The sequence below is a fragment of the Pseudarthrobacter sp. TE3704 genome, assembly GCF_056279405.1.
Genome location: NZ_JBWCCJ010000005.1, coordinates 1 through 57,671, shown reverse-complemented (window position 1 = coordinate 57,671; position 57,671 = coordinate 1). Strand labels below are relative to the sequence as shown.

Here is a 57,671-nt window from a genome sequence, read left to right as displayed (position 1 = left end):
GAGTTTCTTGACCGTATCGAGGCTGGCTGTGTGGACGTGAACGTCCCTGGCCACGCCACCACTGGGTGGTGGCCGGGACCACAGACCTTTGGCGGATGGAAGGCGAGCGGTACGACCGGTAAACAAACCCTCGGGAAGTGGTACTTCCAGCTGTTCGGACGCCAGCAGGCGCGGAAACTTCCGGCGCACCTGGAGCACCTACTCCAGCACTGACATCAGTCCAGTACACCATTGAGAAAGCAGGCACTGGCATGGCTTCAAAGGACGTTTCATGGCTCCATGCGGCTTCTTCATTGCGCGTGGGCGGGCGGCCCAACGCGGAGATCCAGTCGCTCAGGGATCGCTTCCTGGCCGAGCCCGAGGCGACGGACCTAAGCAGTCTGCGGCCCGTTATTGCCCGATCCTGGCAGCGGAGCCTGGCCTGCAATGTGACCGCCGCCTCACCCTTTCTGCAGACGGGGGCCCACCAGGCTGACGAGCAGCTGCTGGCTGCCGCCGAACCCGTCTTGACCGAACTCGAACGTCTGTGCAGCGACTCCGGGGGACTGGTGGTCCTCACTGATGCCGAAGGCACATTGGCTGTCTTCCGCGGCGATGCCACAGAACGTCGGAAAGCGGAGCGGTTGTTCCCGAGCCTGGGAGCGCGGATGGCGGAGGATCTGATTGGAACCAATTCCGACGGAACTGTTCTTGAGGAGGGCCAAGCAGTACAGGTCTGGGGCGCCGAACACTTCCATGAGGCGCTCCAGAACACTTACTGCACGTCCGCTCCAATCCGTGACCCGATACGCCGATCCGTTCGGGGTGTCCTGGGCCTGATGTTGCCCGAGAATCTGGCCCGCAGCACGGATCCCGGTTCCGTTCTGTTGACGGTCCACGGAGCGGCCGCAGACATCACCAGGAGGTTGGCAGAAAGGCTGGCGGCCCGGGAGCAGGCGCTGATGTCCGAATACCTCAAGGAGATCCGGAAGCGCGGGGCCGATGCGGTGGTAGCGATGGACGAGCGCACCACGATCGCCAGCAGGAGCGCCCTAAGCATGCTGGATCCAAGCGATTTCGCGGTACTCGCGTCCCTGGCACGGGAAGCAGAGCAGCGGGACGGTTTATCCCAGCATCGCCTCAACGTCAGCACTGGCAGTGAGGTGCAGCTTCACATCCGTCCCATGGATTTCCACGAACCAGGCTCCGGCGGAGCGTCCGTGGTGCGTGTCCAGCTGCCCTCCGCTACTCAGAGTGTGCGGGCGGCGCCAACTGTACGCGAACCGCAAGCACAGTTTGAGGGGATGGTGGGAACCAGCCGGGCACTGAAGAGGTCCCTTGGCGCCGCAGCTGCAGCCGTGAGCCGGCGAATGCCTGCCTATATCATCGGCGAGCAGGGCAGCGGCAAGCGCACGTTGGCGGAGGCGATGGCCCGGCGCCTGTCACGGGAGACCCGCCTATTCGACTTCACCCAGCGGCAGCGTGGGGCGGTCACCATTGACGACGTCGATGCGGCCTTGGAACAGGGGGCAGCCGTCATCCTCCACCGCCTGGACAAGTGTCCCTCGCCTATTCTGGAGGATCTGGCCGCCTTGCTCCAGGTCCTGGAGCAACCCCAACTTATCTTGACCGCGGGCGCCGTCAGCGATGACCTCTTGCCGGTACTCTCTGCGCTGAGGGGCATTGAGGTAGGTATGCCGCCTCTCCGTGACAGGCGCGAGGACGTTGTCGGTCTGGCGTCGCACTTGCTCAGGAATGCACTGGGAAGGGAAGTCCGGATGTCGCCGAAGCTGCGGGATGCGCTGGTAGCCGCGGACTGGCCCGGCAACGTGCGGCAGCTCCGCGACCTGGTCGAATCGGCTGCCACGCGTTCCCTGCGCGGCGAACTGCACCTGTCGGATCTCAACGCGGTACAGCTGCGCGGACTCGGCACCATGCCGCTCACCCGGTTGGAAGAAGCGGAACTCCAGCAGATCAGGGCCGCACTCGCTGAGGCTTCAGGTAACCGGGTGCGGGCCGCCGTACTGCTGGGAATCGGCAGATCCACGCTCTACCGCAAGATCGAAGCATACGAAGCCAAAGGGTTCGATCTGGCGCTCGGCTGAGGTTTTGTCCGCGCAGAGTGCATCATCCTGGCACAGTTCAGGTGGATTTCGAAGATCAGAATCTAGGAACTGACGGGGAACCCGCTTGAAGCCACCCGCCAGTTCACAACAGCAGGACCAGCCGGCTTGCCTTTCACCCGACACAGTGCGAGTCAACGATGACTCCACTCCTCCGAGGAGAACAAACGTGAAACAAGAACTCCCCGTCCAAAGCGCAGCAGCGGACAATTCAGAAGACCGTGAAACCCGATCGTCCATGTACCAACTGAGGGGCCGGATGGGAACCACCGGGCTGCTCTTCACGGTGCTGGCCTTCACGGCTCCCTTGGGCGTCGTCTTCGGCTTTGTCTCCGTGAATATCTCCTTCGGGATAGGGGTGCCGGTCGCTTTCGTCGCGGTTGCTGTCCTGATGGCACTCTTTGCCATGGGGTTCACGGGAATGACCAGGGCCATACCGCGCCCAGGTGCGTTCTACACCTATATCCGCGAAGGGTTGGGCCGTCCCCTCGGCCTGGGCGGATCCTTCCTTGCATTGGTTACGTACGGATTCAATGTGACCTCATGCATTGTCGTTTCAGGCATCGCCGTGAACAACCTGCTCGGTGCATTCATGGATGTTGTGACCACCCCCTGGTGGTTATGGAGCATGGTGATGTTCGGCATCGCGTGGGTGCTGAGTTACTTCAACGTAGAGCTCTCCGCCAAGGTCCTCTCCGTCATCCTGGCAGTCGAGGTCCTCTCGGTAGCGGTTTTTGACGCGGTCATCATCGCCAATGGAGGCCCGGAGGGTCCGTCCTTCGAACCTTGGGATCCGACCAACCTGTTCACCCCGACCATCGGTGTCCTCCTGTTGTTCAGCATCGGTGTGTTCAACGGATTTGAAGCGACGGCCATCTACAGGGACGAGGTCAAGAAGCCGGCCATCACCATTCCCCGGGCCACCTTCCTGGCGGTTGCTTTCCTGGGCATTTTCTACGCCATCTCGGCGTTTGCTCTGATCCTGTCAACGGGAACATCACAGGCAGTGGCCGCAGCCCAGACGGACCCTACGGCAATGATGCCTGACGCGCTGCTGCGCTACTTTGGAGCCTTCGCGAACCAGGTCATCGCCATCCTGCTGGTCACCAGCTTTTTTGCCTCAGGTCTGTCCCTGCAGAACATCCTGTCCCGCTACACTCATTCCCTCGCCGTTGATGGCATCTTTCCGCGGTCGATCGCGGCGGTCCATCCCAAGCACGGGTCTCCGCACCGCGCCGCAGTGACAGTTGGGGCCGTTCTCCTGCTTGTCCTGCTCGTCCTGGTCCTGTCGGGCGGTGAAGAGAATTCCCTTTACGCAGCGGCCGCAGGCGTTGCGTTTTATGGAATGCTGCTCCTGCTCTGCTTGACTGCCGTGGCCGTCATTGTATATTTCCGCAGGAACAGGTCGTCGATGTCGTTCTGGCGGACGCTGGTCGCGCCTATCGTCGCGCTCGTAGGGATTGGGTTCGCTTTGTTGACCGCTTCCTTCAACATGGAGCTGCTGGTGGCCGGAGATCCGCTCCTGCTGACGGTCCTGCTTTTGATTCCGTACGTGGCGATAGCCGTCGGCGTCTCCGTGGCGCTGGCCCTCCGAAGCCGGAAACCGGACACCTACGTTCGGATCGGACGCGCCCTGGACTAGGACAGGAAACCGGAGCAGCAGCCATTGTGCATGGCACGCCAAAAGGAGGCCGGATCGTGGTGATCCGGCCTCCTTTCATCGTCCAAAGCCATCAGGAGCCCGGAAACTCAGGCCCCGTACGTCGTGTGCCCTGAAACTTCGGGAATTTCCACCCAGTTTCCGGAACTGGCGCTGCGCAAGGAAGCATCCACCAGTTCGGAAGCTGACCAGCCGTCAGCTACCGACGGGCCGAGTTGCTTGCCTTCGGCCACCGACCGCAGGAACAGTGCAGCCTCGATTGTCTTCAGGTCGTTGAACCCGATTCCCGGGCCCGGGCCGGGCTGGAAGCGACCAAACTCTCCAAAGGAAGGCGGGGTCATGATCGTGCGGTATCCGCTGCGGTCAGTCGCCAGCTCCAACTGGTTCATCCGTTCGAAATTCCAGCGCAGGGATCCTTCCGTGCCGTACACCTCGATGATGTATTCGGCGTGCGGACCGATCGCGACGCGGGTGGATTCGAACATGCCGATCGCGCCGCCATCGAAGCGGGCAAGCATGGCGGTGTAGTCCTCGTTCTCAACCTCGCGGGTGACGTCCGAGGCCTGGCCCATGTCGAAGGAATTGGAGGAGTTGCCGGCAGGCAGCGGCCGGTCCTTGATGAACGTCTCGGTTACGGCATTCAGCGACGTTATGCGGCCCACCAGGAACTGGGCGAGGTCGAATCCGTGGCTGAGGACGTCGCCCAGCACACCGGATCCCGCACGAGCCTGCTCGTACCGCCAGGTGAACACCTGGGTGGGATCCGAGGCGTAGCCGGTGAGGAGGCGGATCTGCACGTTGGTGATGCGGCCCAGCGCGCCGGACCGGATGAGGCGCCTAGCTTCCGCCACGGCGGGTGCATGCCGATAGTTGAAGCCTACGGACGTGATGAGGCCGGCGGCCTCAGCTCCTTGGGCTATCTCGCGGGATTCCTGCGCGCTGCGCCCCATGGGCTTCTCGATCCAGAAGTGCTTGCCGGCCTCGATGGTGGCCAGTGCGATTTCATGGTGGAGAAAGTTCGGGGAGCAAATGGACACAACGTCCACGTCCGGGTTCTCAAGTACCTTGCGGTAATCCGTGGCCGTTTCCCTGTAACCAAGCGCGTCCTCGGCATGATGGCGGCCCGCATCATCGGGGTCCGCTGCGATCACCAACTCGGGATGCCGGGGCAGTTCCGGAAAGAACTGTTTGGTGGCCAGGTACGCGCGCGAATGCAACCTGCCCATCCATCCGACCGAAATCAGGCCAACCCCAATGCGGTTCTGCTGTTCCAAAAGGACTCCTTAGTTTGTCGCTCTCGGCGGTGCTGTGCCGCAGACTGACGGCGGCATCTGATGATCAGCCTAGGAACGTTGGCGGTGTGTGCTGTGTCTCAATGTGAGACACCCGGAGGCAGGGGAGCGCTGTTTTAGTGGAACGTACTAGTCCGTTTACTGCCAAGCAAGAGGAGCCCGTCGCCGATGATGGACCGCGATCAACAACTTCGAACGGAATCCCTTCGAGTACTCATCACTGGTGCCACATCGGGTGTTGGGGAAGCGACCGCAAAGCTTTTCGCGAAACGGGGAGCCCGGGTGGCGCTGCTGGGCCGGCGTTCTACGGAACTGCAGCGCGTGGCTGAAGAGATCGACTTCGGTGCGCACACCGTCGTTGCCGATGTCTCCGATGCCGCCGCAGTCAAGAACGCCGTCCGGGGAGCGATCCACGCGTTGGGCGGCTTGGACGTCGTGATCAATGCTGCGGGTGTGGCCGGGCACGTTGCTCTGGAAGACCTCAACGACGAGCGCTGGCACGAAGTGCTGGAGACAAACTTGTCCGGCACTTTCTTCGTTGCGCGGGAAGCCGCGCTCCACATGCGGCGGTCAGGAGGAGGCTCGATCGTCAACGTGGCATCCGACCTCGCTGCCATGGGCATGCCGGGGCTTGTTCATTACTGCGCGGCCAAAGCTGGTGTTGTGGGACTGACTCGCGCCCTGGCGCTGGAACTCGCACCCCTTGTCCGCGTGAACGCCGTTTGTCCAGGGCCGATTGATACACCCATGGTGCGTGAGGGCCTGGCAGCGGCGCCGAACCCAACGGAAGCCCGGAGCTTGAAAGAAGGCACGGTGCCGCTAAACCGGCTCGCGGATCCGGACGAGGTGGCAGCGGCTATCTATTTCCTGGCTGTGGAAGGGACTTTTGCTACCGGAACCAGCATGGCGTTCGACGGCGGCACAACAGCTGCGTAGGAACGCTCCAATTTACCTGTCAAGAGCGAACAAGCCCAAGGAGTTTTAAAAGACATGGAAGAGTCGAACTACAAGGACCTCCGGAGCGCGCGATGGTTCGCACCGCACGACCTCACCGGATTCGTTCACCGAACAGCGATCCAGGCAGAGGGCTTCTCGCGCTTTGCCCTCAAGGACAAGCCCGTCATCGGCATCGCCAACTCCTGGTCGGAGCTGGTCAACTGCAACATCCATTTCAAGCTGCTGGCAGACGCCGTCAAGCGCGGCGTTCTCATGGCCGGCGGGCTGCCGCTCGAATTCCCCACCATTTCCCTGGGTGAAAGTCTCATGAAGCCGTCGGCCATGCAGTTCCGAAACCTCATGGCCATGGATGTTGAAGAGTGCATCCGCGCCTACCCGCTGGACGCCATCGTTCTCCTGGGCGGTTGTGACAAGACAGTCCCGGCTCAGCTCATGGGGGCCGCCAGCGCAGATGTTCCAACCATCATGCTGACCGGCGGCCCCCAAGAGCCTGCACACTTCCGGGGGAAGCAGCTCGGGGTGGGCACAGACACCTGGAAGTACGCCGATGAGCTCCGCGCAGGGAAAATCACCGAGGCGGACTTCGACGAGCTTGAATCGGCTGCGAAACCTTCTGCCGGACACTGCAGCGAGATGGGCACAGCCTCTACCATGACGTCCCTCGTCGAAGCACTCGGCATGTGTCTGCCGGGCACTGCGTCGATCCCTGCGGTAGATGCGCGTCGCGCCCAAGCGGCGGAAGCCACCGGCCGCCGGGCAGTAGAGATGGCTCTGTCCCAGGGGCCGAAGCCCAGCGAAATACTGACAAAAGAGGCCTTCGATAACGCGATCACCCTCCTGATGGCTGTGGGGGGTTCCACCAACGCCGTCGTGCACCTTCTGGCACTCGCAAGGCGCGTCGGCTATGAGCTGCCGTTGGACCGCTTCCACGAGATCTCCCAACGGACCCCTCGCATCGTTAACGTACGTCCGTCCGGCGAGTACTTGGTGCAGCAACTGTTCCAGGTCGGCGGCATCTCCACCGTACTCAAGGAACTGGCGCCGCTGCTGAACACGGAAGCCCTCACGGTCACCGGGGAGTCCCTTGAGAATGGCTACAGTTCGGCCCCCGAACCTGACGGAGTCGTGGTCAGTACTCTCGAGGCCCCCTTCGATGCCTCCGGAGGCATCGCCGTCGTCCGTGGCTCTCTGGCACCCAACGGAGCGGTCATCAAAAGGAGTGCTGCGTCCAAGGATCTGCTGCAGCACAAGGGCTCAGCCGTGGTCTTCGAGGACATTTACGACCTGGGACGCAGGATTGACGATCCAGACTTGGACATTACCGAAGAATCCGTTTTGGTCCTGCGCAACAGCGGGCCTGTAGGAGCTCCCGGCATGCCCGAATGGGGCATGCTTCCCATTCCCGAGAGGCTTCTGCGCCGCGGGATCCGCGACATCGTCCGCATATCCGACGCCCGGATGAGCGGCACCGCCTTTGGCACCACCGTGCTGCACGTGTCTCCGGAGGCCGCCGTAGGTGGACCGCTGGCGATTGTTCGGGACGGGGACCCCATCGTGCTCGATGTTGAGAACCAGCGCCTGGACTTGGACATCCCTGCAGAAGAGATCGAGAGCCGGCTGGCAGAACTCAAGCTTCCGGAACCGAAATACCGGCGCGGCTACGGACGGCTCTTCATCGATCACGTGAACCAGGCCGACGAAGGTTGCGACTTCGACTTCCTCAAGGGCCTGCCGGACGAGGAGCCACAACGCTTGCCATACGGCCTGATGAGCGGTTGGCAGGGCGGCTGGTAAACGGCTGCAAACTGCAAACACAAGAACAAGCAGGGGCTGCTCCCAGGCGCGGCCCCGGGAAGGGGAAGGTGTGTCAAGACCAAAAGTGATGGTAATTGTCCAGGAGGGCCGCCCCCGCCCTCCTGTTGAACGGTTGGAAGCCGAGGCAGATGTCGTGGTGGTGCGCACCGCGGACGAGTTTCGGGCCGCCCAGCCCGGCGCGGAGATCCTGTTCCTGAACGACTTCAGGACCAATCTCCTGCGTGAGGTGGGGCCGGGGGAGCTGCGGTGGATCCACACGTCAAGCATCGGCGTTGACAGCCTCATGACCGATGAAATCATCAACAGCAACATCGTTGTCAGCAACTCCCGCGGCGTGTGCGAGCGGCCAATCGCAGAGTGGGTCCTGGGCGTCCTGCTGATGTTCACGAAAGACCTGCGCCGCACCATAGAGCTGCAGCAGGCGCGCACCTGGCAGCACCGCGAAACCGAGCCGTTGCTGGGACGTAAAGTCCTGGTGGTGGGGCCGGGACCGGTTGGCCGCGAAACCGTCCTCCTCCTGCGAGCTGCAGGAATGACCGTTAGCGTTGTCGGCCGGTCTGCCAGGAACGATCCTCAGCTGGGTTCCATCTCCGGCTTTGATGAGCTTGACCAGCTTCTTGGCCAAGCCGATGATGTGGTGCTGACCCTGCCGCTCACATCCGAAACCCGTGGGCTGTTCAACTCGTCGCGGTTCCGCAAAATGCGGCCCGGGGCGCGCCTGGTAAACGTAGGCCGCGGGGCGGTGGTGGTGGAGCAGGACCTCCTTGACTCCCTTGACGCCGGACACCTGGGCGGGGCGGCACTGGATGTGTTTGAACATGAGCCCTTGGACGCCGGGAATCCGCTGTGGAGCCGTCGGAACATCCTCGTCTCCCCGCATGCATCCGGTGACTTGATCGGCTGGCGTGGAAGAGTAGTGGATTGCTTCGCGCGTAATCTCAGGCGATGGAAAGCGAATGAGCCCCTGCAGGACGTGGTGGACCTGAAGAAACTTGGTCCGGCTACTCCTGCCTTGGCCTCTGACGCGCCCTGATGAAGCCGTTCCGTGGGGTATTCCGAAATTCTGGAAACAGGGCCGGAATGCCCCATGGGATCGGGTGTCCCAAGCTGGTACAGTGCTCCCACGATCCGCGTCGGTAGTGTGATTCAGCACTCAAAATTTCGTGACGAGGATTACATGTTAAGCACAACAAGAGGTACGACGAAAACGCCGACCCAGACCCAGGACCACAAGCTCAGCGGCAACATGGGCGTGGGGGAGCTCGTGATGAACGTGCTCGCCTTTTCCTCTCCGCTGACAACAGTTGCAGGCACCTTGCCTGTGATGCTTCTTTTCAGCGGGCACACGGCGCCGGGCATCTACCTGCTAGTGACGCTCATGCTACTGATCTTCTCTGTTGGCTTCGTGAAAATGAGCCGCAGTGTTGATGCGCCGGGTGGTTTCTACTCGTTTGTCACTGCCGGACTGGGTAAGCCCGCAGGTCTTGGAGGAGCGCTGCTGGCCCTCTTCGGATACGTTTTCATTGGTTTCTTTGCACCCTCGCTTTTTGCTTTGACTCTCCAAAGCTTCGTGGTGAACACGTTGAACGGCCCCGATATCCCTTGGTACTGGTATGGGCTTGGCATCATCGCTATCACCACACTCCTGGCATATCACCGCATTGATCTCTCCGCAAAGGTCCTCACGGTCGTCATGCTGCTGGAATCGGCAGTCGTGGTCATCTTCGACGTCGCCGCTTTCGCCGCAGGATCCGGAGAGGTCGTACAGGGCATCGGCTTCTCTATGCCGTGGATTACGGATGCCGGGCTGGGGCTGGCGCTGCTGTTCGCCGTCGGAAACTTCTTCGGGTTTGAAGCGACAGTGATCTACCGGGACGAAGTCAAGAATCCGGACCGCACCATTCCCCGGGCCACCTACATCGCGGTAGTGGGAATCGGGCTGTTCTACGCCGTGGCGGCCTGGGCCTACACCGCATTCATTGGGGCAGAGAAAGTTCAGGGTGAAGCTGCCGCCAACACCGTGAACCTCTTCAATGACGGCGCCACGGTCCTCGTGGGCAAGATCTTCGCGGACATCGCAGTGGTCCTTCTCATCACCTCGATCCTGGCTTCAATGCTTTCGATCCAGAACATCGCCGCCAGGTACAGCTTCTCGTTGGCGGCCGACGGGGCGCTGCCCTCCGCGCTCGGCCGGGTCCACCCCCGCCACAAGTCACCCTACGTTTCCGCACTGGCAGTTGGCCTCCTGTGGGCCGCCGCTACACTGGTCTTCACCGTGGTGGGAGTTGCTCCCGAGATGCTGTACCCCATTGCCAGCGGCAGTGGGACCTTTGCAGTGCTGCTCTTGATGTTCATCACGAGCTTTGCTGTTCTCGTCTACTTCGTCCGCCGCCGCAGCTTCGCTCCGGAGTCGGTATGGAAGACCATCGTTGCTCCCATGATCAGCGTGGTTTTCCTGGGCCTTATCACCTACCTGGCAATCACAAATTATCCCGAACTCATCGGTGGGTCAGTCGTCATGACCGCGATCTTTATGACATTTACCTTTGCCCTGTTCTTTGGCGGCATTGTTTATGCATTCCTGTTGCGGTCCAAGCGCCCGGATGTTTATGCCCGCCTAGGCCGCCAAAAGACTGATTGAAATTCCCCTTTCAAAATACATACGTTCGGAGATCTGCAATGACGCAACAGCTCAGAATTGGCTTGTTCGGGACCGGACGCATCGGTCAGGTTCACGCGCTGAGTTTGGCCAGCTTGGAGGAAGCAACGCTCGCCTGGGTGTGTGACCCGTTCCTAGAGGGAGCCAAGCAGACAGCCGCCGAATTCGGTGGTCGCGTGAGCGATGACCCGGTCGAAGTCTTTGCATCAGGAGAAGTCGATGCCGTCATTGTTGCCTCACCAACAGCGACCCACGTGGATCTGGTGGAGAGAGCCATTGATGCAGGTGTGCCCGTGTTGTGCGAAAAACCCATCGACCTGGAAATTGCCCGCGTTGACGCGATCCGGGCCAAGGCTGCCGCCGCGGATGTCCCCATTGCCCTGGGTTTCAACAAGCGCTTCGACAGGCACTTCGTGGAACTGAAGCGCCGTGTGGGAGCTGGCGAGATCGGTGCGCTGGAACAGCTTGTCATCACCAGCCGAGATCCGGGAGAACCGCCGGCAGCCTATGTCAGTCAGTCGGGCGGCATCTTTCGGGACATGACCATCCACGACCTGGACATGGCGCGGTACTTCATACCCCACATTGTCGAGGTGTCGGCGCGCGGCGCGAACGCCTTCAGCGAGGACATTCGCAATGCTGGCGACTTCGACTCGGCAGTGGTCACCCTACGCGGATCAAATGATGAGTTAGTGACCATCGTGAACTCACGCCACGCAGCGTACGGCTACGATCAGCGCATAGAGGCCTTCGGTCCAGCGGGCTTGCTTCAGGTGGGCAACAAGAATGACGCTCTTGTTCGGCACTGGGGAGCCAGAGCGGTCGAGGCGATCGGCCCTTACCAAAACTTTTTTCTCGAGCGATACGCGGAAGCCTACCGCCTGGAGGTGGCCGAATTCCTGCGTGCCGTACGCGGTCTGCCTTCGCGGAGCCCCGGCTTCGAGGACGGCCGCGCCGCGCTGATCCTGGCCGACGCCGCAGAGAAATCCGCCCGGACTGGGGTCGCGATAGAAGTGGACCTTACCTAGAGGAGCCAACAATGCCGCTTGCCCTGGGCCGCGATGTTTCGCAACAGCATCTGCAGCCCAGGGCAGGCTCTTTCCTCTGATCACCAAGAACCAACCCGAATGATCGGGCGGCAAGCCGATGTCGGCACAGCCATGGTGGCGATTGACTTGCGAGGTCAGCGTCGTCTCCTCCGCGTCATAGACGTCTTCAGGCCCGGTTGGGCATAGGAACATAAGCCGGTGTCCACCGGATTTCGGACCAGCATTGCCATGCGTAGAATTGGGCAGGAATTGAAACGATCCATACGGAGTTTTCCGGTGCTTCATTGCCCTGTTCCAAATTGGCACACATGCCGCATTCTTGAATCCGTCAAAGTTCAAGTAAGTGAAACAGTGTGGTGGGGGTCACGCAGTAAAGGGATTCTTTTCAACTACCCCTGAACTGCAGGATCAAACAAAGACAATTTGATCGACCGCCGCCGCCTAAGTTGTTTCACCGGTTCATTTGCATAGCCCAATCGAACGAGGATGAGATGACCGACGCACCACCGGCGACCCCTCCACTGGTCGCCCTTAAGGACATACATAAGACATTCGGGGCGGTGTCCGCTTTGCGCGGCGTCAGCATCGATGTCCAGCCCGGCGAAACTTTCGCGTTGCTTGGCGACAACGCTGCCGGCAAATCAACGCTTATGAAGGTACTCACAGGCGTTTACCAACCCGATCGGGGTTCCATCGAGCTCGACGGAAAGAAGACGGAGTTTCCCACCCCCTCAGCCTCCCGGGACCAGGGGGTCGAGATGGTGTACCAAGACTTTGCCTTGGCAGACAACCTGGATGTCCGTACCAACATTTTCCTGGGACGGGAACCGCAAAAGAACATCCTCGGCCCCTTCCTGCGGATCATCGACCGCAAGAAAATGGAAGTCGAGACCAAACGGGTGCTTGAACGCCTGGACATCCCCATCAACCCCCGGCTCAAGGTCAAGCGGCTCTCCGGCGGCCAGCGGCAAGCGGTCGCGATCGGGCGCGCACTTGCCTTCGACGCCCGGCTGATCATCATGGATGAGCCCACCGCCAACCTTTCCGTCGCGAAAGTGGACAAGCTCATCGAGGTGACCCAGCGCCTCAAAGACCTGGGAATAGCCGTCATCATCATCACGCACCGGCTGGACGAAGCCTTTGCCGTGGCCGACCGGTTCGCCGTCATGCGCCAGGGGCAAGTGGTGGGCCGTTTCCGGGTGGGAGACGTCACCGAGTCCCAGGTGGCACACCTCATTTCCCACGGCACGTTGGACGACTACGTTGACGACGGCAGCGGCATACCCGAGGAGCGACGCAAGATTGGCAGCACCTCATCCCTGCCCGTTGTCAACGCAATGGCAGCACCCGGAACGACGATCAACGGGAGCGACTCGTGACCCTGACATTGGATAACCTCAAGACAAAACTGGGGCCCGCGGACCTTGAAAGCGGGTCGACCGCCACCAAGGTCAAGCGCTTCATCGGGGACTACGGCATCCTCGTGTTCTTCGTACTGATTATTGCCTTCCTGACTTTTGCTGCTCCCAACTTCCTCACACTGAACAACGTGGTCAACGTGGTCAGGCAGTCGTCCATCATTGGACTGATCGCCTTGGGAATGACGTTCATCATGATTACCGCGGGCATTGACCTCTCAGTCGGCTCCATAGTGGGCTTGGCGGGCATGACGTTTGCGTTGCTCGCCCCCGCCAGCGGTGGGGCGTTCTGGTTGCCGTTGATAGCGGGTCTGGGCGTCGGCCTGCTCGTGGGTTTCCTGAGTGCGGCGATGGTGGTGTGGGGTGCCATCCTGCCCTTCCTGGCAACGCTTGCCACGATGGCCATAGCCCGCACAGCGGCCCTGGTCATCACGGATGGTCAAGTGGTTTCCGGCCTGAGCGGCCCGGCGGAATGGCTGGGATCGGGCTTCGTCGGTCCCATTCCCGTCCCGGTGATCATCTTTCTGCTGGCCGCGGTGATCTGTGAGTTTGTTCTGAGCCGTACCAAGTTCGGCTCACACGTCTACGCAGTCGGGGGAAACGAAGAGTCGGCCAAAAAAGTGGGAATCTCCACCAGCCGAGTACTTTTCACCGTTTACCTCATCGGCGGTGTCACCGCCGCACTGGGTGGCCTTGTCCTGACTGCCCGTCTGGATGGTGCAGCGCCGGTGGCCGGTACCGGCTACGAGCTTCAGGTGATCGCCGCCGTCGTGATCGGTGGGACGAGCCTCTTCGGCGGCGTCGGCACCATCCGTGGAACCGTCATCGGGGTCCTCCTGCTGGGCGTCGTGATGAACGGCATGAACCTGATGGGCGTCTCCTCCTACTACCAGCAAGGCGTGCAGGGCGTCATTTTGGTGCTCGCAGTCCTCCTGAACCGGTGGAAGTCGGACTGACCGAACCACCCCCAAACAAGGAACAAAAGATCTCCTTGCGTACAGACAAAACCCCCGAAAGGAACAACCATGCGAATGCAACGTAAAATCGCCGCGGCGGTCGCCATGATGGCAGCAGGCGCCCTCACCCTGACAGGGTGTGCCGGTAGCAGCAATGCAGGCAACAGTGGCGGGACGGACAAGACCTACAACATTGGCGTTGTGGTGCTTGACCTGCAGGACCCGGATCTGGCCCACATGACCGACGCCATGAAGAAGACGGCCGATGAAAAGGGCGCCAAGCTGAACATTACTGACTCCAAGAAAGACGTCGGAAGTGAACTGAACCAGGTTGAGGACCTCCTCACCCGCCAGGTTGACGCCATCATCATGCAGCCCTTGGACGGGGAAGCCAGCCAGAACGCGGCAAAGCGGGTAATCGCCGCCGATATCCCGCTGTTCATCCTGTCCACAGAATTCGCAGAGGGTGCGGACGTTGGATACAAGAGCTACATCGGTGTAGATGACACCGTGGCCGGTGAAATGCAGGCCGAGTACTTGAACATGACGCTTCCTGAAGGCGGCAACATTGTCTTCGCCGCCGGAATTTACGGGGCGTCCTGGACGGATCGCCGCAAGAGTGGCTTTGACAGCAAGATCAACGAGAACTTCAAGGTGGTTGCGGAGTTCCAGGCCAAGGGCAGCCGTGACGACGCCAAGCGAAACATGGAGGATACTCTTCAGCGCTTTGGCGCCGGCCAAATCGATGCCGTAGTGGCCAACAACGACGAGATGGCCATTGGCGCAGCCTCTGCCATTGCTGACGCTGGCCGTACTGCCGAGTTCAAGGCGGTAGTTGGCGTCGACGGTACGGAACCGGCACTGCAGGAAATCAAGGCAGGAACTATGTCGGCAACGGTCCGCCAGGACTCTGCTGGGCAGGGTGCCAAGGCAGTTGAGGTTGTTACCGACTTCCTTAAGGGCGGAAACGTGGAGAACCGGTACACGCTGCCGTTCACGCTCATCACCAAGGACAACCTTTCCGAGTTCTTGAAATAGCAGTTCCATCAATCCAACGGGCACAGCGGATGCATCCGCTGTGCCCGTTCTGTTTTGGCACACCCCCGAGTACGCCGCACCTGCCTACACTTCCTGCGGACCACTACGAATGGAGAATTCGACCATGCCCCACGACGACGGTGACACCAAACTGAGGCAGCTGCTCGCCAGGTTGAACGATCACGGCATCGAGGTGGACGACTCTCCCCGAAGGCGCTCGGAGTACTCCTATGACGCATCGAACTACCGGGTACGGCCTGCCGCCGTCGCCTTCCCAAAGAACGTCGACGACGTGCGGAAAGTTTTGCGGGCATGCTCGGCCACAGGTGTACCGACCACTGCGCGTGGCGGGGGAACCTCGATGGCAGGAAACGCAGTAGGCGACGGCCTGGTGATCGACCTTTCCCGCCACATGAGCACTGTGGGAACCATCGATGCCAGCCAGGCGACGGTCTGGGCAGGCGCGGGGGTTGTCCTCGGTGAGCTGCGTGCGCTGGTTGAAAAGGCCACCGCGGGCAAGCTGACATTTGCCCCGGACCCTTCTTCCTTGACGCGCGCGACCGTGGGCGGCTCCATCGGTAACGACGCCTGCGGAAACCACTCAGTAGCATATGGCCGCATGACCCACCACGTGCAGGAGGTGGAGCTGGTCACGGCCGACGGCGCATACCTTAGGGCAGGTCCGGATTTCCTCCGCGCCGTCGACGAAAACGACATCCATTCTGTTGCCCGTGCGGAAGAACTGCTGGAGGGCCTCCAATCGCTGGCGAAAGCACATCTGGCGGCCCTCCGGATGGAGCTGCAAACCATTCCCCGACAGGTCTCCGGGTACCACGTGGGCCACCTACTGCCGGAACAGGGTTTTAATGTGGCCAGTGCACTGGCAGGCAGCGAAGGTACGTGTGCCATCGTTGTGCGGGCCAAGTTGGGCCTTGTGCAAAAGCCCGTGACCACCGCGCTGCTGTGCCTTGGCTACGCGAACACTATCGATTCCGCACGTGACGTGATGACCATCCTGGCTGCAAAGCCGAGCGCCATCGAGGGTCTGGACGTCTCGATTGTGGACATCATGCGGCACCGCAGGGGAGTGGCCAGCGTGGAGTCATTGCCGGAGGGCAAGGCCTTTCTCCTGGTCGAGTTTTCGGAGGACACCCTTCAACAGGCGGCCGCTTCGTGTGAAGACTTGGTTGCTAAGCTCAGCGTCGACGGCCGCGTGGTTGACCATTCGATCGTCACGGAACCGCTGGAACGGGCCGCGCTGTGGAAGGTGCGCGAAGACGGCGCGGGGCTCTCGTCGAGACGGATCGATGGAGTGCAAACGTGGCCCGGCTGGGAAGATTCTGCGGTTGCACCGGAGCGTCTTGCCGACTACTTGGCTGATTTGCTCCCACTGGTGAAAAAGTACGGTTATACGGCCTTTATGTACGGCCACTTTGGCGCAGGGTGCGTCCATATGCGGCTGGATTACGATCTACGCAGTGACTCCGGGCGCAGGGTGTTCAGCGACTTCACCCGGGAAGCGGCCAGGCTGGTGGTAGCCCACGGCGGCTCGCTGTCCGGGGAACACGGTGACGGTCGTGCGCGGAGCGAATTACTTGAGGTGATGTACTCGCAGGAGATGATGGGCATCTTCAAGGCCTTCAAACGCCTCTGGGATCCGGCAGGGCTCCTCAATCCCGGAATCATCGTCGACGCGGAACCTTTCTCTGCCTCGCTGGCTTTGGAAGGAGTAGTTGCACCCGGCCCCACCCACGATCAGCTGGCCCCAACCGCGAATCCCGCTTCCCTACCTTCTTCCGGAGACCGTTCCCTGCTCCCGGTGTCGAGTCCGTTTGTTGGGAACACCCACGCATGCATTGGTGTAGGACGGTGCCGGTCCGCCACTGGTGGCTTCATGTGCCCCAGTTACCGGGCCACGAAGGATGAAAAGGATTCGACCCGCGGCCGGGCCCGGGTGTTGCAGGAACTGACCCGGACCCAAGGCAGCAGCAAGGACGGCTGGTCAAGCCCGGAAGTCCGGGAGGCTCTGGACCTCTGCCTTTCCTGCAAAGCCTGTTCCGCCGACTGCCCCACCGGGGTGGACATCGCCGAGGCCAAGTCGGAACTGGTCGATGAGTATTACCGCGGGCGAATCCGGCCCTTCACTCACTACTCCATCGGCTGGCTGCCCCGGTGGCTTCCGCTGTTGACCCGGGTGGCGCCCCTGGCCAATGTGGGGACGGCCTTTCGCCCCTTCCGGCTTGTGGGGGAGTGGTTGGGCATCAGCGCCCGACGGCGGCTCCCCGCTTTCGCAACGACCGGCAGAATCCGGCGACAGGTGCGGGAAGCCGGGTTCACGGCCGACGCCGACGTCCTTCTGTTCATCGACAGCTTTACGCGCGCCTTCCGGCCCGAGGTCGTCCCGGCTGCAGCCCGGGTGCTACGCGACTCCGGCAGCTCCGTTGGGTGTACTCCCGATGCTTGCTGCGGCCTAACCTGGATCTCCACAGGGCAACGCGACGGGGCCCGACGGCGGCTAGCCCGGCTGATAAGCAAACTTGACGACGGCACGGACCGGGAGATCGTGGTCCTCGAACCCAGCTGCGCCGCGACCATCCGTGACGAAGGCCCGAAGCTGGTAGGCGGCGGGGCCGCCGCCAGGGTCGCGGCAAGAGTCCGCTCGTTCTCCGTCGCTGTTGACGAAGCCATCAAACGCGGGTGGAAGCCCACGGTTTTGGCTCCCGAAACAGCCGTGCTGCAAACCCACTGCCATGAGCACGCCGTATTCGGTTCAGGTGCCCAAAAACGCGTCCTGAAAGCCTGGGGAGTGCCGAACCTCGTGGAATCGTCCTCTTGCTGCGGCGTCGCCGGCAACTTCGGTTTTGAGGCCGAGCACTTCGACATGTCCATGAAAGTCGCCGAGCATTCGGTCATCTCCGCCTTGGCGATTGGCGACTCTGATGCCCTTGTACTCACTGACGGCTTCAGTTGCGCCATGCAGGTCTCGCAGATAGACCCCGGGCGCTCAAGTAAGCACCTCGCCGTGGCAATGGACCCTGACAATGCCAGTGGGGGACAGTAGGTGGAATACTTCGGAATTTTCCTCATTTTGATAGCGGCCGGGTTGGGCTTGACTGGCCCGCATTTGAGCAAGCCCGCCCGTCGACCGCAAAACCTGGCCAACTGGGGCATCCTTTCTGTGCCGTCGGGCCCAGCAGCCTTCTTAATCGCCGCGGCAGGGTTCTTTATCTTCGTCATGAACATCGGCCCACGATGAGCCCGCGTCCATCAATTGCGACGTGGCCGTGTTTAGAGTTGAAACGGTTTACTCAGCACTCCAAACGGAGGCTCGATCGGCCCAATAGTCCCGATATTTGAGTATCGATGCGGGACAACGGAGGACTCCGTCCTGACCAAGGTTCCTTGGGCCCCGGGCTAGTGAATGCCTCGTTACCACCTACCGAAATCAGCTGGGGGTTCCTTGTGCTTTTGTTCGGGGGAGTGGCCCGCACCTGGGCAGCGTTCGTCACCTTAGGGGTAGCGGATAGCCCTGCGAGGATGAAAGTGAACCGTTCGCCGATTTAGCAGGTCAACGCTGCTGTTAGAGATCTCCAATGCAACCGCGATTGGTCAACACAGAGCCGGCCCGGCAATGCTCCTCGGGGCGCTTCTGCACCTACCTACTGTTAGTGGCTTCGAATCTGTGAAAAGGACCTTGGCCGGGAACTCGATATGAAGTACCCCAGGCTGTACTCAAGCTTCCTGCGGCCAACGACAGCTGTCGACCTTAGGACGCGGGATCCCAGCTCCCGCGTCAGCCGCTCGGTCACTCCGCCCCGGTTCGATACGAATCACCAGCAGGCGGCCCTTCAAAAGATTTTCCTAAAAAGCCGTGCTACTTTCCCCAATTCCTGCTAGATTGCTACCTAACGTTAGTTAGGTCACTCGCTGACGTTAGGTACATCACTAAAGGGAGCTACGGTCGCGCACCGTCGGGCGATTGTCGTTGGCTCCCCTAAGCAGGAAGAGCTTCAAAATGACAACCACTTCGACTGATGCCGGCAACCAAGCTGATGCCATCATCGTCGGCGGCGGCCTATCTGGAATGGCAGCCGCTTACACTCTGGCAAGTAATGGCTTGCAGGTCACGGTACTCGAAGCCAAAGACCGTGTTGGAGGCCGAACGCATTCTGATCCGGACGTTCCCGGCGGCCCTCTCGACCTGGGCGGGATGCTCATCGGAACAACTCATCATCGTTCGCGCGCTCTAGGTGAGGCTCTCGGCTTGGCCTGGGTTCCCGCCCGGCCTAAAGGAAGCATGAGCTACCGTGTCGAAGGCCATGTCGTGCGAGCTCCTGACGGAGGCTACCCGGAGTCGATTGCTGGCGCCACCGCAGTGGAGGCCGAACTCGCAAAAGCCAACGGACTCTTTGACGAACTCGCCAAGCAGGTCGGCACGGAAGGGCCGTGGGACACTCCTGAGGACACAGCACTGGACAGCATTACAGTCGCTTCCTGGCTTGAGCAGAACGTCGCTGATCCAATCGTTCGTCGCATCGTCACCACAGATTTGAACATTATCGTTGGCGCTGACACCTCTGAAATGTCCATGTTGTTTTGGGCTCAATACGTCGCCAAGTGCGAAGGCATGCGGGCGCTCCAAGTCACCGCCAACGACGCCCTTTGGCTCGGTGGGTCCCAGCAGATCTCGCAACGAATCGCGGAACTGCCGGGAATCACCGTCTTCACGGACACCCCGGTTCACGCCATTACCTACACCGAGGATGCCGTGGTCGTAGATTCGGCGCGTGGCAGGTTCTCCGCACCGGCGGCAACAATCGCCGTTCCTCCCTCGGCGGCGAACACTATCCGCTTCTCGCCCGAGCTTCCCCTTCCCCGACGCCAGCTTCAGGCCCGGGCCCCGATGGGCCGGGAATCGAAGGTTCAGATGCGCTACGACCGCCCCTTTTGGCGCGACGCCGGGCTATCTGGTGAGGTGTTCGATCTGGACCTTGGTTATCTTTCCCTGGACGTCACCCGCCCCGGGGACGACTGGGCAACCATCGTTGCCTTCATCGGAGGCAAGGACTATGACGCCTGGTTCGCCTTGGGAGCCAACGCCCGGAAACAGGCGGTTCTCGATTCACTGGTCTCCGTCTTCGGCGCGGAGGCTGCTAACCCCCTCGGCTACCACGAAACGGACTGGCCAAGTGTGCCTTACACCATGGGGGCTCCGGTCACCGTCATGCCCCCGGGCCTGCTGAGCAGCATCGGCAACGCCCTCAACGCACCTGTCGGTCCGCTTCGATTTGCCGGCACAGAAGCTGCACCGATGTGGACCGGCTACATGGAAGGCGCTGTCCAGGCCGGTGAAGCCGCAGCCCACAGCATCTTGGCCGCACGCAAAACCCTGACAGTAGGGGCCACCCGATGACAACGGAGAAAGCAATGACAGACAACACCGTCTCGGACTTCACGTACCTCATTCCAGAAGGAACGGAAGACGTCAGCGAAACCTATGGACTGGCCCCCGGCCTACGCACCGGAGACCTGATCTTCGTCTCCGGTCAACTCGGAATCGACGAAACCGGAACGATCCCGTCCGACGGCGCCCGACAGGCCGAACTGGCGATACTCGCTGTAGAGCGTGTACTGGCCGAGGCCGGAGCCACGCTGCGGGACATCGTGCAGCTGCAGACCTTCCACAAGGGCGGAATGGCCGCGACCAACGAGTGGTTCCTGCCGGTCAAGTCCCGCTTCTTCCCGGCGCCTTACCCCTCATGGACGGGCTTCGGGGTCGCGGACCTCGGCGGAGAAGGCGCTTTGATCGAGATCGGCGCCATCGCGCGCGTCCGCTCCTGACTCCTGTCACGGCAGCCCGCTCATTACGCGGGCGGCCCGACAGGCGGGACCCCTCATAGTCCCATCTCTTTTCTGGCGGCCAGCTGGGGGCGGCTCCAGATCCTATATATTGATTCGCATCAAAAAGAGGCAAACAAAAATGAGGAATACAACCCCTCCCACGGCCCCAACCGCCGCGACCACTGTGACCAAAGACCGGCTCTCAGGAGACCTGGGCACGACCTCGCTCGTCCTGAGCGTGCTCGCATTCTCCGCCCCGATCGTCACCGTCTCCGGCTTCATCGCCTTCACAGTCATTTTCGCCGGAACGACGTCACCCATTGCGTTCCTGACCGCCACAGTCGCCCTGACCATCTTCGCGGTCGGATTCACAACCATGACCAAGCACATCCCCCGCCCGGGCGCTTTTTACGCCTACGTCACCATGGGCTTGGGAAAGATCGTCGGGCTGGGCGGCGCCTACCTCGCTATCGTCTCCTACTCCATGATCATCACGGGACTGTACTCGTTCACTGGTATCACCACGGCGGCGCTGATCCAGAGCTTCGGAGGACCGGAAACGCCATGGTGGATTTGGTCGTTCGCCGCTCTTGCACTCGTCAGCGTTCTCGGATACTTCCATATCGAGCTCTCCGCAAAAGTTTTGAGCGTGGTCATGGTCCTGGAAGTCGTGGTCGTCATGACTTTCAATGTCGCTACCCTTTCCAAGGGAGGAGCCGAAGGACTGTCGGCGGCACCCTTCAACGCCGTGGAATTCTTCTCCCAGGGCGAGGTGGGCGTGGCCCTGCTCTTCGCGTTCCTCACGTTCATCGGATTTGAAGCAACCGCTCTGTATCGGGACGAAGTCAAGGACCCCAACAAGACGGTTCCCCGTGCCACCTATCTGGCAGTGATCTTCGTTGGCCTGCTGTACTGCCTGTCCTGCTACGCCCTCGTCAGCGCCTACGGCTCCTCCGCCGTTGATACCGCCACGAACAACCCGGCAGGTATGTTCAACGACGCCCTCGACCGGTTCGTTGTGCCTGGTTTTTCGAATGTGTCGTTGGTCCTCGTGGCTTCCTCCTGCGTCGCCGCGCTGATTTCGACCCACAACGTCATCGCCCGCTACCTGTTCAACATCGGTTCCGACCGTGCCCTGCCGTCCTACCTCTCCAAGGTCCACAACCGCCATCACTCTCCGTACAAAGCGTCTGTCACAGTGTCCGTCGCCATCTCCCTGGCCCTGCTGTCTGTTGTCATCTCGGGCGCTGATCCCGGTCAGTTCTACGGTCAGATGGCCGGACTCGGCTCCACTGGGGTTCTCGTCCTGATGGCACTTGTCAGTCTTGCTGTGGCGGTCTTCTTCTTCCGAAAGGGAGTGCCGGCCAGTGAAAATGCCTGGAAAGTTTTCGTCGCGCCTATCGTGTCCGCTATTGCGCTGACGGCTGTTGTGGTGTTCGCCATCATGCGCTTCGAACTTGTTGTTGGTGGCGAACCGGGCCAGAACCTTGGGCTGCTGTTTGTCCTGGGCGCAAGCCTCCTGCTCGGTATCCTGTTCGCCGCATACGTTCGGTCCGCTAAGCCGAAGATTTATGAGGGCTTGGGCCGGCAGGAGACGGCGAAAGCCGACCTGTCCTGACATCCTGGGGGGACGAGGGGACCGTGCGGTTCCCTCGTCCACCCTTTCGGGCTTTAACCGGCCTTGGATTTGACCAACATATTTGATGCACATACAAACCGTGGATGGAAGCAGCAATGACTTCCATGCACCTACGATGGGAAAATGGGCATGTTCCGGCAGCGAATGCTGGCAACGGGTCCGGCAACCAGATTCAGGAGCGAGATGTCCGAGAGAGCGCAGCGCGAACAGGCCCTTGAGGTTATGCGCTACGAGATAGCTTCGTTCGATTGGACGAACCAGACCGACGGACGACGCCTCATCCTTGAGGCATTCCTTCGTATCGCCACGTCCGCAGGTTATTCCGCAGTTACCATGCGTGCGCTCGGCAGGCAGGTCAACGTCAAGGCGCCCAGTTTGTACAGCCACTTTCCCGGCGGCCGCGACGAGGTGGTCAGCGAAGCCCTCCGCTGGCACTTTTACCAGTTCGCGACCGGGACCATCAAAGCCGTGGAAACTACGGAGGATGCGGCTGAATTCTGGACCGCCCTTGTGGACCAGCATGTCCGGCGCCAGCTGCAGACACCTGAAAACGACATGTTCGACCTGATGCTCGCCACTGACCGGATCAGCGGATTCCTGCCGGCGGAAACCCGCAAGGAAATAAACCATCTTGTTGATCTGAACGCGGGACTGTTCAAGGGGGCCGCGCTGGACATGGGCTACCAGGGCGACGTAGATCGGGCAGTTGCCATCGTCCTGACCGTCCTGGACGGCGTCGGGTCCTGGAGCCGCTGGAACGGTGATGTCGCTGCTCTGGACGGCATCGTGGAAGCCGCCGCCAGAAGCTCCTTTGCCACCCTGGACGCGCACCTTCTGACCGGCACAAAGTAGCGCCCCCACAGAAAAGGGGTGCCCCTGGACACTGTCACGTATCCAGGGGCACCCCTTCGCGTCGGCTCAGATCTGGGAATCGATGATGACCTTGTCAGCGACGTGCAGCGCAACTTTCTGCGCAACCTCAACGTGCAGCGGATGAGCCAAGTAGTTCTCCAGCGCCGTCTCGGACTCATGGTGTGAAACGAGAACCAGATCCCAATGAGTAGCGACCTTTCCCAGATCGGGCCGCACCCGCAAATCAATCAGTCCAGGAATCTGTCCATTGCCCAGCTTCCTGAGTTCAGTCTGGGCTAACGACGACTGCCGGCGCTTTTGCTCGTTGTTCGTGCCGGACAGGCGGAACGCCACGATGTGCTGAATCACGGGTTTTCTCCTTTAAGTAGTTGGCTAGGGTTTCAATTCGAAAAGAGGGCTCCCGATCGCTGATGATCGGGAGCCCTCTTCCTGTCCCATGGTCAGTCGCGGTAATCGATGTCGATGTCCGCGACCTCTTGGTCGCTGAGGTTAACCACGATGTTGTCCGGCTGGCGGGTGGTGAGCCAGATCAGTTCCTTGGTCCGGCTTGCGTTGCCCTCGATGTGGGGCATGTGCGGGGGAACGAAGATGAAGTCTCCTTCATCCGCGTAGACGACTTCCTCAAATCGTTCACCGAAACGAAGGAATGCGCTGCCCTGCAGCACATAGCCCCCGGTTTCGGCTATTCCGTGGTGATGGGGGTCGGAGGCCTCGCCCACTGCGGTGTAGACCTTTCCGAACCAGAGGTGTTCGACCTCGGTGTTCCGGGGCGTCACGCCAGCGTAGCGGCGTGCCTGGGAGGTTTGGTCCTGGTCCAAAAAGGGCAGTTCGTCCGCCTTCTGGACGCTGGGGCGCTTGTAGTCAATACGTTGTTCGGTCATGTTCTTTCTTTCCTAACGTGTGGTTCCGTTGACGGGCGTGCCTGGTCAGCCGTTTCCGATGTGGATGCTGTTGCGGAGCTCGCCGATTCCTTCGATTCGAGTAGTCATCACGTCCCCTGAGTGCAGGTAGCGGGGCGGGTTCCTCACGAAGCCGACACCTCCGGGGGTGCCGGTCGCGATGATGTCGCCGGGCTCCAGCGTCAGGAACTGGCTGATGTAAACCACCAGTTGGGTGACGCTGAAGATCAGGTCGGACGTGGTGCCCGACTGCTCCACTGTGTCGTTGACCAGGGTTTCGACCCGGAGGCCGTCTTCAGGGGCAAGTTCGTCAGATGTGACGATGACCGGTCCCAGAGGCGTTGATTTGTCGAAGTTCTTACCCTGGAACCATTCCGATGTGCGGCGTTGCCAGTCCCTGACGCTCAGGTCATTCAGAACGGTGTAGCCGGCGACTGCGTCGCCGGCTTGCTGCTCGTTGGCCTGGTTGACACGGCTACCTATGACAACAGCGAGCTCGGCTTCCCAGTCAATTTCCGTGCTCAGACCGGGTAGGCGGATGTCAGCCCGTGGACCGGTCAAAGCAGTGGAAACCTTACTGAACAGGGTTGGCACCTCGGGGGCGGTTTTACCGACCTCCTCGGCGTGGCCGTGATAGTTCAACCCCACACAGATGATCTTGCCCGGCCGGGTGATCGGGGCAAGCAGGTCTTCCGAAGCCGGCGCTTCGCCTTGTTGGGCCCGAAGAGCAGCCCATTCTGGAATGGCCAACAGCTGCCCCACGTCCGGCACGTCATAGTAGTACGTGCCCGTGTCGTCTTGCCGGAAGGCGCGGCTGTGGCCGCCGTTCCGGACCGTGCCGAGCTTCATATGGAGGCCTCCTAGACCAGGGTCATGCCGCCGTCGATCATGATGCACTGGGCCGTCATGTAATCAGAGTCCGCGGAGGCCAGGAACAGGGCGGTTCCCACGATGTCCTTGGGGTGCGCCATCCGGCCGCGGATAATGCCCTTCTCATACTCGTTCAGCGCGCTACCGCGGCTCTTGATGTCGCCAATCGCGTACAGGTCTTCGTCGAGCTTGTCCCACAGGGGAGTGGCAACAACGCCGGGCGCAAAGGCATTGACCGTGATTTCGTGCTTGGCCAACGCCTTGGCCCCCGACTGCGTCAGGGAAATGACGGCAGCCTTCGAGGCGCTGTAGGGAGCAAACGTGGGGAACCCTTCCCGTCCGGCGATCGAGGACGTGTTGATAACTTTTCCGCCCTGTCCCTGCGCGACCATCTGCTTCGCCGCTTCCTGCGTGCCGATCAGCACACCGAGGGCGTTGATATCCAGAACTCGCCTGAAGTTCTCTTCCGTGATGTCCAGGAACTGCATCGGAGCGTTGTAGCCGGCATTGTTGAACCAGACATCGAGACGGCCAAACTCCGTAACAGCCGTTTGCACGGCGGCTTGAACCTGGGTCCGGTCCACGACATTGGCGACAGCATAGGCGGCCGAGCCGCCAGCTTCCACGATACCTTCGACCGCCTTCTTTGCAGCGTCCTCGTTCAGATCAACAATGAGGACCTTCGCCCCTTCCCTGGCGAAAGCCTCACCGAACGCGAGGCCCATGCCGCTGGCGCCGCCAGTGATTCCAATAACTTTGCCATCAAGCCTTCCAGCCATGAGAGCACTTCCTCCCTGCGCGTCTCTGCGCGGTTCTAACCCTTACGTCAGTAGAGTGGCCTAACTAACGTTAGGTAGCAATGTAGCAGGAATCACATGAAAAAGCAGCAGCTCGGACGAAATTAGTTCTTTCCCCCAGCTCCCGAACCCCCGCTCGTCGCCAAGGCGTCCTGAAAGCCAGTGATCAGGCAACGCCGACCAGGGGGCGTGTGCAACCAGCAGGCTTTCCCGGAAGCATCCGAGGGGGATGGAAAAGCGTGCCGCATCGCTGGGCTCGAATCACCTCGTAACAACGCCCCTCATCAGCTGGGACGACTCGCTCGTTCGCAAAGTTGCCCGCACGCACCAAGGGCGGAGCGGGGTGCCTTGCCGGGTCGCGGGTCACGTGCAGTAAGGCCTGTTCCGCTTCGGAAAATACCCCTATCCAAAATGAAGGTACCGAGCTAACGTTAGTAAGGTTGGTTTTCCCGCTAAGGAGTATGAATGAGTATCGTAGTAACCGCCCACTTTCAAGCACACGAAGGACATGAGCAAAATCTTGTCGATGCTCTCCAGGAGTTCATTCCTGCAGTGCATGCTGAGCCGGGCTGCCTGATGTTTGCCCTTCATCGCTCTGACGATGGTTCTCTGCTCTTGATCGAAAAATGGGAGTCGGAGGAGCTTCTGGAGACTCATCTCAATGGAGACCCGGTGGCCGCCGTAGTAGATAAGATCACGCCTTACATAGCCCAGTCCCCAGAGGTGCGTCGGCTAAAGGCTGTACCCGCTGGGACTGAGAGCCAGGGGACCCTCTAGCACCAATTACCGCCGGGGCCAACCAGTCAAAGTATGCGGGGCACACAATCCCCGTCATCTTTGCAGGAGCTCACTGGCAGCCGAACCTCCTGCTCCGCTCTGGGAGGTTCTGGCTCCACACCTCCGGAACCATCCGTCCTTAGATCTCCTTCAAGAGCTGTGCACCTGAGGATGCAGGACGTATTGTGCGTGAGCGCGCCAGCTCGTCGAAGTTTCGTGGGTAGTCTTTGGTGCGACCGAGAGGTTGCGGAAGACGATTGACGTGCATTCGGCGGACCCGGGAGCCAGATTGAAGTTGTGGTGACAGGGCATTCAGGATTAGAAACGTTCGCTGGCTTATTAGCCGCCCAACGCAGCAAGCAGTTCCTCTCCGTCTTGCTGCCAGCTCGAGCTGGGCGCGTGCGCCGCCCTACTAGCGCTGAGGTTTGGCCTCCGAACATAAGATCCGTCCAGGAGCAGGCCTTGTTACGGTGGGGGTGTGGACCTTCACCTGCAAAAGCGCGTCATACTGGTCATCGGCGGTCACGGCCTGATCGGGAGCTCGATCGTTCGACAGCTGCGAGCAGAAGGTGCCACTGTCGTCCCGGCCTCGAGGAATGCAAAGGACGGGCTCGTACTCGACGCGGCCAGTGACGAATCGGTGCAAAGCGGAATCGCACACGTTCGCGGGAAGCACGGTCGCCTGGACGGACTGGTTGTGGCTGCGGCACCGAGCGCCCGAACCCTCGACCCGTCAGGGAACGCCGATCCCCAGCAGGTGCAGCAGGCATTTGAGGCCAAAGCGCTGACTTTTCTGCGAGTTGCCAATGCAGCGCTTCCTATCATGCAAGAAGAAGACTTCGGACGTATCGTCGGCATCAGCGGTCAGAACGCGTTCTTGACCGGCAACATCACTGGTTCCATCCGCAATGCCGCACTCATTATCGCCGCCAAGAACCTTGCCGACTCGGTAGCGGGCAGCGGCGTCACAGTCAACACCGTCAGCCCGGCTGAAGTCGTAGAACGTCCGATGCAAACAATCGAGCGCGGCGCCAGTGGACAGTGCCGACCTGATGACATCGCACGCCTTGTCGCCTTCCTTCTGTCGCCGCTCAGCCAAACGATCTCTGGCGAATCGATCGCAGTCGGGCATCGGGTGCGGGGTGTTGTAAACCTTTGATCAGGCCAGCGCCAAACCCAGCAGATGATTGTCGCCGAACTCTTGTATCAGCACTATCCTGATCCGGTCGTGTGAACAAACCGCTTTTGGCACGGGAAAACGTCGAAGGTCGGGAGTTCTCGCCAATTTCTACTGCCGTGCTTTAGGCGCCGATAACAGCGATTCCGTCAACCAACTGGCTCCGATATGAGTGGTTCACGGCAGGTTGAAGGGGAGTGTTTTGTAGGCGGTGTCTTTGTTCATGTTCCAGCCGGCGACGATGCCGGAGCCGATCATTTGGTCGCTGAGGCGGGCGAGGCGGTATGCGGGGTCGGTGTCGAGGGCGAGTTGGAGGAATTGGTGTGCTTTGCTGCCTCTGCCTTCCCACCAGTTGATGTAGCCGATGGCCGTGAGGACCGGTGCTGCGTGTTCTGGGCTGGTGCGGGTGTAGGCGTGCAGGAGCAGTTGTTGTGCCCATTCAATGCGTGACCATTTCGGTGCCTGGTCGGTTTGGGCGAACAGGATCTGTTGCATGGGTTCGTCGACTCCGGGGATGTCTGCGATGAGCCGGTCCCGGATCGCGGGGAACTGCAGGTGGGCAACGAGGGCGTGGCAGTCGTCGTCGTTGGGGAAGGTTTTGGAGTCGAGCATGTCTGCCCAGAGTTTGCGGCCTTGCTGGAGCGCGGTGGCGGTTGGTTGGGATGCAATTGTGTCTATGTGGTGTTCGACGGCGGCGGCTTTGGCTGCTTCCTGGGCGGTGGTTGGGAGGGTGATTTGGTTGGTGGGTTCGATGAAGCTGCCGCGATAGATGAATTCGGCGTTGATGGCGCTTGTCTGGGTTGAGTTTACGGGCAGGGCGAGGTTGGTGCCGGGTTCGCCGTCGTAGGGGGAAAAGGTTTCGTCGCCGACGAAGAGTCCGTCGCGTATGGTGATGCCCTGTTCGGCGAGCACCCCGGTGAGAGCCGCGATGGTGCCGGCATGAGGCCTGGGCTGTCCAGTGCGGGTGGTTTCGCTGGTGTAGACGGCGAAGAGGATGGATGTGGCGGTGGTGTCGCTGGTCAGGTAGTGGGCGACGGTGCGTGCGTAGGGGAGTTCATGCCCGGGCTGGCGGGGGAGGTCGATGCGCAGGGTCGCACCGATGCTGTTCTCCTTCAGGGTGATGCAGACCAGGCTTTCCTGGGGCCAGAAGCCCAGGGTGTGTCCGATGAAGCTGAGCACATCTGATGGTGTTGTGATCGTGAGCTTTTCCATGATCCGTGGTTCCCTTCACCCTTGTGTTGCTGTGGTTTTCTGCGGTTGTTGGTTGTGGGCGTCGTTCTGGTAGGGGACCATCCGCTGGGCTGAGGGGCCGGAGTGCAACTTGGGGGACCGGCGCCGGGGCGAAAACTTCATCCGCGGGGACTGCTTCCACGATGTGTGTGGAGAAGTTTTCGGTCCGGGGTCGGCGCGGTAGCGCCCTGGTTGCGCGGAGGACCCGCCCAGCGATCATGGGGGATATCAGAATGACAAGCAGCGATGGAACTTCTGCTTGTCCATCGATGCCAAGGAACCAAGCGGCATGACCTACCAAGATAAGGTCGGCTCACAACAATCGCAGCGATTGTGGCTCGGCGTTCGGAGCCTCCGCAAAGGGGAAAGCGGCGGATTCTAGGATTGCGAACGTCTGTTGAAGGGCGAGCCCAATCTGTCAGGACAAAGAAAAGCCGCATCCCTTCGTTTCGGGATGCGGTCGTAGGTTGAACGCCTGAACGGCCGGAAATCGGGGTGTGGACATTGTCCACAGTCTTGGCCTCGGATCGGGTAATAGTGTCCTCGGACTGCTTCGAATTCCGCATGTTTCCGCGGGCTCCCAGTCTTTGCAAGGCCCGGAAGACAGTTCGAGTCCCACCTCGGGCACAGCATATCCCCTCGTCAGAGGGGTTTTTGCTTTAACGTGTTGACATGGCTTGTGGTGGCGTCCCTCTGACGCTAGGTTTGCGGCTGTGGCCGGGCTGCCGCGGAGCCTATTTAGGTGTGTGGGGTGGCGGGTTCAAGTCCCCGGCTGGTCGGCCTTCCGCCTGCTGTGGTGGGGCTGTGTGGTTCCTCGTTTCGTTCTGTCGGGTTGGTCGTGGTTGTCTAACACCTGTTCATGGTCGGGAGCGGAAGGGACAACATGACGTCAACCGACTTTGGTACGAAAATTCTCCGTGAAGGGCTCCTCCTAACCGGCTGGAGCCGTATGTGCGCGCTTTGTCCTGCCAAAGGGGGTGTGGACAGTGTCAACACTTACGTCTGCTTTATAGGCTTTCGCGCGACGCGCGAGTGCGAAGGGAATTTCGAATCGAGGACCCTATGGCGCCCCGCCCTTGGGCCGCGTCAGAAGGGTCGGGTTTCGATCTAAGTGCCTTCTCAGCCATCGCCGGAAAACAAGGCCTAAGGTCGCTTTGGCTGTAGCCCAAACCGAGGTGCAATGGGGCCGGTGCAGTGGAGCAGCTGGCCGTGGTTTAGTCGACCCTCTCTCTGCGAGGACTGGCTGGCACCGCGAGACGCATAAAGCATTTTCTCCGCCGGATCACCCCCGCCCGGATCACCCCCGCCACCCTCAGGCCCCGTCAACGCACCTTAAAGATTCCTTCGCTTTAACTTGCCCCCTGAAGTAGGGCCGCTGTTCTGAGGGTCAAGTATTAGGGCATCGAGTACTAATTCATGGGAGGGGTATCGGCTGGAATGACACCATCCGAGTACAGCTCGGTGGCAAGGTCCCGAAGCGCCCTGAGGGCGACACGCTGAGTGAAGGGACCGTATGAAATGCGTGCAACCCCCAACTCTTGCAGGTCAGCGGCGGTCAGGGCCCCAGGTGCGCCGATCACTGATAACCTTCCTCTCCCGAGTCCATCAACCAAAGGCTCGATAACCTCCCGTGTGAGTGCTCTAGGAACAAACACTAGAGCGGCACCGGCATCAAGGAATGCGCGACCCCGAGCAATCGCATCATCGATGCTTTCCTTGATGGGGCGGCCGCCTCCGCGCACGATTGCATCCGTCCTTGCATTCAACTGAAACGCGATACCTTCTTTGTTGGCGGCATCAACGCTGGCCCGGATGCGGGCGACGGCTTCGTCAAAGGGGCGAAGCCGGTCTTCTACGTTGGCTCCAACAACGCCGAGACCGATAGCTCTGCGGATCGTCTCGGCTGGATTGCCATATCCGTCATCTAGGTCTGCGGTGACGGGCAGGTGCACGGCATTGACGATGGTTTTGATGGCGGCCAGGGCTAATTCGACGGGCATCATGCCGTCCTTGTAACCATGTGTGGCAGCGATAGAGTGTCCAGCCGTGGCGATAGCTTTAGTCTCTGGCAGCGCCGCAATGGTTTTCGCGCTGATGGCATCCCAGACGTTTACTACGCGCAGTATTTCCGGGGATTCGTGGAGAACCTTCAATTGCTGTGCGCGGTCTGATATGTCCCCTGGAGTCATTTTCTTTTCCATTCATTATCGTTCACAAACTGAACAGTTTTGGTCCTTCGCAATACGCGCTTCTTCTTTCGCGCCGTGTGCGAACTCTCCGAAGTGCTCGGGCGTGAGCGCGAATGAGCGTGCGGATGGGCAAGGCGCGCGCCTGCACATTCCGGCACCTCCATCAGTGAAGGAAACGTCACACGTGTGCCGCTGTCCACCTTAATGGCCAACGTGGTCGAAGTAATCGATACCAGCGCCTCGGGCCGCGCCATCAAGCTTGACTTCCCTGGCCGGAACTTTGTCAGATCCGCATCACGCCCACTGCGACTTTAAGCGCGCGGCCCCCTCTGTCCGCAAGGAATGGTACGTATAGCTCCTCCGCATCTTGTGAAATGAGAATACAAGGGGTCGACGGACCTGTGTAAAGAAATCCTACATTGCAGGATTTGAATGTTGACCTAGTCTCATAATGTCGGATATCGTCGTTCGCGACAAGGGCTTGCATCCTGGCTGAATGTGTCAACGCACCACGGATGAAGTCACCGCATGAGGAGCCAGCTTGGCACCGTACTGCTTCCCGCTGTCCCTCACAAATGTCCTGGGGCGAGCAGTGGGGTGCCCAGCGAGTTGTTCCGCTCAAGGAAGAGAAGGTTCATGCAGAGAAAGAATCTTACGGCCGATCGGCCCAGTCCCGCAGCATCTGCTGCCGTTGCTCTTTCCACGCCGGGGATGGGTCAGCGGAAACCAGCGGAGACTTCCGCCATACGACGAAGGATCAGTTCCATCGCTTGGTCGTCATTGCCCCCATTGGTATTCGCGGCGATCCTTCTGAGCTGGGCCGCAGCGGTGGAACTTTTCAAAATTCCGGCGTACTTGCTTCCCGGGCCTCTTGCCGTATTCGAACGGCTGTTCACCGACGTAACCAGTCTGTGGGTTCACACGCAATCCACTCTCGTTGTGCTTGTTGTCGGCCTCCTGCTCAGCATCGTGATCGGCATCCCTCTTGGTTTGGTCATCGCGCTCTCAAGGACCGCCAAACAATTGGTTTATCCGCCGGTCATCGTGCTGCAGTTGGTGCCCAAGATCGCCGTAGCACCGCTGCTGCTTGTGTGGCTCGGGTTCAGCCTTAACACCAAGGTAGCGCTGGTTGTTCTTATAACCTTTTTTCCCTTGCTAATGGCAAGCATCAGCGGTTTCAGGATCCTCGATGACAGACTCCTCTACCTCACGCGTTCCATGGGCGCAAGCCGGTGGCAAACATTCTGGGCGCTTCGGTTTCCAGCAGCTCTCCCTGTTATCTTCTCCGGCATCAAGACGTCTGCGACGATTGCGATCACAGGTGCACTGGTCGCGGAGTTCCTCGGATCAAACAGCGGCCTGGGCTATGCGCTACTCCGAGCTAGCGGTGCGATGGATACCGAATACATGTTCGCCATCCTTGTGATCCTCACCGTTATCGGAGTCATCCTCAACTACTTGGTCGAGGCGGTCGAATGGCTGCTGACGCCGTGGCAGCGCCGCGCGGCCTAATAGGCAGGCCGCACAACATCTACCCAATTTGTTTGGCAATCACAATTCAAAGGACACACAAATGCAAAGAGGCATTAAGAAAATGGTGGCAACTGCCATCGCCGCGGGAGCGATGCTGCTCTCCGGATGCTCCGCCCCTACGGCCAGCGAAGGCGGCGGCGGAGGAACTCCCGTTCGCTTCCAAATGCACTGGTCCTGGTCAGCTTCGACAGCGGGTTTCGCAGTCGCCCAAGCGGATGGCCTCTACAAAGACGCCGGCATCGATGCAAGAATTGAGCAGGGCACCGGATCCGGGACTGCAGTACAACTGGTGGCCAACGGCCAAGCTGATATCGGCATCGCGGACGCCGTGCCAATCAGCCAGCAAATCGAAAAGGGTGCCCCACTCGTCATCGTTGCCACCATGAACCAGGTGACCAATATTGCGATGCAGGTCCTGGAATCATCTGGGATCAACTCCGTCCAGGACCTCAAGGGAAAAACCGTAGCGGTTCCTCAGGGCAGCGCCCATGCTTTCCTTTTCCCCCTATTCCTTGAAGCGAACGGACTCACCGAGGCTGACGTCACTATCTCGAACGTTCCCTTTGCGTCCATGCCGGCGGCACTGCTTCAGGGTAACGTCAATGCAATCATCGGGGGCCAAGACACTGCTGTGTCCCTGGAACAGCAAAGGGCGAAGTTCAAGAACTTTCTGTTCGCTGACTCCGGAGTATCTCCGGTAGCCCATTCGATATTCACCACGCAGAGCTACGCCGAAAAGAACCCGGACGTAGTCAAGAAGTTCGTTTCGGCGAGCCTCAAGGGCCTGGCTTCTGCACGTGATGATTCCGAACACGCAGTATCTTCGGTGAAGCAGCTCCTGCCAGACTCTGTTGACGACACAGTACGTGCAGAACTCAAATTCCTGCTCCCCCTGCTGTGTGCTGCCGACGCCAACTACATCGGACGCGCGGAGGCCGCACACTGGCAGCAGAGTAACGAACTTTTGACTCGGGCTAAGCTCCTGCCGGCTCCCTTGGATACCGCCAAATCCGTCTCCTACGACTTCCTGCCCCCGGAATCGGAACTGCAGAGCTGCAAATAACCCCACCGAGCAGTCCCGAAGAAGTGGACGACCTTACCGGGGTTCCCTTAAGACGGTGGGGACCAGAGGCATCAGTAAACAGCGAGCCTCACCGTCTGGGGAAGAGGTTATCGATGAGGAACCAGGTCCCCATCTTAGGGGATCAAGAGAAAGGCATACCAGTGAACGACACAGCACTGCAGACAAAGGCGGCAGGTCTACCCATTTCGATCGCGGACGTGGCAAAGACATTCACCAGCCCAGTGGGCAAATCCTTTGAAGCGCTCAGGCCTGTTTCAATGGACATACAACCCGGGGAGTTTATTTCTATTGTCGGCCCGTCCGGCTGCGGAAAGAGCACCCTCATGCTCATGGTCGCCGGGCTCCTGGACAGGTCTGAGGGAGATATCCGCGTAGGCGGAACCTCGGTGAACAGGCCGTTCACTGATATTGGAATTGCCTTCCAAGACCACCTCCTCCTGGATTTCCGGACTGCGATGGAAAACGTCCTGATCCACGCTGACATACGTGGGCTTGATAAGAAGGCGCTTCGGGTCCGGGCTACTGAGTTGTTCAAGCAACTTCACCTCGAGAAGGCCATAGACAAATACCCGCGTCAGTTGTCTGGTGGGATGCGGCAAAGAGTGTCTCTCATCCGAACGATCGTCCATGAGCCTTCGGTACTTCTGCTCGACGAACCTTTCGGGGCGCTTGATGCGCTTACCCGTCTCCAAGTGCGGGCAGATCTCGAGGCGCTCTGGCTGCGTAACAGGCCAACAGTTCTCTTTATCACCCACAGTGTTGAAGAGGCTGTGGGTCTCTCGGACCGGATTTTCGTCATGAGTCCAAGTCCAGGTGAGGTAGTGGACGAGATAGTCGTCGATCTGCCTCGTCCACGTCCTCTCGCCCTCGTAGAGTCCCCGGATTTCGGGAAGTACGTCGATAGGATTTATACCCACTTCGAACGAATGGGAGTCCTTCACGGCATCGAGATTCCGAAGCGAGGAGACGAGTAGTAGGCCCGAAGCCGAATTCAGAGTGCAGCGCCATATCTGCGCTAGGCAAAGGGAATATCGATCATTCGGCAGGGCCAAGCAGAGGAACTGGGACTTCCGTCCGTTCAAGGAGATCTTTACATGAAGACAAAAATGTCCGACGCGTTTGTGGTGCCGATGGGTGGAGGCGGTTTTCGTATTGGAGTTATCTCCGCTGAGGGGGTGACGGTCCCTACTGGCGGTCACGTGATGGAGATCCATAATCCTGCTACCGGCACGGTTATTGGTGTGCTTCATGAACCCGGCCCGGCGGAGATCGATGCTGTGGTCGCCGGGGCGAAGGCAGTGTATGAGAAGGTGTGGCGCGGGACGGCGCCTGAGGTGCGGGCGGGCATGCTTACGGCCTGGGCGGATTTGATTGTCCGGCACCGTGAGGAACTGGCCGACATCGAAGTTGCCGACGTCGGCCACCTGCGCCGCGAAGCCCTCGCTGACATCGATAACAGCGCCCGGGTCCTGCGCTACTACGCCGGGATCGCCGACAAGCTCGAAGGCCGCACCTTCGCGCAGCTGCCGGACAGGCTCTCCTACGGGCTCGACGAACCCTTCGGCGTCGTCGCCGGCGTCAGCCCCTACAACGGCAACGCGAACTTCGTCGCCCTGAAAGCAGGACCGGCGCTCGTGGCAGGGAACTGCATCGTGATCAAGGCACCCGAAGTCGCACCCCTGCTGAACTACCGGATGGTCGAACTCGCCCTGGAAGCCGGCCTCCCAGCCGGCGTCGTCAACGTCGTCACCGGCCGCGGTGAGAAAGTCGGGCCACTGCTCACCGAGCACCCCGACATCGGGATGATCGCCTTCACCGGCGGGCCGGGCTCAGGACGGGCCATCATCCACCAGTCTGCGACCAACATCGTTCCGACGTTCCTCGAGCTCGGTGGCAAGAGCCCGGCGATCCTGCTGCCGGACGCCGACCTGGACATCGCCATCCCGTCGCTGCTGCACTCAAACTTCGCCAAAAGCGGCCAAAGCTGCGTGACAGGATCACGGATCTTCGTCCCGGACACGATGTACGCCGAAGTCAGCGACCGGCTCGGGCAAAAAGCGAAAACCGTCCGCGTCGGACTGCCCACCAAGGAATCCTCACAAATGGGCACCCTCATCACCCAACAACACCGCGCCAGGGTTGATGCCCTGGTCAAACAGGCAATCGACGCCGGCGCGGTCGCCCTGGCCGGCGGCAAACCGGCAGAGGACGGCGAGCTCGCCAACGGCGCCTTCTACCAACCCACCGTCCTGGCAGAAATCACCGACGACAACCCCGCCGCCCTCAACGAAGCCTTCGGCCCGATGGCAAGCGTGTTGTCCTACTCCGACGTCGACGAAGTCATCACCCGCGCCAACTCCTCCGAATTCGGCCTCAGCGCCCAAGTATGGGGCAACGACGCACGCACCATCCAACACCTCACCAAACGCCTCGAAGCCGGAACCGTCTGGGTCAACACCTACCGCTCCTTCCACCCCACCGTCCCCTTCGGAGGCATGAAACAAAGCGGCTTCGGCAAAGAAAACGGCTTCGACTCCATCGCCATGTACACCCGCCGCAAAGCCATCGTCTGGGACCTCACAACCAAACGCGAACTCCCCTACACCAACAAATAGTCGCAGCCTGCGAAGCGGGGGTAAGTGCCCGGAGACGAGCCAAAAGCGCTCCAGACCATGATTGGCCCTCACTTGGAGAATCAGCACGGTGCCCGGTGTGGCTTGTACGACTTTCCGGGTGATGAATGAACACGCCCGCAGTTAGACCTACCGGCTCCATGGACGCCGAAAACTAGAACAAGGGAATAACGAGATGAATGACACTGTAGAACCTTCAATCGAGCGCCTGAAGGGGCGGCGGATCATTATCACGGGCGCAGCATCTGGGATTGGACGTAGCACCGCGCAGCTGTTTGCGCGGGAAGGGGCAGCCGTTGGGCTTTTCGATCGCGACAAGGAAAAACTCCTGAACGCCGCCGAAGAAATTGGTGGCTCTGCCTTTCCGGTCGACATCACCGACGATGAGGCAGTCGCGACTGCAATCGGGGAAGCTGCGGCCGCTCTGAGCGGGATCGACGGCGTCGTGAACGCGGCCGGCATTATGTTCCGTGGACATGCTGTCGACGTTTCACCCCAAGACTGGCGCAAGGTGATCGACGTAAATCTCACCGGCACGTACAACGTGATCCGGAGCTGCATCCCCTGGCTCCTCCAGGAAACGTCGGCAACAGTTGTTACGATTGCCTCAGCGGCAGGGCTGCTGCCGAACTCGCCTGGGTACACAGCCTACGCGGCGTCCAAAGGAGGCGTCATCGCTCTCACGAAAGCGTTGGCGGCCGAGCTGGCACCGACAATCCGGGCCAACACTGTTTGTCCTGGCATGGTCGACACAGCCATGGCCGACGGCCACAGGGGCAATGTTGGAAACTACGCGCTCAATCGCCTGGCCGACCCGGTTGAAATCGCCCGCGCTATCCTTTTCCTAAGCAGTTCCGAATCCTCGTACGTAACCGGGACTGCACTGGCAACGGATGGCGGAAGGTCCTTCCACTAATTATCATCGCCGAGCAGGAACGCGTCGTCGGTTCGATGTAGTCCTTCAATACAATAGGAACCTCCTTGGAGACTGCTGAATTAGGGCGTATTTGGTTTCGCTGTCCGGTTCCTTGGCCGGATCGGGCGCGAGTGTCTGCCCTGGTGAGGGCTGCCGGGTTCCGTCCGAGGCGCGGAAGTCAGGCGAGAACGCTGATGGGCGATGGCTCCGGGGCGGAATGCAGGTTATCGGGATGGCCGGTCTTTCAGGCCAGTACCCAGCTCCCGGTGCTGTCTCGGAATCTGAGGTTCAGTCCCGCGATCCGTAACTGCAGCCAGGCGTTGTTCGGGCTAATGCCCCGGTGGGGAAAACGGCGATTGCCACGGGTGAGCCAGGCGATGGATCGCTCGACCATGGTCCGGTGTGTGCGGTAGTCGTCCTGAGACGCCGAATTCGCGGCGCGTTGACGGTGCTCGCGCTGCAACGCGTCGTGTTTGTTGAGAAAGAGATTGCGTCCCTGCGGGGAGGCCGTGCACCGGGCGCGGTGGCCGTGGATGGCTGGCGCTTCAGGGTGAAGATGCTCATATTCTCCGTAAACAAAGTAGACGGTATCCAGCATAGTGAGATCGATCAAGCCATTCTTGAGGAAACTGTCGGCCTGCCCATGGCGGTAATGGGCGGGCGCTGTCAAGCAGTGCGACTTCGGGGCCTTCGGGGTGGTGGGGGCGCAGGGTGGCCGAGGGCCCTTAGGGCAAGTGAGGGTGTTCGACTCATCACAATTCTGCTTAAATCCTATACTCCGGGATAATATTGATTTCAAGCCTTGCAACGAGGGAGTTGTTCCGACATACCGATCGCAAATTCTCTCGTTGAAAGGGGCCACCTTGGTTATCCGCAAAGATAGGCCATCCAGAACTCCGGGGATCAGCCGGGGCTTAACCCTTCTCTTCGCCTTCGTCGGCGGCGTCGGCGTAGGGAACTTGTACTGGGCCCAGCCCCTTTTGGGCGACATTGCGACGGAGTTGGGCATCGGGCCGGGCACGGCAGGGCTGCTCGTCACCCTGGCCCAGGTCGGTTATGCGCTGGGCGTGTTCTTCGTCGTGCCGCTCGGCGACACCGTGAACAGGAGGCGTCTCATCCCGGCAATCATGATCTGCTGTTCCGTGTCATTGGCGGGCTGCGTGCTGGCTCCGAATTTTGCCCTCCTTCTGTCTACTCTTGCCCTGGTTGGCTTCACCAATGTTGCCGGTCAGATGTTGCTGCCGCTGGCCGGAGATCTTGCCACCGATGTACAGCGCGCACGCGTACTCGGGACGGTGGCTTCGGGGCTTTTATCTGGCATCCTGCTATCTCGATTGGTGAGCGGTATTGTGGCGGATGCCTTCGGGTGGCGCATGATTTACGTTGCGGCATCGGGGACGATAGTTGTTCTTGCCGTCATCATGTGGCGTGCAATTCCAGTCCTCAAGCCTAGGGAGCGGCTACCCTACGGCCGGCTCCTCTACTCAGTCCTCCAAGTTGCTCTTCGGCATCGCCGGGCTCGGGTGATCCCTCTCTTTGGGGCGTCGTTGATGTGCGTATTCACGGCATTCTGGACTGGGCTGACACTGTTGCTGTCCGCGCCTCCGTTCTCTCTTCCCGCATCACACATTGGCCTGGTGAGCCTGCTGGGGGTCTTGGGGGTCATCGGCGCCCGTTTCACAGGACGGGTGTATGACCGCGGGTGGTCCGTGCCTGCCATCGGCATTGGGTTGGTTGTCACCTTGGCAGCGGTCGCTCTTGCCGGCTTCGGTGGCTCATCCATCGTCGCCATACTCATAGCCATATCATTACTGTCCGTCGGCACTCAGTCCGTGCTGGTGCTCCTTCAAACGATGATGGTCTCGATAGACCCTGCTGCACGAAGCCGCCTCAACACGGCCCACATCGTCAGTAACTTCATTGGAGGTGCCCTCGGTTCAACCCTGACCGCATTCCTTTGGCAGGTCGGCCAGTGGACAGCGGTTATGGGTTGCTCGGCACTCGTGGTCAGTTTCGCGCTCATCTTCTGGTTCTTTCAAAGAACGCGTGGTCTCGCGGCAGAGGCGACCTCCTCCGCCAAGCGCACAGCGTCGGTTGACGTGTCGCCGAAGCAACAAAGCCAGGGGAGCCGGTGCCACCGGCGGGCTGAATCACGTGTTGTCTAGGCGCCGCGCGGCTGCCAGTACTTAGTTGCAGAACTGCTTTGAGTAACCTTCACGGTTCCGTCACCATCGTTGTCGCCAGCCTGATGGCAAACTGCAGCCTGAACCTCGTCGTCGCGGCGGGCTTCCTCACCTCAAGGGACCCGATACTGCCCACGGCCCCTTCCCTGACCGGTAAAAATTGGTGCCGCTACGCTAAGGGTCACCCGGGTTTCAACCCGTCACCGGTCAAGTGATCGCCGTGCTCTTATATCTAGGCCAAGGTTTTGCGGACATTGCTGCACATGTTGCCCAGCCCCACTTTTCGGCCTCCTTCGCCTGGCGGGAAAACGTGGCCTTAAGGCGGTGGTGGGGAGGGGAGCCTGATTCCTTCCAGCTGGCTTCCTGACGGCGGCGCAGTCCACGCTTTTGTCGGTTCCGGGGGCTGAGGGGAGCGCGCACTCCTCGACGCGCAGTACGGAGACTTGATGGAACACAGTGAGCAGAAGGAAGGGGTGGTCGATCTCGTACTCGAGGACCTTGAGGGGGCGGTCAGCAGCGTGTCTGCCAATCGGACTGCAGGCCCATTGGGTAATCCAGCCATCTTTATTGCCAGTTGCCTGCGCATCGTAGCGACGCTCAGGGGACGATGACGCCCTTGCCGCTGCTCTGGCGGTCGAACCATGCATAAGCCTTGACTGCATCGCTGAGTTTCCATCGATCGGTGAAGAGTGCGTCGACGTCGACGCCGCGATCAAGGACAAAGTCTGCCAGCCGGCCCATCTGTTCCGTGGAGAGCGTCCAGGAAGTCTTGGCCGTTACTTGCTTTGAAAGCAGTTCTGTCAGGTCGACCTGCAGCGGGGCTCCACGCCCGACCCAGCACACGGTACTCCAAAGGCCGAGCACCTGAAGTGCCTGGTTGGTAGCGATGGGCGCACCTGATGTCTCAAGGCTCTTCGTCACGCCGCGGCCGCCGGTGAGGTCGAGTACTGCCTCGCGGACGGAGCCAACCTCGAGCGGATTGATGACTTCGGCTGCGCCGAAATCGCGCGAGCGTTCCAGCCGGTGCGGTTCAATATCGAGGGCGATGACTTTGGCTCCGAGCGCGGTGGCCAACTGGGTAGCGGAGAGACCCACCGGCCCCTGCCCGAAGATGGCGATGGTGTCGTCGGCGCGCAGGTTGATCATTTCGAGTGCCCCCCACGCGGTTCCAGTCCCGCAGCTGATGGCGGCGGCGGACTCGAATGACAGTCCGTTCGGCAGCGGCATCACGATCGAGAACGGCACCTTGATGTAGTTGGCGTGCCCTCCGTTCACGGCGTATCCGAGTGCGCGGTGCTCCTCGCGGCACATGTGGGTCCATCCCGTCCGGCACTGATCGCATCGTCCGCAACCGATGTAATGGTGGATCATCACCGGGCGCCCGATCCAGGAGGCCGGCACCAGATCGCCGACGGCTACCACTACGCCGGCGGGTTCATGGCCGGCAATGGCCTTCGGGGCCATGCCCCGTGGCTTTCGGTACTCGTGCAGATCGGAACCGCACATACCGGAGGCGCGGACTTCGACGACCACCTCTTCCGGGCCCGGGGTCGGGTCGGGAAACTCCCGCAGCTCGAGCTCTCGGTCGCCTTTGAAAAGAACGCCTTGCATGGAAATCTCCTAATCTAGAAATTGATGGGCAGAGGCTCACGACGCTGGCGGGCCCGGGTTAGTGCAAGGAATGACGTTCCAGCTCGCAAGCTCTCCCGGCATCGGTGTGGGTGGCAGCCCCAAGGGGGTGAATTATCACTGCAGAGAATCGGCGAGTTCCTTGGGGATGCCGATCGATTTCAGTTCGACGTAGGCGTCGATGCCTTCGGGTCCGAACTCGCGACCGAGTCCGCTGAGCTTAACTCCGCCCATAGGGGCCCTGAACCCTGCCGGATTTCCATTCAGCTCCACCGTCCCCGTCTGCATCCGGCCAGCTACACGCAATCCGCGCTCGATGTCCGATGTAAAGACTGAACCGTTGAGGCCGTAGTTGGAGTTGTTGGCGATGGCGATTGCTTCGTCCTCCGTCTGGTAAGGGATGACCGATACCACGGGTCCAAAGATCTCCTCTTGGGCAATGGTGGCGTTGGGGTCGACGCCGGTGAAGACCGTTGGTTCGACGAACCACCCTTTCTCGAACCCGGGCGGGCGCCTTCCGCCTCGTACGAGCCGGGCGCCCTCCGCGGTGCCGGCGGCGATATAGTCTTCAACCCGTTCCCGCTGGCGGGCGCTCACGAGGGGGCCGATCTGTGTGGTCTCGTCCCGCGGGTCACCGATCGGCATGGTGTCGATCATTGCATTGAGGCGGTCGAGGAACTCGCCCTCCATTGTGGAGGGCACCAGGAGCCGGGTTTTGAGGCTGCAGACTTGACCGTTGTTCCGGAAGGACCCTACCCGGAGCGCGGACACGGCGAGGTCCAAATCGGCGTCACTAAGGATAACGGCGGCCGACTTGCCTCCGAGCTCCAGCGTCACCCGTCGCAGGTCCTGGGCGGAGATCTCCGCTATCCGCCGGCCGGCGGCGCTTGAACCGGTGAACGTCACCTTGTTCACGCCGGGGTGCGAGACGAGGTACTCGCTGACTTCGCGGTCGGCCGGGACAACGTTCACCACCCCTGGTGGCAGCCCGGCTTCCGAGAGCAGTCGGGCCACGAAGTAGGCGTCCAGCGGAGTCTCGGGTGCTGGTTTGAGCACCACAGTGCAGCCGGCCAGCAGAGCCGGAACGATCTTTTGTGCCGTCAGCGAGGCGGGTACATTCCAGGGCACGACGGCGGCTACGACACCGACCGGCGCACGGGTGACAAGGGCCTGGCCGTTCGCCGAGCGGCGCACAGTGCGGAAGGGGTACGTCTCCGCGGTCTGCAGGTACGCGTCCAAGATGCCAATGGGATTGACCACCTGGCTGTTGCGGGATTGTGTGATGGGGCAGCCCATTTCAGCGGTGATAAGTTGCGCGAGCTCCTCGCTGCGCTCAACGAGGAGCTCGCGCAACCGTTCCAGGATCGCCACCCGCTCTGGGAGAGACATGGAGGGCCACGGTCCGGCCTCAAGGGCTTGGCGGGCTGCGGCCACCGCTCGGTCGACGTCCTCGCGGGAGCCCGATGGCACCGTAGCGATAACGTCCTCGCTCCACGGCGACACCACCTCGATACGGTCCGGTGTTGCTGGTAGTACCCAGTCACCGCCGATAAATACCGATTCGTGGTTTGTCATCACGTTAGTAGCCATGGGAAAGCCTTTCCGGGAAGTGCGGTGTTGTCGTGGTCTCTGGGTGGAATCGGCATCTGGGCGTGGCCAGGAGTGCGGCTCTGCTGCCTGAGTGCCTACTGTCTTGTGATGTCGGGCGAGTTCGACGCGCTGGAGGCCCCAGCGGATGCATTAGCCTCCGCGGATGAGTCGCTCGCACTGTTCTTGGGGTCGCCGAGCAAAGAGTGGCGCAGGCTCACATGACGTGTTTCCGGCGTGAGAAGGAAACCTGCCAAGCCAAGCGTCAGGGCGAGCCCGATTGCATAGAACGCAGGGGCGACGGGGGTACCGAATTGGGTCACAAGGGCCGTGGCGACGAGCGGGGTCGTTCCTCCGAAGATGGCAGCGGCGAGGTTAAAGGCCAGCCCGTGCCCGGCGTACCGCACGCGCGTCGGGAAGACCTCGACCGCGATAACGAAGAACGCCGAATTGATGAGAGAAACCCCGATCGCCAGGAGGCACTGTCCAAGGAGGGCACCGATCACGGTGCCGTTCGAAGCCAGAGCAAAGGCCGGATAAGCCATCAGCACCAGCCAGATGAATCCCGCGGCGAGCACGGGTTTGCGTCCGACGCGGTCGCTGATGCTGCCGAAGACCGGCCCGAGGCAGGCCAGGAGCAGGACTGAAGCTCCGGTGGTCAGCTGCGCCTGAAACTGGGAAAGGTGGCCGTGTGTCACGACGAACGTGAACATGTACCCGATAACCAGGTAGGCCGCTGCTGTTTGCGGAGCCTGGAGCAGAAGAATGCGTCCAATGGACTTCCACGACTGGGCGAGGCCGCGCATCGTTTCCTTGACCGTGATCTTCTCAACTGCCGCCGCGGCTTCGAACTCCTCGGGGTCATCGAGGCGCAACCTCAACCAGAAACCGACGGCCGCGATTATTCCACCGATAACGAATGGCACACGCCATCCCCAGTCCATATAGGCCGAGTCTCCCATGACCCCGCTGATGCCGACGATCATCAGCGACAGGAACGCCGTCGGGACGTAGAGCGCAAAGATAACGATGCCGATCCACTTCCCACGCTTGTTGTCGGGGGCGGATTCGATGACGTAGGTGTAGCCGCCGGAGGACTCACCGCCCAATGACAGCCCCTGTACGAGGCGGCAGGCCACGAGCAGGATCGGTGCAGCGATGCCAATCGCCGCGTACGAGGGGAGCAACCCGGTCAGCAGTGTCGCCCCGCCCATCATCAGGACCGTCAAAGACAGAATCCGCATTCGGCCAAGGCGGTCACCGAGGATGCCGAAAAGCACACCCCCCAGCGGCCGGGCAAAGAACGCTGCAGCGAAGACCGCAAACGTGGCGAGCAGCGCCGCGGCCGGATCGCCCTTGGGAAAGAAATGAATCGCGAGCGCCGGGGCCGTTAGTGCGTACACCGAGAAGTCGAAGATCTCGACGACGCTGCCGATGGCACCGCCCAAAAGTCGCTGATGTGGGCGAACTTGGGTCTTAGGTTTTTTCATGGTAAGTCTCCTCGTTGAGTGCCTGCATGATTCTGCTGAAGTAGGGAACTTCTCTGGTTCGTTGGGGGCAATCAAGCGCCCACGATTATTCAAGTGCCCTTGATGATCTTGATAAGGCTCGTGCCGGCTGCTTGCGACTCCCGTTTGCGGGCGGCCGTGCCGGTCCGAGCCTTTGAGGTACTTTGTCCAAAGTCATTTGTGAGTGACGTCGGCGCCAAATAGCTTTTGTGAGCGTCAGCTTGTGTAACTCAGTTCCAGAAATGACAGTATCCTGATATGTAGGATTTAGTCAATGGATCTAACTGAATGGTGGAACGAGGTTCCAGTCGTCTAGGCTGAGAGTATCCAGCGTTGGCGACTCGGAGGCTGGCAGGTCCGGAAGCCGTCTTCCCGCCAGCTGTGAAGGACGCCGGGTCCGGAAGGAAATTGGCGAACGAAGTAGGGAGAAGGCATGAGCGCGGAACTGGAGCGTGGACTTCAGGCAATCGAGATGATGAGCCAGGCGCCACGCGGGCTCACCTTCACTGACATCGCCGAGGGCCTGGGGGCATCCAAAGGGCCCACGCATCGGCTCATCGGTGAGCTGGTACGTCTGGGATACGTGCGCGTCGACGAGTTCGGACGTTATCACCTGACGCTGAAACTTACGTCTCACGCCCTGCAGTACCTCGAACTAATTCCGCTGGTGGACCTGGCGGGCCCCCTGCTGGAAGACCTCGCCACGGCCAGCGGCGAACTCGCTCGGCTGAACCTCGTGGACGGAAACCACCTTGTACGCGTCAGCAAAGCCCAAGGCAGGCAGTCCGGTCTGAAGTACGATCCCCTTCACGTGCACGGCGGCAAAATTCCCCTTGCCTCCACCGCAAGCGGCTTACTCCTGCTAAGCGGCCTCCCCGACGACGAGGCTGCGATGCGTTTACAGGCAGAGGGTTTCGCGCTGCCGGACGAGTACGGCTCTGCCGCGCCCCGCAGCCTCGAAGAGGTCATGGAGATACTGCACAGGGCACGGAAGGTTGGCTATCTGTACCTGCCCAACATCTTCGAGGAGGGCATCGCCGCCCTTGCCTATCCCATTCGAGCGGCCGGCAGCAGTGATATCGTCGGCGTACTCACAGTGTCCGGACCCAGCTTCCGCTTCACCGAAGGGGCAGCCCAAGGCGTGCTCCCTGTCATGGAGAAAATCGCGGACGAGCTCGGACGCATACCTTTGGCAGACATGCTCGGATCCTACGTCCCCACCCAGGTCGCCTAAGAGCTACTGAACGTGGCCGCCAGGCCCTGGGCCGCCCAGGGCCTCAGGTGTAAGCCATGATCCTCCCCGCGACCGTGACGCCCGACCATAAGGCGAGCGAGACGATGGCCGTGGCGTGGGCGGCAACGGGCGTCGACCGGCCCACGTCCCAGTGGGCCACGCCACGGTACGTCCCCCGGTTGAAAGATCAGGATGTTCACGCCTGCCAGCACGATCAGACTCAGGTTTTAAGGAGCGCTGCCACGGTCAGCGATGAGGGTCGCGCTGGAGAGGAACATCGCCACCCCGGTGGCCGTCTTAATGATGAATCCAAGCTGTGACAAGGGAAGGAGATGCTTGGCCGCGGTCGTCACCCGAACTGCCTGCCGGCCCAGCCCAAGTAGCCGAAGATCAAAAGCTGCTGCGGGTCCGATGAGGAGGGCGATACCAATGATCTGGACGCTCTCAAGCATCGGGATACATGTAGGCCGTGCCACGGACGGCTTCGCCGAACCAACCGTCCTCCAGCCAGGAGAAGACGCCGTCCATGACGAGCCCCCTCACGGCCGGCGCGAGCGTGCGCGCAGGTAGAAGGCTCCACCGGCGACAATCGCCACGAGCGTGCCGCCGAGCGCGGCCCACGCAACGGTTGGTGACGGGTCCGCGGAATCCGTGTCGTTCGAGTTCCCGGCGGTGGGGTCCCGTGCGGCTGACGGGGCATTCTCGGCGCTGTCGGGATTCGGGGCGGGCAGCGGCGTCGCGGGCAGTTGGTTGACCGGACGACCGTCCTCATACCAGAAAACGACCGGACGAAACTCGTCGCTGTGGCTCCGGCCAATGTACCCGACCGCTTGCTATCCTCCGGAGCTTGAAGATGCTCGGGCAGAGGCAGTTCAGGGGTGTCAGCCGGAAGGTCTCTCTCGAGGGTCACCGTGAAATAGGAATGCGGGTCGCCCCAGCGGACTTCCGAGACCGTACCCGCAATGTAGATACGCATTTCGAGTCGGTCCTTCCGAGAGTGTAATCCGCATCCAGCTAACCCCGCCTTCCGGGAAGGAGGGAGACCCTGCCATGAGGAGTCCCTGGCAGGGCCACCTTGAGAAGCTGCTGGCTACAGGCCAGCGTGATGCCGATATGGCGAGCCAACTAATGGTGCATCACGACGATCCCCTAACCGCCAGTTTTCAACGCTTGAATAGCGGGCTGCTTTACGGCGTCGTTCAGGTCTTCAGGGATTTTGGTTGGCTTCGCCCGTTGACCTCCATGAGGTGGGACGTTCCAGTCATAGTCTTCCTTCGTTGGGGCGGCTTGCAGAATGAAAAGTAAGCGGCGCTATAGACAATATCTCGCTATTTGGGATATCTTCGGCGGAAGCCCTGTGATCCCGGCCTCTGCGCCGGCCCCTATCAGTGCTGACCCAACACCCGCCTCTCAAGGAGGAGAACAGCAGATGATGCGCCAGGATTTACGGCGTTCCACTCTTGTTGTAGATGACAGGCACACCATCCGGTAAAGAAGCGAATGGTCCAGCTGGGGCGCTGCACTTCCCTAATTAATCAAACCTCAAGCAAAAAAGGAACCAACTTAATGCGTGCAACCCTCATGTACGGCCCTGGTGACGTCCGGGTGGAAGACGTCCCGGACTCAGTCATCAAACATCCGACTGATGCGCTCGTCCGCGTGACCGCATCATGTATTTGCGGCAGCGATCTGCACCCGTACCACTCCATGTCTCCCGAAAATGGACCCGCACGGATGGGCCACGAGTTCATCGGCGTCATCGAGGACATCGGCTCGGCGGTGGCCACCCTCAAAAAAGGTGACCTGGTGGTCTCTCCGTTCGCTATTTCCGACAACACCTGCGAGTACTGCCGCGAAAAGATGCACACATCCTGTTCGCACGATGAGGCGGGCTTTTGGGACACTATCCTGGACGAAGGTGGCCAGGCCGAGGCGGCGCGTGTACCGCTGGCGGACGGAACCCTTGTCAAGCTGCCAGTCGCCCTCGACTCATCCCTGATCCCGTCCCTGCTGACCCTCGCCGACGTCCTTGGTACCGGCCATCACGCTGCCCACGCAGGCGGCGTCAACAAGCGCACCAACGTCACCGTCATCGGGGATGGGGCCGTCGGGCTGATGGCCGTCCTGGCGGCTAAACGGCTCGGAGCCGAGCAGATCATTCTTATGGGCAGGCACAAAGCCCGCACCGACCTCGGCCTCGAGTTCGGCGCCACCGACATCGTCTCCGCCCGCGGCGATGACGGCATCGCCCAGGTCCTTGACCTGACCGGCGGCCACGGCACCCACGTGGTCCTGGAGGCCGTCGGCCACATGCCAGCCTATGACCAGGCGGTGGGCGTCGTTCGACCCGGCGGCATCATCAGCCGGGTTGGCGTCCCGCAGTACGAGGACGGCCCCATTGGGTTCGGCAGCCTGTTCCGCCACAACATCAAACTTACCGGAGGGCCCGCACCGGTGCGCGCCTACATTGAAGAGCTGCTGCCCGAAATTCTCAACGGCACGATAGAACCGGGCAGAGTTTTTGACGCCACCACCAACATGGACGGCATTCCTCAGGGATACAAGGACATGGATGAGCGCAGCAGCCTCAAAGTCCTCATCAAACCTTGAGCCTGCCGGAGGAAAGCATTTCAGGACCTTTGGGGCCAAGAGAAGATACGTGTGGTCGTGACTCCGCAAGGGGGGACGAGCCTTCCCGCGGGGTATTGCGGTACTGGTAGAAAGTGTCCGTCTCGATGCCCTAACGACCGGGTTGGCTGCGTTTGTCTGCCATTGGTGTGATCCTGGCCCCTTGTTCGTCAGCGGACCGCCCCGTGGTGCGGACCGCTGCTTGGGGGCCTGGCGTTTGTGCCGGCTACACCTGGAATCGCCCCTTAGCCGGTACCCCCGCCAAGCACGTCCACGTGCACGTGGTCGAGGTGACGCAGGATGTCGTTGCCCGGCTCTGGTGCGTCGTAGTGATGCCACTGTCCTCGAGTGCTGTGCACGCTCCAGAAGCGGTCGTCAAAGATGACGTACTGGATGTCCAGCTCCTCGGCGTGAGCCACGAGCCAGTGGGCCAGTATCCATCCCTGACGCCGGTTTTCCTCGGTGACAGGGCGGAAGAAGATGTCAATTGCCCGGCCGTCATAGTGCGTCGAGTCCGCTCCATGCCCCTGACCAACGCCACCCGGGGCAAAGCCGCCCAGGCTTTGGTCGCCGAACACCTCGTCCATAGCCTCCCGCAACTGTTCGGCGCGAGGTGTAAGGCCGGTGACACTCAGCTGCTGTTCCTGAAGATCATGTGCGGCCGAGCCCTGGCAGGTCAGGGAAGGACCAGAGTCTTCGGACGGCCCCTCGGCAAGCCGCTGTAACACCGCCTCGTCAATGTTGGATGTGTCCGGGCCCTCCATCCCGCGGGCCTGGAGCGCGACGGCGGTTGTTGCCAGCTGCGCTTCCGCACGGTCGAGTCCTACCTCTCCCTCCGAGGTGTCGACTGTGCATTCCGGAGGCCGCAGCAGCACCGGGGCAGTCTCGGCGTGCGAGCCGCTAAGTAGGCCAGGCCCGAGGACCAGCAGCACTGGCGCGAGGATTCCGAGCAGGAAAAGGCTCAGGAGCAGCCGAAGCGAGCGGCGCCGGACGCCGTGCGTCTTGTCGTTGGCCATGACGTGGTTGACGATGGGGGAGTCCTCTCTTGTGAAGTCCAGGCTCTTGTAGACGAACTCCACCCGTTCGTTGCGCGGATGCCTCCTGCTCCATCTGGCTGTTGACTAAAGACGTTGTCTCCATCCAACCATCTGCCAGGAAACCATGGCGGGCCCTGCTGAAACGGGTTAGGACAGGACCTCCCTAGGCATTGCGGACTCGTCGTAACTGCTATGGATAACCTGGCCGAAATACGGCAGTTCCTCTCTACCTGCCGTGGACGCCTTACTCCGGTGCTGGCGGGCATCGAACCGTACGGCGGGAGGCGCCGCGTCCAGGGGCTGCGGCGGGAAGAAGTGGTTCGTCTCGAGGGAGTCAGCGTGGAATATTACATCCGTCTCGAGCGCGGAAACTTGGCTGGTGTTTCATGCAGTGTCCTAGACGCGATCGCCGGGGCCTTGGAACTCGACGAGGCCGCGCACTAATACCTCTATACCCTTGCCAGAGCAGCGAACAGATCCGATCGAAAACGCGCCAAGGGCACTCACGCATCAGGCGTGAAACCTGTCATACAGCACCTCCTAGATTCGATTACGCCGCCCCCGCCATCATCGGGAACAATCGGATGGACATCGTGGCCGCTAATACATTGCTTTGCCTTGTATTCCGACATGTACCGCGGCGCCGCCCGACGCGCCAACCATTCGCGCTTCATCTTTCTCGGTCCCCGTGCCCACAACTTTTATCCCGACTGGGAACGTGCTGCGAATATAAATGTCGCTATCCTCCGCCGCGAAGCCGGTCAAAGCAACACCGATGGGCGTGGCAGGCCTGCGGCAGAGGTCGATCGGCTGATAAGCGTCCAGCCAATTATGCAAAACAGTGACCATTGGTCATGCAATTCGCTGACGCTTTTAGGTGTCCATTCGCTCTGGGTTGCCTGACAGCGAAGGTGTTGTGTTGAGGGGTTCTGGCAGAACCCGTCTTAGCAGGGACTCCCGCTGACTGTTCCGGCTGTGGTGTGGTGGAAGGGACGACGATGTCCATCAAGATACGCAACTGACGATCACGAGGATGAATACGATGAGCACGGACAACGCAAATCACAACACAACGAAGGGACTCCGGGCAGAGGGGGTGCCGCGCCGGAACATCATCCAGTTGATAGGTGCAGGCGGGGCGGCCATCGGGCTCTCCACCGCTGCAGGGCTGGCAGGAGCCGGGCCGGCTTTCGCCGCCCCGGCTGCTTCACGCAAAGACTTGGAAACCGGCGACACCTCGAACGGGGCGGATAACTTCTACACCAGCGACCAGGTCACGGTGAAGAAGATCTCGTTCAAGAACAAGTACGAGATGAAGGTCGTCGGGAACCTGTTTGTTCCCAACAACCTGAACCGGGGGACCACCCACCCGGCACTCGTAGTGGGCCACCCCATGGGTGCCGTGAAGGAACAGAGCGCCAACCTCTACGCCACCAAGATGGCCGAACAGGGTTACGTCACGCTCTCCTTCGACCTCTCCTTCTGGGGCGAGAGCGCAGGAAAGCCCGGAAACTCCGTACTGCCCGACGTCTACGCTGAAGACTTCAGCGCCGCCGTCGACTACTTGCGGTCCCAGGCCTTCGTTGACAAGGAACGCGTCGGGGCCATCGGGATCTGCGGCAGCGGCAGCTTCGTGATCAGTGCGGCCAAGATCGATCCCAGGATCAAGGCCATCGCCACGGTGAGCATGTACGACATGGGCGCGGCCAACCGCGACGGGCTCAACAAATCCGTGACCCTGGAACAGCGCAAGGCTACGATCGCCCAGGCCGCTGCCCAGCGTGACGTCGAGTTCGCGGGTGGGGCGGTCGCGTACACCGGAGGAACACCGGAAGTACTGACTGCTGAATCAACGGCGGTGGACCGGGAGTTCTACGACTTCTACCGGACCGCCCGCGGCTACCACCCGAACACCACCACGCACCCGGCCCTGGCCACGAACACCAAGTTCATGAACTTCCACCCGTTCAACGACCTGGAGCTGGTGGCGCCGCGGCCGCTGCTGTTCATCGCCGGTGACCAGGCCCACTCCAGGGAGTTCAGCGAAGAGGCCTACCGGCTCGCCACCGGCCCGAAGGAACTCTTCTGGGTTCCCGGTGCCGGCCACGTGGACCTCTACGACCGCACCGGACTCATCCCCTTTGACAAGCTCACGGACTTCTTCCGCACCCAGCTCTAGGAAACCCCGGGGCCCGCGCAACCCCAACACGCGCGGGCCCCTGTCCGTTCGCCGATCTCAAGATTGGTAAGGGGGAAGGGACCGGGGTTGCATTCATGATGTTATGGGGCAAGCATGGACGAAGGTTTAGCGTTTGGGTGCTACCAGCAGCGCCGCAACACATGAGGTGACCCCCTATGCTGCGACCAGCGGGCCGTTCGATCAGGAGCGCTCGGTCGCTTCTGCGCGCTGTGGCTTGCGGTATATGTTTCGGGCTTGCTGGCCTGGTTTGGTCCATGCCACGGTTCCGGGTGCATCGGTTACGGCGGGCGGCGACGTGCCCAACGTGCGCGTCTCACATGAGGGTGCGCAACGTGACGGTCTTCGTGGCCGCGGCGCTGCTTCTCGCAGGAGCTGCCGCCCGGACCTTCGACTCCGTCTCGCCGCAGATCGTTTGCCATAGTCACATCACCCCGGACGGGCAAGTGCAACCCGAGCCCTACCTAGAGATCTCGCCGCCTGTCCCATGGAGCGTTACCCGAAATTTTTTGGTGGCACCCATCAGCGGAGTCGGGGTTCTGGCCGGACGGGTGATGGGGATGGAGTCGTGCTCCGGACCGCCGCTGCTTGTCATGTTCTGGCCGCCACCCCGGACCAGTGGGGGCGGAAGCGTCCTCGGAGATGTGTTCGTCGCGTGGATGCCCCCGGGAGAAACGCGGGCCGGCCCCTTGAGTATCAACGGCTACGGGACAGAGGGTGAGCGGTTGTACGTCAGGTATGGCCCGAACATCTCACAAGCCAGGGCTGAAGAGGAGGAGCTCGGGCTTCACGAGTCGCGGCATGTGGACCAGTGGGCTGTTGCCAACTTACTGGCCGGCCCATCAGCCTTCCCCGCTGCCTACTTTGTCGACGATGCGCTCTTTCCCGGGTCGCGCAACCACTTTGAGCGCGACGCCGGCCTGTCGCTCGGCGGATACCCGCCCGCACCGGACAATTGGCCGGCCCCTAAATGGTTCGAAACTGCGGGAATTGCCGTGCTGGGCCTGATCATTTTCCGGCGCCGGTTGCGTTGGGCTGTCCGGGTGATCCGGGGCGGCGGGAGGCAGCGTACTGCCCACGCCTCCGGCGCGTGCCCTGTCCACACTCGTGGGTGGAACCCCCTGGCCGGTGGTCCGGCCAGGTGATGTCCGCCCGCGCGTCAGGGCACGTTGTGTCCGGCGGCCTGGATCAGTCCGTACCACTCGCCCCGAGTCAGTGGGATGTCAGAGCCGGCTGCCGCGTCCCTGATCCGCTGGGGGGTGGTGGTCCCTAGGACTACCTGGAAACCGGCCGGGTGGCGGGTGATCCAGGCTGTGGCAATAGCGGTCGGCGTAACCCCGTACTTGGTGGCGAGCCGGTCGAGTTCGGCGTTCAGCTTCGGATGGTCCTCCGAGCCGAAGAATACGCCGTCCTGGAATCCCTTTTGAAAAGGTGACCATGCCTGCAGGGTGATTTTGTTGATGCGGGCGTAGTCCACGACACCCCCTCCGTCACGGCTGATGGAGTCGTCCTCACCGGTCATGTTCGCTGACAGGCCCTGCGCGATGATCGTGGAGTGGGTAAGCGACAGCTGTAGCTGGTTCGCGACGATCGGCTGCGTCACCGCGGTCTTGAGCAGGTCGATCTGGCGCGGTGTGTGGTTCGAGACCCCGAACGCGCGGACCTTCCCGCTTGATTCCAGGTAGTCGAACGCGCGGGCGACCTCGTCGGGCTCGACGAGCGCGTCGGGTCGGTGCAGCAGCAACACATCAATATAGTCAGTCGCGAGGGCTTGCAGCGACTCTTCGGCGGAGGTCACAATGTGTTCATAGGAGGAGTCATAATGCCACTCCTCCGCGACGATGCCGGTCTTGGTTTGCAGGGTGATCTGCTCGCGCTCGGTCGTGCTCAGTTTAAGGGCGGAGGCGAATCGCCGCTCACAGGTGTGGGGTTGTCCGCCGTATAGGTCGGCGTGGTCGAAGAAGTCGATACCCGTATCACGGGCTGTGGTGTACAGCTTACGGATATCCTCGTCGGAGCTGTCCTTGATCCTCATCATGCCCGCCACGATGTTGGGCACATGGCTGCCTGCCGGCCCAAAAGGAACGGTGCGCATAATCTCCTCCACGAAGTACGTCTTGTGCATTTGCTGGTTCATTCAGTCAGAAACCGTGAACTGCGAAGCCCTGGAAGTTTTGGCTATTAGTCGGTTTCAGGGCTCGTGCAGAAGGGACAATCACTCCGGTTGGTGTCTCCTACGCAGACTGGTCCCAACGAGCTAATAGTCTTGAGCCGTGGCTCAATGGTATTTACGTCTTTTTGATCAATAGGCACGGTTGGTCGCTTTCGGTTCTCTTTGGATTGCCGGATCCGACCGGTTGCGAGCACAATCGGATCCGGCAAGATTGAGTGAAAATATGGGCCGCGAGGCCGGAGGAACAACCGGTGTGTGGGCCAATTATCCGAAGGCCTACGCCTTGGACCGGTTGGCGGTTCCTACATTGAGGTGATGTCAGCCAGAATGCGTGATGCGCCGAATGGTTTGTTTCTGGTCCTGCAGCAGAACAAATAAGCGGGGTTCTACCCCGTCGGCTGCCAACCAGAAGCCTGACTTGTCCTTCATCACCGTCTCGATGACCCCTCGTCGTACTTTATGGCCCAGTCGTCGCACTTCAACGAGTTCGCTTGGCACCGGCATCCACCCCGGGCTGGTCAACTCGTTCTCCGTTCCCACAACGATGAGGGCGTCTTCGTTGTCTTGCTTATGCGCAGTATTCATGACTTCCCCTTGAATCGATAATGATTGGTTCAATAGCCTGCGTCACAACCGCCCTGCCGCCCTCTGGATGTTTCATAGCCTGTTCTTAGGGCACGTCAAGGCGGGAATCCTTAGCTAGGACGAGCGGCTTCATTTGGTGGTGTCGTGATACAGCCCCGCGGCACGTGCTCGCTGGGTGGCCAGCTCGATCACCAGATCGAGGTCGGGGGTAGGGACCTGCACTAGTTCGGCCAGATCGAGTGGGACACGGAACAATCCGTCGATTTCCATGGGTCGGCCAGCCAACAGGTCCTGCGCGATGCTTTGAAGATGGCTGGATGTAGCCAACCTACTCAATCCTTTATCAGGATCGCCCGGGTCGCATCCGAGGGCGCGGGCAATCGCGACACCCTCGTCGGCCATCGCCTTGGCGGTGCCGGCAACGGCGGGCTTGTCAAGGACGTCCTTCATGGCCGAAGCGGTAAGGACGCCGAGTGAACCCCCGATCAGGTTCATCACCAGCTTTGCCCAGACCGCGTCGCGGATTTTCGGCGTGATGGTTACCTCCAGGCCGCTGGGGTTCAGGAGCGACGCCAGTGTGTCGAGCCTTGCGTCAGGCTTACCGTCGGGGCGTCCGATGATCAGCCGGTTGACTGCGTTCTCGGCCCGAATCACTCCCGGTGCGATTACACTGCAGGCAGTGTAGGCCACGGCGCCCGCAGCGCGTTCCGGGCCGATGTGGTCCCAGAGTGCCCCGGTGGGATCCAGCCGTCGCAAACGGGTGCCGTCCAAGGTTCCGCCGTGAGAGTGGAAGTACCACCAAGGAATGCCGTTCATGACAAACAGCACCAGGCTGTCGCGGTGGAGCAGGGCAGCGACGTGCTCGGCGATGGCTGGCAGGGCCGGGGCCTTGACCGTGACGATGACGATGTCCTGCGGGCCAAGGTCGGCTGGCTGGTCGGTGGCGACCGGGCGGGAGAGGAGTGTCCCGTCGCGGGTTTCTACGCGCAAACCGTTCTGTTGGATGGCGGCAAGCTGTTCACCGCGGGCGATCAGCGAGACTTCGGCGTCACTTCCGGCCAGCCGCCCGGCGATATGCCCGCCAACGGCTCCGGCACCATATATGCAGATTTTCATGTTCTCTGTTTCCTGGAGTCGACTACGCGAACTGCTGACGTTTTTGTGTTGCTGCAGCGCTGAGGAAGGTGATGTCGTTGCCGGCGGAAACGTAGCCGGCGCCGAGTTCGAGGTATTGGCGGATCAGATCCGGCCAACCACCAAGGCCACCGATTCCCACCGAAACTCCATTCGCCTGGCAGGCCTTAATGACTCGCAGGTAGGCATCGTGCACCTTGGGGTGGTCCATCTGTCCGGCGATCCCAAGCCCGACGCTGAGGTCATTCGCTCCCACGAGGACCATGTCGATCCCGTCCACGGCGGCGATTTCTTCGACGGCGTCGAGTCCCGTCTGGGACTCGACCATTGCGACGACCATCGAGGACTCGTCAAGCACCCGGACGACGTCGGCGGGCGGGTACGTCCGGTAGTTCAGCTGCGGCGCGGCGCCGGCGAGGGAGCGTTCCCCGAGAGGCGCGTGCTTCACCGCGCGGACGAGGGCGCGAGCCTGGGCGGCCGATTCCACGCCGGGGACGATGATTCCCATGGCGCCTGAGTCCATGACTCTGGCGATGAGTGCTGGGTCCAGGCCGGGGACGCGGACCAGGGGGGTGACGCCGAGGTGGTTGCAGGCCATGCAGATTTGCCCTGCGGCTTCCAGGGAGAAGCTGCTGTGCTCCATATCAATGTAAATGGAGTCGAAACCAGCGGTGTAGGCGATCGATGCGATGTCGACGGTCCGCACCAGCCGGACGGTCATCGAATATACGGTCTCGCCCCGGGACAGCTTTTCTTTGGCATGGTTGCGCAGCAGGGGGGTGGCTTCATTGTTCATCTTCTGTGGTCTCCTGATCGACGTGGATGTTTTAGCCGAAAAGAGCCGGCAGTGTTTGGGCCTCGTCTTCGAACCCGTACAGGGATTTGATTTCGAGGTATTCTTCGAGGCCGAACCTGCCCATGGAGCGGCCGATGCCTGACTGCTTGTATCCGCCCATGGGCGTGTAGGAATCCGTGGCCGCGCCGTTGTAGCTGACTCGTCCGGCTCGCAGGCCGTTAACTACGCGGCGGGCATTTGCCCGGTTCCCGCCAAAGACGTAGCCCCCGAGACCGTAGGGTGAGTCGTTGGCGATCCTCAGGGCCTCGTCCTCGTCACGGTACGGGATCACGGCCAGGACGGGTCCGAAGATTTCCTCCCGGGCGATCGTCATGTCCGGGGTAACTCCGGTGAACACCGTCGGCTGCACGAAGTAGCCCTGGTCCAGGCCGTCAGGCCGTTCAAGGCCGCCGGTGACGAGGGTAGCGCCCTCGTCAAGACCGGTCTTGATGAGATCCCTGATCGATTTGTACTGCGCGGCGCTAACGACCGGGCCCATTGTCGTCGAGCCCTCCAGCGGGTCGCCCAGGCGGAAGCGCTCTGCCTCATCGACAAGGAAAGGTACCACCTGCTCCACCTGGCTTTCGTGCACCAGCATGCGGGTGGGGGCATGGCAGGACTGGCCGGCATTGAAGAAGCTGCGCTGGATGTTCCAGCGGGCGGCTTTTTCCAGGTCAGCATCGGGCAACACGATGTTGGCAGACTTTCCCCCCAGTTCGAGGGAGACGCGCTTTACGGTTTCTGCGGCTGCCGCTCCTACCTGCTGCCCGGCGCCGGTAGAGCCGGTGAAGGAGATCATGTCCACACCGGGATGGCGGGACAGTGCATCACCAACGTCGCGACCGGTCCCGTTTACCAGGTTGAACACACCTGCAGGCACACCCGCTTCGTGCAGCACCCGGGCAAGCAGCGTGCCGCTGGCAGCGGAGTTAATGCTGGGTTTCGCGACGATCGTGCAGCCGGCAGCCAGCCCGTAGATCATCTTGATGACACCGGTCTGAATCGGCCAGTTCCACGGTGAAATCAGGGCGCAGACCCCAATCGCCTCCCGACGGACGATGGCGCCGCCTATGCGTGCCTCGAACGGGTACTCCCGCAGGATGTCGCGGGCCACCCGCATGTGATCGGCCGGACCGGTGACCTGGGCGCGGCTGCTGACGGGAATGCCAACTTCGCGCGCAATCAACTCGGAGAACTCGTCCGTGTACGACTCGTAGACCCCGATGATGCGGTCGATCAGCGCGATTCGTTCCTCCGCAGAGGTGGTGGAGAAGCTTTCGAATGCGCGTTGAGCCGCAGCAACGGCGCGATCTACGTCCGCTGCGGTCCCCAGCGTGACCCGGGCGAAGGCCTCCTCGCGGGTGGGATCGATGAGCTCCACTTCGCGAGGGTTGATCGGTTCGGTCCATTGACCGTCGATGTAAAGGTGCGGGTACTGCTTCATGATTGGGGTTCTCCTGTGAGTGGCGTGTGGGGTGGGGTTAGCTGCTGTGGGTGTAGCCGCCGTCGCAGGCGATGGTTTGGCCGGTGATGAATG

Annotated in this window: 47 protein-coding genes (1 of these 47 running past the window's edge); 29 read left to right on the top strand and 18 right to left on the bottom strand. The window is 61.0% G+C overall.

Features of this window, described 5'->3' with window-relative positions; translation table 11 throughout:
• The 3 genes from ACZ9BC_RS14515 to ACZ9BC_RS14505 all read left to right on the top strand — a co-directional run.
• Nucleotides 1-213: the 3' portion of an aldehyde dehydrogenase family protein gene (locus ACZ9BC_RS14515; RefSeq protein WP_476246548.1), read on the top strand. 1,317 nt of this gene lie to the left of the window's left edge; the window shows 213 of its 1,530 coding nt (coding positions 1,318-1,530); its start codon lies beyond the left edge, outside the window; it ends in the stop codon at nt 211-213.
• A gap of 38 nt (nt 214-251) precedes the next feature.
• On the top strand, nt 252-2,084 hold the full coding sequence (locus ACZ9BC_RS14510) for a sigma-54-dependent Fis family transcriptional regulator (protein WP_476246547.1): 1,833 nt from the start codon (nt 252-254) through the stop codon (nt 2,082-2,084).
• A 187-nt stretch (nt 2,085-2,271) separates the two neighbouring features.
• A complete protein-coding gene (locus ACZ9BC_RS14505) occupies nt 2,272-3,744 on the top strand; it encodes an APC family permease (protein ID WP_476246546.1) in 1,473 nt (490 codons plus the stop codon).
• A 107-nt stretch (nt 3,745-3,851) separates the two neighbouring features.
• On the opposite strand, the gene ACZ9BC_RS14500 is transcribed toward ACZ9BC_RS14505, so the two are convergent.
• Nucleotides 3,852-5,036, bottom strand: a complete 1,185-nt coding sequence (locus ACZ9BC_RS14500) for a Gfo/Idh/MocA family protein (protein ID WP_421093320.1) — start codon at nt 5,034-5,036, stop codon at nt 3,852-3,854.
• A gap of 186 nt (nt 5,037-5,222) precedes the next feature.
• On the opposite strand from ACZ9BC_RS14500, the gene ACZ9BC_RS14495 reads away from it, so the two are divergent.
• From ACZ9BC_RS14495 to ACZ9BC_RS14435, 13 genes are all read left to right on the top strand, one after another.
• A complete protein-coding gene (locus ACZ9BC_RS14495) occupies nt 5,223-5,990 on the top strand; it encodes an SDR family NAD(P)-dependent oxidoreductase (RefSeq protein WP_476246545.1) in 768 nt (255 codons plus the stop codon).
• 54 nt (nt 5,991-6,044) lie between these two features.
• On the top strand, nt 6,045-7,805 hold the full coding sequence (locus tag ACZ9BC_RS14490; protein WP_476246544.1) for an IlvD/Edd family dehydratase: 1,761 nt from the start codon (nt 6,045-6,047) through the stop codon (nt 7,803-7,805).
• Nucleotides 7,806-7,875: 70 nt separating this feature from the next.
• Nucleotides 7,876-8,859 (top strand): D-2-hydroxyacid dehydrogenase, encoded by a 984-nt coding sequence (locus ACZ9BC_RS14485; protein ID WP_476246543.1) that lies wholly within the window; start codon nt 7,876-7,878, stop codon nt 8,857-8,859.
• Nucleotides 8,860-9,003: 144 nt separating this feature from the next.
• Nucleotides 9,004-10,467, top strand: coding sequence for an APC family permease (locus ACZ9BC_RS14480; protein WP_476246542.1), 1,464 nt, complete (start codon nt 9,004-9,006; stop codon nt 10,465-10,467).
• Between the two features lie 38 nt (nt 10,468-10,505).
• Nucleotides 10,506-11,513, top strand: a complete 1,008-nt coding sequence (gene iolG, locus ACZ9BC_RS14475) for an inositol 2-dehydrogenase (RefSeq protein WP_476246541.1) — start codon at nt 10,506-10,508, stop codon at nt 11,511-11,513.
• Between the two features lie 512 nt (nt 11,514-12,025).
• On the top strand, nt 12,026-12,913 hold the full coding sequence (locus ACZ9BC_RS14470; protein WP_476246540.1) for an ATP-binding cassette domain-containing protein: 888 nt from the start codon (nt 12,026-12,028) through the stop codon (nt 12,911-12,913).
• Nucleotides 12,910-13,908: an ABC transporter permease gene (locus ACZ9BC_RS14465; RefSeq protein WP_476246539.1), complete on the top strand. Its 999-nt coding sequence runs from the start codon at nt 12,910-12,912 to the stop codon at nt 13,906-13,908. The genes ACZ9BC_RS14470 and ACZ9BC_RS14465 overlap by 4 nt, the downstream gene beginning before the upstream one ends.
• 69 nt (nt 13,909-13,977) lie before the next feature.
• Nucleotides 13,978-14,946, top strand: a complete 969-nt coding sequence (locus ACZ9BC_RS14460; RefSeq protein ID WP_476246538.1) for a sugar ABC transporter substrate-binding protein — start codon at nt 13,978-13,980, stop codon at nt 14,944-14,946.
• A gap of 124 nt (nt 14,947-15,070) precedes the next feature.
• Nucleotides 15,071-18,007, top strand: coding sequence for an FAD-binding and (Fe-S)-binding domain-containing protein (locus tag ACZ9BC_RS14455; RefSeq protein WP_476246537.1), 2,937 nt, complete (start codon nt 15,071-15,073; stop codon nt 18,005-18,007).
• Between the two features lie 954 nt (nt 18,008-18,961).
• Complete coding sequence (locus tag ACZ9BC_RS14450; RefSeq protein WP_476246536.1) at nt 18,962-20,359, top strand: flavin monoamine oxidase family protein; 1,398 nt, start codon at nt 18,962-18,964, stop codon at nt 20,357-20,359.
• A gap of 14 nt (nt 20,360-20,373) precedes the next feature.
• The gene (locus tag ACZ9BC_RS14445; RefSeq protein ID WP_476246535.1) at nt 20,374-20,787 is read left to right on the top strand and encodes a Rid family hydrolase; all 414 of its coding nucleotides are present in this window, start codon (nt 20,374-20,376) and stop codon (nt 20,785-20,787) included.
• A 139-nt stretch (nt 20,788-20,926) separates the two neighbouring features.
• Nucleotides 20,927-22,405, top strand: a complete 1,479-nt coding sequence (locus ACZ9BC_RS14440; RefSeq protein ID WP_476246534.1) for an APC family permease — start codon at nt 20,927-20,929, stop codon at nt 22,403-22,405.
• Between the two features lie 204 nt (nt 22,406-22,609).
• Nucleotides 22,610-23,278: a TetR/AcrR family transcriptional regulator gene (locus ACZ9BC_RS14435; RefSeq protein WP_476246533.1), complete on the top strand. Its 669-nt coding sequence runs from the start codon at nt 22,610-22,612 to the stop codon at nt 23,276-23,278.
• A gap of 66 nt (nt 23,279-23,344) precedes the next feature.
• Here ACZ9BC_RS14435 and ACZ9BC_RS14430 read toward each other — a convergent pair whose 3' ends face one another.
• The 4 genes from ACZ9BC_RS14430 to ACZ9BC_RS14415 all read right to left on the bottom strand — a co-directional run bounded on the left by ACZ9BC_RS14430 (nt 23,345) and on the right by ACZ9BC_RS14415 (nt 25,847).
• A complete protein-coding gene (locus ACZ9BC_RS14430; protein WP_476246532.1) occupies nt 23,345-23,647 on the bottom strand; it encodes a Dabb family protein in 303 nt (100 codons plus the stop codon).
• Between the two features lie 92 nt (nt 23,648-23,739).
• Complete coding sequence (locus ACZ9BC_RS14425; RefSeq protein WP_476246531.1) at nt 23,740-24,180, bottom strand: cupin domain-containing protein; 441 nt, start codon at nt 24,178-24,180, stop codon at nt 23,740-23,742.
• 45 nt (nt 24,181-24,225) lie between these two features.
• Nucleotides 24,226-25,047, bottom strand: a complete 822-nt coding sequence (locus ACZ9BC_RS14420; RefSeq protein WP_476246530.1) for a fumarylacetoacetate hydrolase family protein — start codon at nt 25,045-25,047, stop codon at nt 24,226-24,228.
• Nucleotides 25,048-25,058: 11 nt separating this feature from the next.
• Complete coding sequence (locus ACZ9BC_RS14415; RefSeq protein WP_476246529.1) at nt 25,059-25,847, bottom strand: SDR family NAD(P)-dependent oxidoreductase; 789 nt, start codon at nt 25,845-25,847, stop codon at nt 25,059-25,061.
• Between the two features lie 483 nt (nt 25,848-26,330).
• On the opposite strand from ACZ9BC_RS14415, the gene ACZ9BC_RS14410 reads away from it, so the two are divergent.
• Nucleotides 26,331-26,642 (top strand): putative quinol monooxygenase, encoded by a 312-nt coding sequence (locus ACZ9BC_RS14410; protein WP_476246528.1) that lies wholly within the window; start codon nt 26,331-26,333, stop codon nt 26,640-26,642.
• A 478-nt stretch (nt 26,643-27,120) separates the two neighbouring features.
• Nucleotides 27,121-27,801, top strand: a complete 681-nt coding sequence (locus ACZ9BC_RS14405) for an SDR family NAD(P)-dependent oxidoreductase (RefSeq protein WP_476246527.1) — start codon at nt 27,121-27,123, stop codon at nt 27,799-27,801.
• A gap of 195 nt (nt 27,802-27,996) precedes the next feature.
• On the opposite strand, the gene ACZ9BC_RS14400 is transcribed toward ACZ9BC_RS14405, so the two are convergent.
• Together ACZ9BC_RS14400 and ACZ9BC_RS14395 are read right to left on the bottom strand one after the other, a co-directional pair.
• Nucleotides 27,997-29,031: a DUF4192 domain-containing protein gene (locus tag ACZ9BC_RS14400; RefSeq protein WP_476246526.1), complete on the bottom strand. Its 1,035-nt coding sequence runs from the start codon at nt 29,029-29,031 to the stop codon at nt 27,997-27,999.
• Nucleotides 29,032-30,458: 1,427 nt separating this feature from the next.
• Nucleotides 30,459-31,250 (bottom strand): isocitrate lyase/PEP mutase family protein, encoded by a 792-nt coding sequence (locus ACZ9BC_RS14395; protein WP_476246525.1) that lies wholly within the window; start codon nt 31,248-31,250, stop codon nt 30,459-30,461.
• A gap of 624 nt (nt 31,251-31,874) precedes the next feature.
• On the opposite strand from ACZ9BC_RS14395, the gene ACZ9BC_RS14390 reads away from it, so the two are divergent.
• The 5 genes from ACZ9BC_RS14390 (at nt 31,875) to ACZ9BC_RS14370 (ending at nt 37,404) form a co-directional block, all read left to right on the top strand.
• Nucleotides 31,875-32,750, top strand: coding sequence for an ABC transporter permease (locus ACZ9BC_RS14390; RefSeq protein WP_476246524.1), 876 nt, complete (start codon nt 31,875-31,877; stop codon nt 32,748-32,750).
• Between the two features lie 61 nt (nt 32,751-32,811).
• Nucleotides 32,812-33,834 carry an ABC transporter substrate-binding protein gene (locus tag ACZ9BC_RS14385; protein WP_476246523.1) on the top strand — a complete coding sequence of 341 codons (1,023 nt, stop codon included), beginning with the start codon at nt 32,812-32,814 and terminating at the stop codon, nt 33,832-33,834.
• Nucleotides 33,835-33,995: 161 nt separating this feature from the next.
• Nucleotides 33,996-34,829: an ABC transporter ATP-binding protein gene (locus ACZ9BC_RS14380; protein ID WP_476246522.1), complete on the top strand. Its 834-nt coding sequence runs from the start codon at nt 33,996-33,998 to the stop codon at nt 34,827-34,829.
• Between the two features lie 120 nt (nt 34,830-34,949).
• The gene (locus ACZ9BC_RS14375; protein WP_476246521.1) at nt 34,950-36,470 is read left to right on the top strand and encodes an aldehyde dehydrogenase family protein; all 1,521 of its coding nucleotides are present in this window, start codon (nt 34,950-34,952) and stop codon (nt 36,468-36,470) included.
• A gap of 193 nt (nt 36,471-36,663) precedes the next feature.
• Nucleotides 36,664-37,404, top strand: a complete 741-nt coding sequence (locus ACZ9BC_RS14370; RefSeq protein WP_476246520.1) for an SDR family NAD(P)-dependent oxidoreductase — start codon at nt 36,664-36,666, stop codon at nt 37,402-37,404.
• 244 nt (nt 37,405-37,648) lie between these two features.
• On the opposite strand, the gene ACZ9BC_RS14365 is transcribed toward ACZ9BC_RS14370, so the two are convergent.
• Nucleotides 37,649-38,074 carry a transposase gene (locus ACZ9BC_RS14365; RefSeq protein ID WP_476246519.1) on the bottom strand — a complete coding sequence of 142 codons (426 nt, stop codon included), beginning with the start codon at nt 38,072-38,074 and terminating at the stop codon, nt 37,649-37,651.
• Between the two features lie 70 nt (nt 38,075-38,144).
• Between ACZ9BC_RS14365 and ACZ9BC_RS14360 the strand changes: the two genes are divergently transcribed.
• Nucleotides 38,145-39,569 carry an MFS transporter gene (locus tag ACZ9BC_RS14360; RefSeq protein WP_476246518.1) on the top strand — a complete coding sequence of 475 codons (1,425 nt, stop codon included), beginning with the start codon at nt 38,145-38,147 and terminating at the stop codon, nt 39,567-39,569.
• Nucleotides 39,570-40,184: 615 nt separating this feature from the next.
• Here the strand turns inward: ACZ9BC_RS14360 and ACZ9BC_RS14355 are convergent.
• From ACZ9BC_RS14355 to ACZ9BC_RS14345, 3 genes are all read right to left on the bottom strand, one after another.
• A complete protein-coding gene (locus tag ACZ9BC_RS14355) occupies nt 40,185-41,198 on the bottom strand; it encodes an alcohol dehydrogenase catalytic domain-containing protein (RefSeq protein ID WP_476246517.1) in 1,014 nt (337 codons plus the stop codon).
• 135 nt (nt 41,199-41,333) lie between these two features.
• Nucleotides 41,334-42,806, bottom strand: coding sequence for an aldehyde dehydrogenase (locus tag ACZ9BC_RS14350; protein WP_476246516.1), 1,473 nt, complete (start codon nt 42,804-42,806; stop codon nt 41,334-41,336).
• Between the two features lie 95 nt (nt 42,807-42,901).
• Nucleotides 42,902-44,293, bottom strand: a complete 1,392-nt coding sequence (locus ACZ9BC_RS14345) for an MFS transporter (protein ID WP_476246515.1) — start codon at nt 44,291-44,293, stop codon at nt 42,902-42,904.
• 451 nt (nt 44,294-44,744) lie between these two features.
• Between ACZ9BC_RS14345 and ACZ9BC_RS14340 the strand changes: the two genes are divergently transcribed.
• Nucleotides 44,745-45,545: an IclR family transcriptional regulator gene (locus ACZ9BC_RS14340; RefSeq protein ID WP_476246514.1), complete on the top strand. Its 801-nt coding sequence runs from the start codon at nt 44,745-44,747 to the stop codon at nt 45,543-45,545.
• Between the two features lie 227 nt (nt 45,546-45,772).
• Here ACZ9BC_RS14340 and ACZ9BC_RS14335 read toward each other — a convergent pair whose 3' ends face one another.
• Nucleotides 45,773-45,997: a hypothetical protein gene (locus tag ACZ9BC_RS14335; RefSeq protein WP_476246513.1), complete on the bottom strand. Its 225-nt coding sequence runs from the start codon at nt 45,995-45,997 to the stop codon at nt 45,773-45,775.
• A gap of 1,114 nt (nt 45,998-47,111) precedes the next feature.
• Here ACZ9BC_RS14335 and ACZ9BC_RS14330 point away from each other — a divergent pair.
• Nucleotides 47,112-48,155, top strand: coding sequence for a zinc-dependent alcohol dehydrogenase family protein (locus ACZ9BC_RS14330; RefSeq protein WP_476246512.1), 1,044 nt, complete (start codon nt 47,112-47,114; stop codon nt 48,153-48,155).
• A gap of 263 nt (nt 48,156-48,418) precedes the next feature.
• On the opposite strand, the gene ACZ9BC_RS14325 is transcribed toward ACZ9BC_RS14330, so the two are convergent.
• A complete protein-coding gene (locus ACZ9BC_RS14325) occupies nt 48,419-49,252 on the bottom strand; it encodes a VldE C-terminal domain-containing protein (protein WP_476246511.1) in 834 nt (277 codons plus the stop codon).
• 588 nt (nt 49,253-49,840) lie between these two features.
• Here ACZ9BC_RS14325 and ACZ9BC_RS14320 point away from each other — a divergent pair.
• The 3 genes from ACZ9BC_RS14320 (at nt 49,841) to ACZ9BC_RS14310 (ending at nt 52,552) form a co-directional block, all read left to right on the top strand.
• Nucleotides 49,841-50,113, top strand: a complete 273-nt coding sequence (locus ACZ9BC_RS14320) for an MmyB family transcriptional regulator (RefSeq protein ID WP_476246810.1) — start codon at nt 49,841-49,843, stop codon at nt 50,111-50,113.
• 139 nt (nt 50,114-50,252) lie between these two features.
• Complete coding sequence (locus ACZ9BC_RS14315; protein ID WP_476246510.1) at nt 50,253-51,389, top strand: alpha/beta hydrolase; 1,137 nt, start codon at nt 50,253-50,255, stop codon at nt 51,387-51,389.
• A gap of 353 nt (nt 51,390-51,742) precedes the next feature.
• Nucleotides 51,743-52,552 carry a hypothetical protein gene (locus ACZ9BC_RS14310; RefSeq protein ID WP_476246509.1) on the top strand — a complete coding sequence of 270 codons (810 nt, stop codon included), beginning with the start codon at nt 51,743-51,745 and terminating at the stop codon, nt 52,550-52,552.
• Between the two features lie 14 nt (nt 52,553-52,566).
• Here ACZ9BC_RS14310 and ACZ9BC_RS14305 read toward each other — a convergent pair whose 3' ends face one another.
• The 5 genes from ACZ9BC_RS14305 to ACZ9BC_RS14285 form a co-directional block, all read right to left on the bottom strand.
• Complete coding sequence (locus tag ACZ9BC_RS14305; protein ID WP_476246809.1) at nt 52,567-53,502, bottom strand: aldo/keto reductase; 936 nt, start codon at nt 53,500-53,502, stop codon at nt 52,567-52,569.
• A 396-nt stretch (nt 53,503-53,898) separates the two neighbouring features.
• A complete protein-coding gene (locus tag ACZ9BC_RS14300) occupies nt 53,899-54,165 on the bottom strand; it encodes a hypothetical protein (RefSeq protein WP_476246508.1) in 267 nt (88 codons plus the stop codon).
• Between the two features lie 129 nt (nt 54,166-54,294).
• On the bottom strand, nt 54,295-55,281 hold the full coding sequence (locus ACZ9BC_RS14295) for a ketopantoate reductase family protein (protein WP_476246507.1): 987 nt from the start codon (nt 55,279-55,281) through the stop codon (nt 54,295-54,297).
• Nucleotides 55,282-55,303: 22 nt separating this feature from the next.
• Entirely contained in the window at nt 55,304-56,095 is a 792-nt protein-coding gene (locus ACZ9BC_RS14290; RefSeq protein WP_476246506.1) for an HpcH/HpaI aldolase family protein, read from the bottom strand.
• 31 nt (nt 56,096-56,126) lie between these two features.
• The gene (locus tag ACZ9BC_RS14285) at nt 56,127-57,578 is read right to left on the bottom strand and encodes an aldehyde dehydrogenase family protein (protein ID WP_476246505.1); all 1,452 of its coding nucleotides are present in this window, start codon (nt 57,576-57,578) and stop codon (nt 56,127-56,129) included.
• Nucleotides 57,579-57,671: the final 93 nt, after the last annotated feature.

Excerpts from the sequence above, each read along its gene's own strand:
- ACZ9BC_RS14510 (WP_476246547.1), top strand. The coding sequence starts at position 252 with ATGGCTTCAAAGGACGTTTCATGGCTCCATGCGGCTTCTTCATTGCGC.
- ACZ9BC_RS14495 (WP_476246545.1), top strand. The coding sequence starts at position 5,223 with ATGATGGACCGCGATCAACAACTTCGAACGGAATCCCTTCGAGTACTC.
- ACZ9BC_RS14490 (WP_476246544.1), top strand. The coding sequence starts at position 6,045 with ATGGAAGAGTCGAACTACAAGGACCTCCGGAGCGCGCGATGGTTCGCA.
- ACZ9BC_RS14480 (WP_476246542.1), top strand. The coding sequence starts at position 9,004 with ATGTTAAGCACAACAAGAGGTACGACGAAAACGCCGACCCAGACCCAG.
- iolG (WP_476246541.1), top strand. The coding sequence starts at position 10,506 with ATGACGCAACAGCTCAGAATTGGCTTGTTCGGGACCGGACGCATCGGT.
- ACZ9BC_RS14470 (WP_476246540.1), top strand. The coding sequence starts at position 12,026 with ATGACCGACGCACCACCGGCGACCCCTCCACTGGTCGCCCTTAAGGAC.
- ACZ9BC_RS14460 (WP_476246538.1), top strand. The coding sequence starts at position 13,978 with ATGCGAATGCAACGTAAAATCGCCGCGGCGGTCGCCATGATGGCAGCA.
- ACZ9BC_RS14455 (WP_476246537.1), top strand. The coding sequence starts at position 15,071 with ATGCCCCACGACGACGGTGACACCAAACTGAGGCAGCTGCTCGCCAGG.
- ACZ9BC_RS14450 (WP_476246536.1), top strand. The coding sequence starts at position 18,962 with ATGACAACCACTTCGACTGATGCCGGCAACCAAGCTGATGCCATCATC.
- ACZ9BC_RS14445 (WP_476246535.1), top strand. The coding sequence starts at position 20,374 with ATGACAGACAACACCGTCTCGGACTTCACGTACCTCATTCCAGAAGGA.
- ACZ9BC_RS14440 (WP_476246534.1), top strand. The coding sequence starts at position 20,927 with ATGAGGAATACAACCCCTCCCACGGCCCCAACCGCCGCGACCACTGTG.
- ACZ9BC_RS14435 (WP_476246533.1), top strand. The coding sequence starts at position 22,610 with ATGTCCGAGAGAGCGCAGCGCGAACAGGCCCTTGAGGTTATGCGCTAC.
- ACZ9BC_RS14425 (WP_476246531.1), bottom strand. The coding sequence starts at position 24,180 with ATGACCGAACAACGTATTGACTACAAGCGCCCCAGCGTCCAGAAGGCG.
- ACZ9BC_RS14420 (WP_476246530.1), bottom strand. The coding sequence starts at position 25,047 with ATGAAGCTCGGCACGGTCCGGAACGGCGGCCACAGCCGCGCCTTCCGG.
- ACZ9BC_RS14415 (WP_476246529.1), bottom strand. The coding sequence starts at position 25,847 with ATGGCTGGAAGGCTTGATGGCAAAGTTATTGGAATCACTGGCGGCGCC.
- ACZ9BC_RS14410 (WP_476246528.1), top strand. The coding sequence starts at position 26,331 with ATGAGTATCGTAGTAACCGCCCACTTTCAAGCACACGAAGGACATGAG.
- ACZ9BC_RS14400 (WP_476246526.1), bottom strand. The coding sequence starts at position 29,031 with ATGGAAAAGCTCACGATCACAACACCATCAGATGTGCTCAGCTTCATC.
- ACZ9BC_RS14395 (WP_476246525.1), bottom strand. The coding sequence starts at position 31,250 with ATGGAAAAGAAAATGACTCCAGGGGACATATCAGACCGCGCACAGCAA.
- ACZ9BC_RS14390 (WP_476246524.1), top strand. The coding sequence starts at position 31,875 with ATGCAGAGAAAGAATCTTACGGCCGATCGGCCCAGTCCCGCAGCATCT.
- ACZ9BC_RS14385 (WP_476246523.1), top strand. The coding sequence starts at position 32,812 with ATGCAAAGAGGCATTAAGAAAATGGTGGCAACTGCCATCGCCGCGGGA.
- ACZ9BC_RS14375 (WP_476246521.1), top strand. The coding sequence starts at position 34,950 with ATGAAGACAAAAATGTCCGACGCGTTTGTGGTGCCGATGGGTGGAGGC.
- ACZ9BC_RS14370 (WP_476246520.1), top strand. The coding sequence starts at position 36,664 with ATGAATGACACTGTAGAACCTTCAATCGAGCGCCTGAAGGGGCGGCGG.
- ACZ9BC_RS14355 (WP_476246517.1), bottom strand. The coding sequence starts at position 41,198 with ATGCAAGGCGTTCTTTTCAAAGGCGACCGAGAGCTCGAGCTGCGGGAG.
- ACZ9BC_RS14350 (WP_476246516.1), bottom strand. The coding sequence starts at position 42,806 with ATGGCTACTAACGTGATGACAAACCACGAATCGGTATTTATCGGCGGT.
- ACZ9BC_RS14345 (WP_476246515.1), bottom strand. The coding sequence starts at position 44,293 with ATGAAAAAACCTAAGACCCAAGTTCGCCCACATCAGCGACTTTTGGGC.
- ACZ9BC_RS14340 (WP_476246514.1), top strand. The coding sequence starts at position 44,745 with ATGAGCGCGGAACTGGAGCGTGGACTTCAGGCAATCGAGATGATGAGC.
- ACZ9BC_RS14335 (WP_476246513.1), bottom strand. The coding sequence starts at position 45,997 with ATGCTTGAGAGCGTCCAGATCATTGGTATCGCCCTCCTCATCGGACCC.
- ACZ9BC_RS14330 (WP_476246512.1), top strand. The coding sequence starts at position 47,112 with ATGCGTGCAACCCTCATGTACGGCCCTGGTGACGTCCGGGTGGAAGAC.
- ACZ9BC_RS14320 (WP_476246810.1), top strand. The coding sequence starts at position 49,841 with ATGTACCGCGGCGCCGCCCGACGCGCCAACCATTCGCGCTTCATCTTT.
- ACZ9BC_RS14315 (WP_476246510.1), top strand. The coding sequence starts at position 50,253 with ATGAGCACGGACAACGCAAATCACAACACAACGAAGGGACTCCGGGCA.
- ACZ9BC_RS14305 (WP_476246809.1), bottom strand. The coding sequence starts at position 53,502 with ATGCGCACCGTTCCTTTTGGGCCGGCAGGCAGCCATGTGCCCAACATC.
- ACZ9BC_RS14300 (WP_476246508.1), bottom strand. The coding sequence starts at position 54,165 with ATGAATACTGCGCATAAGCAAGACAACGAAGACGCCCTCATCGTTGTG.
- ACZ9BC_RS14295 (WP_476246507.1), bottom strand. The coding sequence starts at position 55,281 with ATGAAAATCTGCATATATGGTGCCGGAGCCGTTGGCGGGCATATCGCC.
- ACZ9BC_RS14290 (WP_476246506.1), bottom strand. The coding sequence starts at position 56,095 with ATGAACAATGAAGCCACCCCCCTGCTGCGCAACCATGCCAAAGAAAAG.
- ACZ9BC_RS14285 (WP_476246505.1), bottom strand. The coding sequence starts at position 57,578 with ATGAAGCAGTACCCGCACCTTTACATCGACGGTCAATGGACCGAACCG.